The 57,671-nt window shown below is 53.8% G+C and carries 50 protein-coding genes, 1 tRNA gene and 1 pseudogene (1 of these 52 running past the window's edge); 39 read left to right on the top strand and 13 right to left on the bottom strand.

Annotated elements, in window-relative coordinates; translation table 11 throughout:
- Positions 1-181: the 5' portion of a formylglycine-generating enzyme family protein gene (locus CFLAV_RS24435; RefSeq protein WP_007417543.1), read on the bottom strand. The gene continues 1,097 nt to the left of window position 1, outside the view; 181 of the gene's 1,278 nt are visible here — the first part of the coding sequence; its start codon is at positions 179-181; its stop codon lies off the left edge, out of view.
- A gap of 65 nt (positions 182-246) precedes the next feature.
- Between CFLAV_RS24435 and CFLAV_RS24430 the strand changes: the two genes are divergently transcribed.
- Complete coding sequence (locus CFLAV_RS24430) at positions 247-684, top strand: response regulator (RefSeq protein WP_007417542.1); 438 nt, start codon at positions 247-249, stop codon at positions 682-684.
- A gap of 49 nt (positions 685-733) precedes the next feature.
- On the opposite strand, the gene CFLAV_RS24425 is transcribed toward CFLAV_RS24430, so the two are convergent.
- Positions 734-1,009 (bottom strand): hypothetical protein, encoded by a 276-nt coding sequence (locus CFLAV_RS24425; RefSeq protein WP_237712453.1) that lies wholly within the window; start codon positions 1,007-1,009, stop codon positions 734-736.
- Between the two features lie 100 nt (positions 1,010-1,109).
- Here CFLAV_RS24425 and CFLAV_RS35735 point away from each other — a divergent pair, with 100 nt between their 5' ends.
- Positions 1,110-1,271 carry a hypothetical protein gene (locus CFLAV_RS35735; RefSeq protein WP_007417540.1) on the top strand — a complete coding sequence of 54 codons (162 nt, stop codon included), beginning with the start codon at positions 1,110-1,112 and terminating at the stop codon, positions 1,269-1,271.
- A gap of 5 nt (positions 1,272-1,276) precedes the next feature.
- Here CFLAV_RS35735 and CFLAV_RS24420 read toward each other — a convergent pair whose 3' ends face one another.
- Positions 1,277-1,546, bottom strand: a complete 270-nt coding sequence (locus CFLAV_RS24420) for a hypothetical protein (protein ID WP_040550005.1) — start codon at positions 1,544-1,546, stop codon at positions 1,277-1,279.
- A gap of 104 nt (positions 1,547-1,650) precedes the next feature.
- Positions 1,651-2,127, bottom strand: coding sequence for a MarR family winged helix-turn-helix transcriptional regulator (locus CFLAV_RS24415; RefSeq protein ID WP_007417538.1), 477 nt, complete (start codon positions 2,125-2,127; stop codon positions 1,651-1,653).
- A 129-nt stretch (positions 2,128-2,256) separates the two neighbouring features.
- On the opposite strand from CFLAV_RS24415, the gene CFLAV_RS24410 reads away from it, so the two are divergent.
- Both CFLAV_RS24410 and CFLAV_RS24405 read left to right on the top strand, forming a co-directional pair.
- Entirely contained in the window at positions 2,257-2,967 is a 711-nt protein-coding gene (locus CFLAV_RS24410; protein ID WP_063816462.1) for a hypothetical protein, read from the top strand.
- Positions 2,964-3,197 (top strand): hypothetical protein, encoded by a 234-nt coding sequence (locus tag CFLAV_RS24405; RefSeq protein ID WP_007417536.1) that lies wholly within the window; start codon positions 2,964-2,966, stop codon positions 3,195-3,197. Before CFLAV_RS24410 ends, CFLAV_RS24405 begins: the two co-directional genes overlap by 4 nt.
- A 253-nt stretch (positions 3,198-3,450) precedes the next feature.
- On the opposite strand, the gene CFLAV_RS24400 is transcribed toward CFLAV_RS24405, so the two are convergent.
- Complete coding sequence (locus CFLAV_RS24400; protein WP_007417535.1) at positions 3,451-3,708, bottom strand: hypothetical protein; 258 nt, start codon at positions 3,706-3,708, stop codon at positions 3,451-3,453.
- A 403-nt stretch (positions 3,709-4,111) separates the two neighbouring features.
- Here CFLAV_RS24400 and CFLAV_RS24395 point away from each other — a divergent pair, with 403 nt between their 5' ends.
- The 3 genes from CFLAV_RS24395 (at position 4,112) to CFLAV_RS24385 (ending at position 10,067) form a co-directional block, all read left to right on the top strand.
- A complete protein-coding gene (locus CFLAV_RS24395; protein WP_007417534.1) occupies positions 4,112-5,761 on the top strand; it encodes a DUF8189 domain-containing protein in 1,650 nt (549 codons plus the stop codon).
- A 478-nt stretch (positions 5,762-6,239) separates the two neighbouring features.
- A complete protein-coding gene (locus tag CFLAV_RS24390; protein WP_007417533.1) occupies positions 6,240-6,788 on the top strand; it encodes a DUF1697 domain-containing protein in 549 nt (182 codons plus the stop codon).
- Positions 6,789-7,007: 219 nt separating this feature from the next.
- Positions 7,008-10,067, top strand: a complete 3,060-nt coding sequence (locus CFLAV_RS24385) for a PVC-type heme-binding CxxCH protein (RefSeq protein ID WP_160164652.1) — start codon at positions 7,008-7,010, stop codon at positions 10,065-10,067.
- A gap of 55 nt (positions 10,068-10,122) precedes the next feature.
- Here CFLAV_RS24385 and CFLAV_RS24380 read toward each other — a convergent pair whose 3' ends face one another.
- Together CFLAV_RS24380 and CFLAV_RS24375 are read right to left on the bottom strand one after the other, a co-directional pair.
- Positions 10,123-13,395 carry a DUF2339 domain-containing protein gene (locus CFLAV_RS24380; RefSeq protein ID WP_007417531.1) on the bottom strand — a complete coding sequence of 1,091 codons (3,273 nt, stop codon included), beginning with the start codon at positions 13,393-13,395 and terminating at the stop codon, positions 10,123-10,125.
- Positions 13,396-13,420: 25 nt separating this feature from the next.
- Positions 13,421-13,603: a hypothetical protein gene (locus CFLAV_RS24375; protein WP_007417530.1), complete on the bottom strand. Its 183-nt coding sequence runs from the start codon at positions 13,601-13,603 to the stop codon at positions 13,421-13,423.
- A 140-nt stretch (positions 13,604-13,743) separates the two neighbouring features.
- Between CFLAV_RS24375 and nusB the strand changes: the two genes are divergently transcribed.
- The 5 genes from nusB (at position 13,744) to CFLAV_RS24350 (ending at position 17,833) form a co-directional block, all read left to right on the top strand.
- Positions 13,744-14,244 (top strand): transcription antitermination factor NusB, encoded by a 501-nt coding sequence (gene nusB, locus CFLAV_RS24370; RefSeq protein ID WP_040550024.1) that lies wholly within the window; start codon positions 13,744-13,746, stop codon positions 14,242-14,244.
- Positions 14,245-14,262: 18 nt separating this feature from the next.
- Positions 14,263-15,111: a PHP domain-containing protein gene (locus CFLAV_RS24365; protein WP_007417528.1), complete on the top strand. Its 849-nt coding sequence runs from the start codon at positions 14,263-14,265 to the stop codon at positions 15,109-15,111.
- 170 nt (positions 15,112-15,281) lie between these two features.
- On the top strand, positions 15,282-16,043 hold the full coding sequence (gene ftsY, locus CFLAV_RS24360; protein ID WP_202796952.1) for a signal recognition particle-docking protein FtsY: 762 nt from the start codon (positions 15,282-15,284) through the stop codon (positions 16,041-16,043).
- A 46-nt stretch (positions 16,044-16,089) separates the two neighbouring features.
- Positions 16,090-17,187, top strand: a complete 1,098-nt coding sequence (gene ribD, locus CFLAV_RS24355; protein ID WP_007417526.1) for a bifunctional diaminohydroxyphosphoribosylaminopyrimidine deaminase/5-amino-6-(5-phosphoribosylamino)uracil reductase RibD — start codon at positions 16,090-16,092, stop codon at positions 17,185-17,187.
- A complete protein-coding gene (locus CFLAV_RS24350) occupies positions 17,177-17,833 on the top strand; it encodes a riboflavin synthase (RefSeq protein ID WP_007417525.1) in 657 nt (218 codons plus the stop codon). Before ribD ends, CFLAV_RS24350 begins: the two co-directional genes overlap by 11 nt.
- Here CFLAV_RS24350 and CFLAV_RS24345 read toward each other — a convergent pair.
- On the bottom strand, positions 17,817-18,074 hold the full coding sequence (locus CFLAV_RS24345; protein WP_007417524.1) for a YgdI/YgdR family lipoprotein: 258 nt from the start codon (positions 18,072-18,074) through the stop codon (positions 17,817-17,819). The genes CFLAV_RS24350 and CFLAV_RS24345 overlap by 17 nt on opposite strands.
- 323 nt (positions 18,075-18,397) lie before the next feature.
- Here CFLAV_RS24345 and CFLAV_RS24340 point away from each other — a divergent pair, with 323 nt between their 5' ends.
- The 3 genes from CFLAV_RS24340 (at position 18,398) to rsgA (ending at position 20,629) form a co-directional block, all read left to right on the top strand.
- Complete coding sequence (locus tag CFLAV_RS24340; RefSeq protein ID WP_007417523.1) at positions 18,398-18,628, top strand: hypothetical protein; 231 nt, start codon at positions 18,398-18,400, stop codon at positions 18,626-18,628.
- A 278-nt stretch (positions 18,629-18,906) separates the two neighbouring features.
- On the top strand, positions 18,907-19,497 hold the full coding sequence (gene yihA, locus CFLAV_RS24335) for a ribosome biogenesis GTP-binding protein YihA/YsxC (RefSeq protein WP_007417522.1): 591 nt from the start codon (positions 18,907-18,909) through the stop codon (positions 19,495-19,497).
- Positions 19,472-20,629, top strand: coding sequence for a ribosome small subunit-dependent GTPase A (gene rsgA, locus CFLAV_RS24330; protein ID WP_237712452.1), 1,158 nt, complete (start codon positions 19,472-19,474; stop codon positions 20,627-20,629). The genes yihA and rsgA overlap by 26 nt, the downstream gene beginning before the upstream one ends.
- 190 nt (positions 20,630-20,819) lie before the next feature.
- Here the strand turns inward: rsgA and CFLAV_RS33055 are convergent, their stop codons facing one another.
- The gene (locus tag CFLAV_RS33055; RefSeq protein ID WP_007417520.1) at positions 20,820-24,869 is read right to left on the bottom strand and encodes a protease pro-enzyme activation domain-containing protein; all 4,050 of its coding nucleotides are present in this window, start codon (positions 24,867-24,869) and stop codon (positions 20,820-20,822) included.
- Positions 24,870-25,809: 940 nt separating this feature from the next.
- Positions 25,810-26,532: a hypothetical protein gene (locus CFLAV_RS24315; RefSeq protein ID WP_150107572.1), complete on the bottom strand. Its 723-nt coding sequence runs from the start codon at positions 26,530-26,532 to the stop codon at positions 25,810-25,812.
- 345 nt (positions 26,533-26,877) lie between these two features.
- On the opposite strand from CFLAV_RS24315, the gene CFLAV_RS24310 reads away from it, so the two are divergent.
- From CFLAV_RS24310 to CFLAV_RS33045, 9 genes are all read left to right on the top strand, one after another.
- Positions 26,878-27,789, top strand: coding sequence for a hypothetical protein (locus tag CFLAV_RS24310; RefSeq protein ID WP_007417517.1), 912 nt, complete (start codon positions 26,878-26,880; stop codon positions 27,787-27,789).
- Between the two features lie 294 nt (positions 27,790-28,083).
- Positions 28,084-28,947 carry a PEP-CTERM sorting domain-containing protein gene (locus CFLAV_RS24305; RefSeq protein WP_007417516.1) on the top strand — a complete coding sequence of 288 codons (864 nt, stop codon included), beginning with the start codon at positions 28,084-28,086 and terminating at the stop codon, positions 28,945-28,947.
- Positions 28,948-28,973: 26 nt separating this feature from the next.
- Positions 28,974-30,044 carry a substrate-binding domain-containing protein gene (locus CFLAV_RS24300; RefSeq protein WP_007417515.1) on the top strand — a complete coding sequence of 357 codons (1,071 nt, stop codon included), beginning with the start codon at positions 28,974-28,976 and terminating at the stop codon, positions 30,042-30,044.
- Positions 30,045-30,178: 134 nt separating this feature from the next.
- Complete coding sequence (locus CFLAV_RS33050; protein WP_007417514.1) at positions 30,179-31,405, top strand: helix-turn-helix domain-containing protein; 1,227 nt, start codon at positions 30,179-30,181, stop codon at positions 31,403-31,405.
- Positions 31,406-31,412: 7 nt separating this feature from the next.
- Positions 31,413-32,897 (top strand): ShlB/FhaC/HecB family hemolysin secretion/activation protein, encoded by a 1,485-nt coding sequence (locus CFLAV_RS24290; protein ID WP_007417513.1) that lies wholly within the window; start codon positions 31,413-31,415, stop codon positions 32,895-32,897.
- 85 nt (positions 32,898-32,982) lie between these two features.
- On the top strand, positions 32,983-37,044 hold the full coding sequence (locus CFLAV_RS24285) for a two-partner secretion domain-containing protein (RefSeq protein ID WP_160164651.1): 4,062 nt from the start codon (positions 32,983-32,985) through the stop codon (positions 37,042-37,044).
- A 24-nt stretch (positions 37,045-37,068) separates the two neighbouring features.
- The gene (locus CFLAV_RS24280) at positions 37,069-37,845 is read left to right on the top strand and encodes a MotA/TolQ/ExbB proton channel family protein (RefSeq protein ID WP_007417511.1); all 777 of its coding nucleotides are present in this window, start codon (positions 37,069-37,071) and stop codon (positions 37,843-37,845) included.
- A complete protein-coding gene (locus CFLAV_RS24275) occupies positions 37,842-38,252 on the top strand; it encodes an ExbD/TolR family protein (RefSeq protein WP_007417510.1) in 411 nt (136 codons plus the stop codon). The genes CFLAV_RS24280 and CFLAV_RS24275 overlap by 4 nt, the downstream gene beginning before the upstream one ends.
- 4 nt (positions 38,253-38,256) lie before the next feature.
- On the top strand, positions 38,257-38,949 hold the full coding sequence (locus CFLAV_RS33045) for a TonB C-terminal domain-containing protein (RefSeq protein ID WP_007417509.1): 693 nt from the start codon (positions 38,257-38,259) through the stop codon (positions 38,947-38,949).
- 165 nt (positions 38,950-39,114) lie between these two features.
- Here CFLAV_RS33045 and CFLAV_RS24265 read toward each other — a convergent pair whose 3' ends face one another.
- A complete protein-coding gene (locus CFLAV_RS24265) occupies positions 39,115-39,567 on the bottom strand; it encodes a helix-turn-helix domain-containing protein (RefSeq protein WP_007417508.1) in 453 nt (150 codons plus the stop codon).
- A 739-nt stretch (positions 39,568-40,306) separates the two neighbouring features.
- Between CFLAV_RS24265 and CFLAV_RS24260 the strand changes: the two genes are divergently transcribed.
- The 14 genes and pseudogenes from CFLAV_RS24260 (at position 40,307) to CFLAV_RS24200 (ending at position 56,261) form a co-directional block, all read left to right on the top strand.
- Positions 40,307-41,131, top strand: coding sequence for an alpha/beta fold hydrolase (locus CFLAV_RS24260; RefSeq protein WP_007417507.1), 825 nt, complete (start codon positions 40,307-40,309; stop codon positions 41,129-41,131).
- Positions 41,132-41,270: 139 nt separating this feature from the next.
- The gene (locus CFLAV_RS24255) at positions 41,271-41,987 is read left to right on the top strand and encodes a hydrolase (RefSeq protein WP_007417506.1); all 717 of its coding nucleotides are present in this window, start codon (positions 41,271-41,273) and stop codon (positions 41,985-41,987) included.
- Positions 41,984-42,715: a M17 family peptidase N-terminal domain-containing protein gene (locus CFLAV_RS24250; protein ID WP_007417505.1), complete on the top strand. Its 732-nt coding sequence runs from the start codon at positions 41,984-41,986 to the stop codon at positions 42,713-42,715. The genes CFLAV_RS24255 and CFLAV_RS24250 overlap by 4 nt, the downstream gene beginning before the upstream one ends.
- A 1-nt stretch (position 42,716) precedes the next feature.
- On the top strand, positions 42,717-44,114 hold the full coding sequence (locus CFLAV_RS24245; RefSeq protein WP_007417504.1) for an alginate export family protein: 1,398 nt from the start codon (positions 42,717-42,719) through the stop codon (positions 44,112-44,114).
- Between the two features lie 8 nt (positions 44,115-44,122).
- Positions 44,123-44,665 (top strand): antibiotic biosynthesis monooxygenase, encoded by a 543-nt coding sequence (locus CFLAV_RS24240; protein WP_007417503.1) that lies wholly within the window; start codon positions 44,123-44,125, stop codon positions 44,663-44,665.
- A gap of 27 nt (positions 44,666-44,692) precedes the next feature.
- The gene (locus CFLAV_RS24235; RefSeq protein WP_040550000.1) at positions 44,693-46,570 is read left to right on the top strand and encodes an amidohydrolase; all 1,878 of its coding nucleotides are present in this window, start codon (positions 44,693-44,695) and stop codon (positions 46,568-46,570) included.
- Between the two features lie 7 nt (positions 46,571-46,577).
- Entirely contained in the window at positions 46,578-47,042 is a 465-nt protein-coding gene (locus CFLAV_RS24230; RefSeq protein ID WP_007417501.1) for a DoxX family protein, read from the top strand.
- Positions 47,043-47,214: 172 nt separating this feature from the next.
- A complete protein-coding gene (locus CFLAV_RS33040) occupies positions 47,215-49,230 on the top strand; it encodes an MlaA family lipoprotein (RefSeq protein ID WP_237712451.1) in 2,016 nt (671 codons plus the stop codon).
- Positions 49,220-49,870, top strand: a complete 651-nt coding sequence (locus tag CFLAV_RS24220) for a hypothetical protein (RefSeq protein WP_007417499.1) — start codon at positions 49,220-49,222, stop codon at positions 49,868-49,870. Before CFLAV_RS33040 ends, CFLAV_RS24220 begins: the two co-directional genes overlap by 11 nt.
- 30 nt (positions 49,871-49,900) lie before the next feature.
- Entirely contained in the window at positions 49,901-50,395 is a 495-nt protein-coding gene (gene dps, locus CFLAV_RS24215; protein WP_007417498.1) for a DNA starvation/stationary phase protection protein Dps, read from the top strand.
- 36 nt (positions 50,396-50,431) lie between these two features.
- A pseudogene (locus CFLAV_RS37705) lies at positions 50,432-50,620 on the top strand (fused response regulator/thioredoxin-disulfide reductase); the annotation flags it as partial.
- A gap of 2 nt (positions 50,621-50,622) precedes the next feature.
- Positions 50,623-50,949: a cyclic nucleotide-binding domain-containing protein gene (locus CFLAV_RS24210; RefSeq protein ID WP_237712450.1), complete on the top strand. Its 327-nt coding sequence runs from the start codon at positions 50,623-50,625 to the stop codon at positions 50,947-50,949.
- 492 nt (positions 50,950-51,441) lie between these two features.
- Positions 51,442-55,590, top strand: a complete 4,149-nt coding sequence (locus CFLAV_RS24205) for a two-component regulator propeller domain-containing protein (protein WP_007417496.1) — start codon at positions 51,442-51,444, stop codon at positions 55,588-55,590.
- An 8-nt stretch (positions 55,591-55,598) separates the two neighbouring features.
- The gene (locus tag CFLAV_RS24200; RefSeq protein ID WP_007417495.1) at positions 55,599-56,261 is read left to right on the top strand and encodes a response regulator; all 663 of its coding nucleotides are present in this window, start codon (positions 55,599-55,601) and stop codon (positions 56,259-56,261) included.
- Between the two features lie 212 nt (positions 56,262-56,473).
- Here the strand turns inward: CFLAV_RS24200 and CFLAV_RS35170 are convergent, their stop codons facing one another.
- Both CFLAV_RS35170 and CFLAV_RS24190 read right to left on the bottom strand, forming a co-directional pair.
- On the bottom strand, positions 56,474-56,755 hold the full coding sequence (locus CFLAV_RS35170; RefSeq protein WP_150107570.1) for a hypothetical protein: 282 nt from the start codon (positions 56,753-56,755) through the stop codon (positions 56,474-56,476).
- A 251-nt stretch (positions 56,756-57,006) separates the two neighbouring features.
- A tRNA-Leu gene (locus tag CFLAV_RS24190) sits at positions 57,007-57,091 on the bottom strand.
- A 164-nt stretch (positions 57,092-57,255) separates the two neighbouring features.
- Here CFLAV_RS24190 and CFLAV_RS24185 point away from each other — a divergent pair.
- Positions 57,256-57,671 (top strand): endonuclease/exonuclease/phosphatase family protein (locus CFLAV_RS24185; RefSeq protein ID WP_007417492.1); only part of this gene is annotated, 416 nt, incomplete at its 3' end.

Below are 57,671 nucleotides of genomic sequence, written 5' to 3'. Positions count from 1 at the left end.
AGGTTACAAGGACGAAGGAGAGATAATTCATAGCTTCATTGATAATGCAGGCGTCTCGCCTCCTTGAGAGCAGCGAGCCTTGATGTTCGTGATCCGTGAGTATAGTTGTGTCGCCGGACGGTTCAATCAGGTAATGACCCCAAAAAAATCCCTCCTGCCATTCTGAGATTTCTTTTAGCATGCAGAAAATTTGTAAGTCATAAATATGGCTGTGGCGCAAAAGGAACTGGTTGCGAAGGAGATTGAGTGTTGGTAATTTACGAGCGCGTGTTACCAGTAATACTTTTGGCTGAAGACAATGAAGACGATGTGTTTTTCTTCAATCGTTCACTCAATCGCATTGGCGTCACGAATCCAGTGCAGGTGGTTTATAACGGTGAGGATGCGCTGGCTTACCTGAAGGGGACTGGGATTTACGCGGATCGGACAAAATATCCGCTGCCATCCTTATGCGTGTTCGACATCAAGATGCCGCGATTGACCGGCCTGGAAGTATTGCAACGGCTCAGGGAGGACCCGGCTTTTAATGATTTGGCGGTAATCGTTTGGTCGACCTCAACGTATTCAAAGGAACAGGAACTGGCGAATCAATTGGGAGCGAAAGCTTATCTCGTAAAGCCGACTGTGCCGGGAGAGTTGGATGCGACATTCCAGAGCATCATCCAGCAGTGGCTGCCGGAGTAGGTTGAGCAATTGTTGCCAGATATGACCGACCTGGCGGCTGACTTTAAAATCAGTTTGCAGAAAGCTCAGGCTGCTGCATTTCCTGCTGCTTCATGGCGAACTGGTAAAATTCCAGCGCTTTCATATACCAGTGCATGGCATCGTCTGCTTTGTCTTCCCACTGGCCTTTGAAGGAAAAATCTATTTGAGGCACAGTTCCGCGAATAGTTATTTCCACTTTGAAGCGTGGTGTTCCAAGATGCGAAACAAAGATTTGCCTCCGTGGAGTTATTTCCAACTGCCAGCCAGCATTGATTTGAACCATACGTGGTCCTATTGATGGCATGATTTAAAAAGTAGTAAATGCATAATCGATGAAAGAGGCACGGGGTAATCACCCCATATGCAGTTGAGCCCGGTTCCGGGTTGCGAAACGGATATGCGAAATGCCAAAATTAATTTTCGTTGTCGAATTGGAAACTGTGGGAGTGATCAGTGGTGACAAGGAAAACTATCTCAAAGGCAAGGGGATTTCATGGAGTAAAAACCCGAATAAAAAAACCAGTCTCGTTGCAGAGACTGGTTTGGTTATTGTAATTGGCCAATGAGCCGCTCAGTTTGCAGGAAATAACCCATAGAACGTCACCCGATTTTTTCTTTCACGTTCGTCAGTGATGACACTTTCAATAATCATCCCGGCTTCTGCCCCCTCCTGCATGAAGTAAGCCTGCCGTCCATTGCCAAATTTTTCCTTCGAAAGGATCACAAACCTGGCAGCGTCAGGACCTTTGTGCGGGACGTCCACCACTTCAGAGCAGGTTGATTGGATGGTGGCGTCATTATAACGAATGGTTACCGCCTCGCCTTTAATTGGCTTTTTCATAACTTTCATTGTCTCAGGCCTGCTATGACAAAGCAAACTATTGATTGGGGAAGGGGAAGTGAATGTTGAGGACTGATTGGGATTATTTCAGATTCTTGAGACGATCACAATTTTCGGTAGCCGGGATGGACGCCGGGGGTGAGGTGGTGGTGGGCGGCGAGTTTTGATAGGAGGGCGGCGAGGGTTTCGCGTTCGGAGGCGTTTAGGGCGGCGCAGAAGGCGTCCTGGTGTTCGCGGGCGATGCGACCAATGTTTTGCAGGGTTTCTTTTCCGCGCGCCGTAAGGTGGAGCATGTGAGTTCGCCGATCTTCGGCGCTGGCTTTTCTTTCGATGAGGCCGGCTTTTTCCAGTTCATCCAGCACCAAGACAAGGCGGCTGGGGAACATTCCCATCAGTTTTGCAAGTTCCCGCTGGCTCAGTCCGTTTTCGGCATTGATGGCGCGCAGGATGCCAGCGTGAGCGGGATCAAGCTTCAGCGTTTCGAGGCGCTCGGCGAATTGAAATGCCGCATGCGCGCCGACCTGAGTGAGGAGGAAGGCAACACCACTTTTTTGATTTTCTGATGAACGAGCGCTTGACATGGTAACAATAATGAATGATTAATGTGATTAACTATTAATAGTATAAACGTATTTGATAAATCGTTCAACTCCGAAGGCAGCGTTGCCTCCGGAATGGATCAGTACACCATACAGCATTCACCTATTCTTATGAATAAATCCGCTGAGATTGTTTCACGTCAGGCCGGGCATCCCAGTCCGCCGCTGGGCATAGTGGCCATTGTCTTCGCCGTCCTGTTTAACGCCGGGCTTTATCAGGTCATTACTTTTAGTGGCAAGGCGCATTTTCCCGGGCCGTGGGAATCGGCTGATACCATCACAGGTTACTTTCAAGCGCATGCCTCGGAGGTCCTGGTCTGCGCCTTCCTGCAATTCGGAGCGGCGATAGCCCTTGGCATCTATACTGCAACGGTGGTGAGCCGATTACAATATCTGGGTGTGAGGGCAGCGGGCGCTTCCATCGCGCTCTTTGGGGGATTGATGACGGTCTTCAGCATGGCGACGGCATCGCTGGTTCTTTGGGTAATGGCGTATCCGGGCATTGCGCACGACGTGGCGGTGCTGCGGGCTTTGTACTATTTTTCATTTGCCCTGGGTGGGCCGGGTTTCTCGGTGCCATTGGGTCTGCTCATAGCGGGTGTGTGTGTTCCGGCAGCCTTTATGAGGTTGTTGCCAAAATGGCTGGTGATATTTGGTCTCGCGCTGGCGGTAATCGGCGAGTTGAGCTGGCTTGATCTGATCACACCGAAAGCGCTCCTGCTGATTCCCTTGACCCGGTTTCCGGGATTCATTTGGCTGATTGCAGCCGGATTCTTATTGCCGAAAGCCATCAAACACGCCACCACACCGGTCCGGTCATGAGTCCCACGCGCGAACGTAATGTGATTCGGATGCTGCACCTGGTATTGAGCATACCGATCGTTGGATTCATTTATGGACCCGCCGCGACTATTCCGCGTGCCGCGTGGTTTACCCGTTTTATTGCGGTGCCGGTGGTTGTAATCAGCGGTATTTGGTTATGGCAGAAGCCGAGGGTGAAGCGGTGGATTCGGGGGCTGCGGGCGGGCTCAGGTGCTGATAGGACCAATTGATTAAGAGTCAACTGCTTTGCCAATTGATAAATTAAGGAGCGCCTACATTTTTTGGTCCTTCGGTTCGAGTTGTTGAAGGAGGCAGGCGATTTGGGGCCGAAGGAGAAAATGATTTGGAGTTGTCCTGGGGTAGCACCTAAACTACAGGTGCTACCCCAGGCTGCTACGCTCGCACGCTTTCAGTGTGCCGGAAGTTGAGATTCGATGCGGGAATTTGAGTGCCAGGTGGGAATGGTGGTGTCAGCTGAGATTGTTATCTCTTGTGGCTTTGCGTGTGTAACAGGTCCTGGATGGCGGGCCAGCTGCCCAGTAATACCAGCGCCACGGCTGCCGCGATGAAGACCAGCATCCATGCGAGGATGGCGCGGTAATAGTTTTTGCGGGATTCGTTTTCGCCGGTGAAGGCCCAGACAAAAATCATGATCCAGCCGATCACCGGTATGGCGGTGATGAGCATCATGAACATCCAGGAGCCAACGGAGACGTAATTACTGTCGCTACCCTTTTTCATATTTTTGTGTAGTTGTAGCGACTGGGTGGGAATTATTCAATTGTGGGGAAGGAGATACTTGCGCTGCTTCATCTTTGCCGGTTTGCCAAAAAATCCATAGGGCGCATCTTGACACCGTTCTTAGAAAGAAAACCACTGTTCGGAAAGTGAGGCATTTTGATCAACTTTTCTAAGATTAAGAACAGTGATGAGATGCACCCAAATCTATACTTTTTGCCAGTTTGTCATTGTCTGCGAACGCCATTTTATGATTGGCTCACGCAACATCTACGCGAAGCCATGGTTTTACTTTTACTGGTGTTCCTGGTCAGTCAATGATTCAAGGACAAATGGAAAACCAAGATCGCATGGTGCCTCCCAAAACTACTAACAAAACCATAACAAAGAAGAAGAAAACAACCGCATGAAAAAAACCATCAGACCATCAACCCTGCAACGGACGGCGCTGGCCGCCGCCTCGTTGTTGCTGACCATGGGAGCCGGGAGCGCGTGGGCGCGGCCACTCGGCGTGGACGTTTCCAACAACAACGGTTCAATCAACTGGACGACCATCAAAAACGGCGGCATCTCGTTCGCCTGGGCCAAGGCCAATGAGGGGACAACCTTCACGGACGGATTTTACAGCAGCAACATCAGCAACGGCAAGGCCGCCGGGGTTGTCATGGGTGCTTATGATTTTGCCCGCCCCGCTGCGAACTCGCCCACGGCGGAGGCCAATTACTTCTGGAACATCGTGAAAAACACGGTTGCGGCCGATGGCAAGACCCTCATGCCGGCGCTCGATTTTGAGGATTTTTCCGGCCATGCCGGCGCCAGCAGCTTCTCCGACTGGGCCAACCAGTGGTGTAATTCCATCAAGAGCAAAGCTGCCGCAAATGGAGTTTCGATCACACCTGTAATCTATACGACCACCGGTGAAGCCTGTAGCTTTGACGGCAGCGTGGCGCAGTGGGGCGCCTGGATTGCCCAACCCGACAATGGGAATCCGCAGACCGGCAACGCCTGGGAGGATGGCGGCTGCCAACCTTGGGGATCGGGCGCCTGGGATGTGTGGCAATACCACTGGCCCAGCAGTGCGGGCAACACCCTTGCCTTCATGGATCGCGACGTCTTCAATGGCAGTTCGATCACGCCGCTGATCGCGACGTCCACCAGCGAGGGATTCGACGTTACGCTCAAACCGTCTTCGATCGTCTATCCCGGCGGACAGGAGGAGGTTTTTGCCGCCAACAGCACTGATGGCAACACGTGGCATGCCTGGAACTCCGGCCCGGGAACAGGTTGGACTGCGGGTTATTTTGATGCCTGGAGCATGGAAAGCGCTGTGGTGCCGGTTTTTCACAGTGGCTTCATGGAGATTTTTGCGGTTGGCTCGGGCGGGTATGTGAACCACAATTACAATAGCGGAGCGGGAACCTCGTGGAATGGCTGGAGCAGCATACTGGCGGGTTCGTTCACCGGCAATCCGGGAGCCGTCGCGCGGCCAAGTGGATACATGAAGGTTGAAGTCCATGGCAGTGATGGAACCATAACGGATATTTATCAAAACGGTGCCGGCCAGCCTTGGGGGTATCAAAGCCTGGGTGGCGGTATTGCCAGCGACCCTACGATAATAATCAATACCAACGGCTATGTGCAGGTATTTGCCACGGACACCAGCGGATATCTGGTGAACCGGTGGGATACCGGTCAAGGCACGTCATGGAACAGCGGTGGTTGGACCCGGATCGGCAGCGGAAGCTGCTCGGGGAGACCGTGCGCCGTTGTGAGGCCTGATGGTGGCGTGGAAGTGTTTGTGCGCAATACAAACAAATCCATAAACCACTATTACCACGGGAGTTTTGCGGCTAGTTGGGGTTCAGACAATCTGGGCACGGCAGGCTCCGGATTTGCCTCAAATGCCGCTGGGATGGCATCTGCGAACGGTGCCGTGGAAATCTTTGTGACCGACTCCAATAACAATCTGTATCACAAGTGGAACACCGGCACGGGAACGGCTTGGGGCAACTGGAATTTGTTGGTACAAGGTGCCACCAGCGATCTGCGTCACTGACACAGCGGCATCGGAACTCTTTATCGCGGGGCCCACAGTATGCAGATTTGGCACATGTCGCGTTCTGGTACCACTTGGGGCAGCGCTGTGTCATTGGGCGGCCCCCAATAAGCCCAACTTGAACTGCAACTGCGGCGGTTTTTGTTAAATACCCGCGCAAGCTTTCGGGAATCCCGGGGCTTGCGCGGCAGCTTTGGCGGAACCTTCAGGAGGATCAACACCGGCCAAAACACAATGCGACGCGCGCACGGAGTGACACGGCCTTGGCTGGTAGCTGGTGCGCGGTTCATTATCGCAGGTCGCGTGCGCGGATGGGCTCGATGGATATTGGCTAGGTCACCGACGAGGATTGAGTTCGGGGTCTTTCCAGACGGGCACCAGCCTCACTCCACCCGTTATTGGATTGCTGGCGCGTTGTTCATTATCGCAAGTCGCCTTTGACTTGTGAAATGAGCTGGGGGGATTAAAATTTCCGACGATGAAAAAGACGATGATTCGGTATGTGGCGTTGTTGCGGGGGATTAATGTGGGTGGTCACAAGCCGGTGAAGATGGAGGGGTTGAAGAAATCGTTTGAGGCGGTGGGGTTCGAGAAGGTGAAAACGGTGCTGGCGAGCGGGAATGTTTTGTTTGAATCGGTGGAGAGTGATGAGGGTGTGCTGGTCAGCAAGATTGGAGCGCATTTGAAAAAGGATTTGGGGCATGAGGTGGGCGTGTTGGTGCGGTCGATGGAGGAGATCCAAAGTTTGGTGGAACGGAATCCGTTTAAGAAAATCCAGGTGACACCAGAGACGCGGTTGTACGTGACGTTTTTGTCGCAGAAGGTAAAGAGCAAGCTGAAGATTCCGTATGAAACGCCGGAGAAGGATTTTCGGATTTTGAGTGCATCGGAGCGGGAGGTGTGCAGTGTGCTGGTGCTTTCGCCGGAACGGCAGACGACGGAATTGATGAATATCGTGGAGAAGGAGTTTGGGAAGCAGGTGACGACGCGGAATTGGAATACCGTGCTCCGGATTTCAAAAGGTTAGCGGAGCGGTGTAATTTTTCATCAGAGTTTTCAGTAAACCGGCCGGTCGTCAGTGGTCAGGGGTTCGTTGTTGAAGGTGTTTTTTTCAATTTTATGAGGATAAAGGCGGTTTGGTATGTGAAATAAAGCATGGGATTGAAGGGGCTTGGGGGATGGGGTGAGGAATGGAGAGTTTTTCCGGCTTTCCCAAGTGGCTATGTATGATGCATGTTACAGCAGGATGAAGCACCTTTTCTGTTTGGTGGTTTTTTTATTCGTGGGGAAGCTGTTGGCCGCGGAGTCGCCCAGCACCAATTCTCTTTCCAACACTAATATTCCCGTTGCCGCAACAAATGAGGTGAACAGCACCAATGCACCTCCCGGCACGAATCAGCCTATGGCGGTGACGAATGCAGTGAAAAGCACCAACCCTCCTGTGCGGGAGGCAAAGCCACAACCGGAGTTGGCAAAGCTATTCCGGGTAAAGCCAGGTTTCCGGGTGGAGATGGTGGCTGATGAGACGATGGTGGCATCTCCGATCGCGATGGCGTTAGATGAATCCGGGCGATTGTTTGTGGTGGAATCGAGCGAGGATCCGAGGTTGGGCGGCAACCAGAAGGGGTTGGTGCGGGTGCTGGAGGATTCGGATGGGGACGGAGTGTTCAAGACGAGCCGAGTTTTTGCGGATGACCTGGATCGCCCGGCATCGATTATTTGTTATTCCGGCGGAGTATTCGTCGGCACGGCGGGCCAGATTATTTTTTTGAAGGATACCAAGGGAGAAGGAGTGGCCGATGCGCGGCGGGTGGTTTACAAGGGGTTTAACGCCGGCACGAACCGCTTGAGCAATGCGGTGCTGTTCAATGGCTTTGGGTGGGGTTTGGACAATCGGATTCATTGCACCACTGAAGGACAGGGAGGCGACATCGTTTCCGGAACACCGCCAAACACGCAGTCGATTGTGTTGAAGGAGGGAAATTTTTCCTTTGACCCCAGAACGTCGCAATTATTCGTGGAGAATGGTTCATCCCAATTGGGCATTTGCTTTGACAACCGTGGGCGGCGGTTTGTTTCCTACGCCACGGCACCGATGTTGCTGCTGATGTATGAGGAGAAGTTTGCGTTAAGAAATCCCTACTACGAAATGCCGGGACCGATCCTGGATGTGGCTGGCGGTGGGACGGCGGATTGGCTCTATGCGATCCAAAGTGCAAGAGCAGCGAGTGTGCCGACCAGGCCGGGGTTCAGGCGCAGTTTGCCTGCGAGGACGTTGCGAGGTGGAACTGAGCGCGGGATCGCACACTTTACGAGTGCGGGAGGGACGACGATTTATCGAGGCAATCTTTATGGCGACCCATACGTGGGCGATGCATTTATGGCGGATGCAGCAGGGGCTGTCGTGCATCATGAAAAGTTGGTGGAGGAAGGAGTGGAGATGGTGGCCGGGCGGCTGGCGGATGAGGCAGGGACTGAATTTCTGTCAGGCAAGCCGGGTTTGTTCCGGCCAAGGCAAGTGATAGCTGGTCCTGATGGGGCCATTTACATTGCAGACATGGGAGCAGAATTTTCCGGTGCGTCGGACAAGGCTGGCGCGACGCCTGGCCTCGCGACCGTGAAAGGGCATGGGCATATCTACCGAATTGTGCCGGTGAGTTTCAAACAACCCAAATCAGCGGACCTCGCCAAGGCCGGTGGCACGAATCTGGTGGCAGCGTTGATGTCACCGAACGGGTGGTATCGTGACACCGCTGCGCGACTGCTTTATGAACGACAGGATAAGAAGGCGATTGCCCCACTGGCGCAGACAATATATTCCCCGGTGGTTCCGCCGCTGGGCAGGATGTCTGCGCTGCATGTGCTCGACGGCATGAATTTATTGGTGGAAATGCATGTGCTGAAGAGCCTGGAGGATGCGGATGACCGGGTGCGGGAACATGCCGTAATGCTGGCGTATAAATTTGTGCCGCCAGACGGCTCGGCTTCACCGGTCATGTGGACGCAGTTGACCAAGCTGGGGAATGATCCTTCGCCATTGGTGCGTTATCAGCTTGCCTTCGCCCTGGGTCCGATCCGGAATAATGGCCGGAATCAACTACTGGTGAATCTGCTCAAGGCGGATTTAGGCAGCAAATGGATGCAGGCAGCGGTGATGACTTCGCTGACGCAGGATGCGGTGGAGGTGTTTGGGCTGGTGATAAATGATCCGGCATTTCGGAATAACCCTGGCGGACGAGACTTTTTGCGACTGATGTTCAGGATGTTGGCGGCCAGGAACGAAGCGGCGGAAGTGAGGCAGGTCATCGAGTTGCTGCGCAATCTGCCTGAACCGGAAAACTTTGCCTTGCTGAGGGAGTTTGGCGATGAATTGCGGTGTTCCAGAAACTCGCTGTTGGCAGCAGATGCAAACGTGGGAGCATTACTTGCACGTGCCAGAGTGGTGGCTTTGGATGCTACCATGGCAGAAAATCGGCGAGTGCAAGCCATCTTGTTTTTGCAGGAGGGAACCGCGGCGCAGTCAGAAGCAGCGTTGATAGATCGATTGGACTTGCTGGAAGTGGCGCAGGTGCAATCGGCAGCCTTGATTACGCTGGCGCGTTTTTCGAGTTTGCGGATTGGGCAGACAATTGTGCAGCGGTGGCCGTTGTTCAGGCCTTACGCGCATAAGGATGCGATTGTGGCCTTATTGAGCCGGCCGGAGTGGACGCAGCTTTTGCTTTCGGCGATTGAAAATCGCAGCATTGCAGCCTCTGAACTCTCCTCAACGGAAGCGCTGTTTCTGCTCGGGCATCCTGACCAGAACATACGTGGCCGGGCAGAGAGATTATTCGTACTGCCAGATCGTGCTCAACGCCAGCAAGTGGCAGCTGAAATCCTGCCCGTGGCGCAGTTGGTTGGCAATGCCCTGCAAGGTCAGGTCATCTTTTTGGATCGCTGTGCCACGTGCCACAGGCTGGGCCGTGATGGAAACCAGGGAGGGATGGACCTGGCCGAAGCTGCAAGTTGGCCAAAGGAGAGGCTGGTGACAAAGATCGTGAATCCAAACCTGGATGTAAACAAGCAGGGAATGCTTCAATTCGTGCCTTTGTTGGATGGGGAAATGTTGACAGGTTTCACCATGCATCAAGATGCCCGGAGCATCACGCTTTGCCAGGAGAATGGAGTCAACCGGCTGCTGCCGAGGTTTAATATTCAGGCCATACAGGAGCTGGGAGTCTCGGCCATGCCTGATGGATTGGAAGGGGGTTTGAATCGTCAACAAATCGCGGACTTGATACAGTACTTGGTGGTGGCTCCGCGATGATATTGTATTGATTAGGCTGCGGAGTAAATTGGCATCAAGGCTGGAAGGATTGTTTTCAAAGCCATTCCTTGATTTTTTCCTGATACTTATTGTAAAGGAATCCGAGCACCAACAGAACAATGCCGAGAGCCAGGAAGCTTAGGATGCGGTAGATGGGTTCCAGTCTCCAAACATCGAAGAAGGAGACGCGTCCCAGCGCACAGGCGAGAACGCTCAGGCCAAGCCAACGATAAACTCGTTCGCGCACAGCCATCCCGGCGATGAACAGGACCAGGGCATAACCTGACCACGCGGCGGTGAGGTAGAAGCCATCCGCCGAAAGCAGAACCCAGCGTGAGAAGTAGAGCCAAAGACTCAGAGCGCCAAGGATCATGGCCCCGGCATGCAATTCAGAGGATACAGGATAGTTTTTCTCGAATGCCTTGGCGATGCGTTGTTGGATGGGGACGAGCAGCAGGGCGAGCAGAGTGGGAAGATAGATGGACGATCCCTCCAGCGGGATGAGGAATCGGATTATTCCGGTGAGAGTAAACACACTGCTGTAAATCAGCAGTTCGCGGTTGCGACGCCAGCCAGCCAACGAGAACAGCAGGAATCCGATGAGCATCAGGAACCAGCATTGTTCACGTGCGGGAATATACTTGTGCGTCCACCAAAGCGACATCAGCACCGCCAAGGCGCGATAGATCATTGAAAGCTGGAGCACCGGTGTGGAAATGATTGGGTTTACCCCGGGCTTCTGACTCAGCCATTGTAATGTGAAGAGAGCAAAAAAGCAGAGCGTCGCGATCGGGGCGAGCGCCAAATACCATGAGGGCTCGGAGTTGGCCAGTTGCCCGGCGAATTGCCAGACGCTGGCCACGAGAAAAATCTGGCCGGTGGCGACCAGCAACCAGGAGCGTGTAAACAGTCCATAAAATGAAACCACGATGGCGAGGAGGCTGGTCAACGCGAGCCAGTTATTACTGTTGAAATGAGGTTGCAACCAGAAGTAAAGAAGGCCCACCGCGGCCAACGCATAGATTCCTTGCAGGAAGAGCGTGAGTTCCTTTTTGAAGTTGAGTTGTTGCTGACGTTGCCACCAGTGACTGAGACCCAGAGTAATAACCACGATCAGGGCGGGGTTCCACCAAGGCGTAAAATGGGGCGTCGATAAGGACTCCAAGATCCAGCACACCTGACCAAAGACCAGAAAGACCTGTCCGAACAGTGTGAGTTCGGGCAGCCGAAGCACGTAATAAAGAATGGTGAAAAGCAATGCCTCAACTGCCAGGGACAAAGGAAAATATTCCTGAGTGGTGAATGCGGCAGTGGCAGCCAACCAGCCCAGGAGTCCTCCCGCCGTGAAGGCGGCCCGGAGAGGATTAAACAATTGCTTTGGCCCGGCAGGAGCAGCGAATCGTTGTTGGGCGAGGGCGTTTCCCAGCATCAACGCTCCCACGATGATTCCCTGCCAGAGACCCTGGCGCGATGCGAATTGGACGGTGATGAATTGCTCAATGAGCGTATGCAACTCCCAGACGATGCCCAGGCCGGCGAATACCGGAACGGCAAGGCTGAACACGCGGTTGCCGAGCGGACGGGCGGCGAGCAGCAGGACAGTGCTTTCCGCGGCGAGGAGAACCCCGCGCCATTCCGGCGTGGAATTTTGCCAGGATGTCACCAGCCAAATTGCAAGTGATAGGATCGTGAAGAAGGCCGTGGGCGTATGGGTGTGACTGGTTTCGAAAGTGGTTTGTTTTCTGAACCAGGTGGCATTGAAGAGCAGCAAGGCGCCAACGGCTGAACCGATGACCGCGCCGTGGTGGTCCATAGGATGCATGGTGGTAACTGCCCAACCGACGGAGAGGGCGGCGCAAATGTAAGAACCAATTTGCAATATCTGGTTGCGAAGTTGCTGGCCCAGCACCACCAGAGCGACGCTTTCAACTGCCAGTATGAGGCTGAGTTGCAGCCCGGTAAACTTGGTGATGAATCCGAGCGTTAACAGGAGCAAACCCTGAGTGAGATAGGTGTTGCGGAGAATCTTGTCGGAAGCGAACAGGCGCTGAGCGAGAATGGCCATGCAGGTCAGAACTGTTCCATACAAAAGTGAAAACTTCCAAAAACCACCTTGCCGGACCTGGAACATGGTTAGAATAAAGGCACAGAAAAAGGCTCCGTTATTTAAACTGACGAAGGAGGCACGCTTGGTGCCGGAGAATTGGGCGTGTCTGGAAAGGAAAACGGCCACGGTAAAGATTACCCAGTAGCAGATGAGAAAGTAGTTGCCGGTCCATAGTCCTTCCGCAGGCGAAGCCCATTGCCAATGACCGTCCTGGTAAAATCGCCAGAATCCATAGCTGACGTAGGAGGCGGCGAGGCTGGTGAAAGAGAGTGTGGCCCAGCGATTGCGGACGAAAAAGAAGACGGCAGCGGCAGCTAAAATCAGATTTGAATACAGCGTAAATAATCCAACATTGGTAATCACGGAGGTGTAATAGGCGAGCAAAACGGCGAACAAAGCCAGGACCTCGGATTTTTTGCGATCCGCGAGCCAGATGATGAATCCCGCCCACCCGAGGAGCAGGGTGCCGTCGAGCAGTGCGCTACCAATGACACGCAGGTTGGGAATGTGGTAAGCGGCGTAAGTGGTGAAATATACTGCAGCCAGGCCACCCGCCAGAAGCACCTGGGAATAATTTTTAAGTTTTTCCTGCTTGCGAGGAAGCCACGCGCCAGTACCCAGAAGCGCAGCGCTGGCCAGGTAGAGAAGGCCGACTTTGCCCGCAGGGCCAAGTCTCGGGATAAAGTTTTGGTAAGCGTAGGTGCCGAAAAAGGCGAGCGCGGTCAACACCATGACAATGCCGATGCGAACCAGCCAGAAAGTGCCCAGCTTCATCTCAAAAGAGGCTTTTTCTTTGCCTTTTGGTGCTGCCTGCGGTTGAACTGGTTTAGAAGGTGGTATATGGCCTGTTTCTGGACGGGGACGACTTTCGAGTAGAGTGGCGATGGGATTAGCGGTAACCGATGGTATGACCGGCTCGGGTGCGGGAGAAGTCGATGCCGTTTTGGAAGCCGTCTCAAATGATTTGATGACCGGAGGAGGAATTACTGGAATCTCCACTAGCCTGGCTACGGGTGCGGTTGGAACTGGAGGCGGCACAACTTCTGCACGTGGAATTACCGGTTGGACTGGTTCAACCGGTTTGGGTGGCGGAACAGGAGGGGAAGCGGCAAGTTGCCGCTCAAAGGAGTCTAAATCACGTCGAAGCCTCTCCACCTGAAGCTCCAAAGAGGCTTGCAAGTGCTTGAGTTGTTCCAGTTTTAAACGATCCGATTCGGTCATAGGGGGAGGCTGGAGAACAGTTAGCTTAATATTGCACCGGGATGGAAGAGAATTCCAGCGGTGATTGGAGGGATTGGACGGCGTGAACCGGGGCCCTGGTCACACTCCAGAGCAACCAACCCTCCGACCCAATCGTGAGCAGGAGTGCCAAAAAGGTGATTCGCGAGGCCACTTTGTAGCGTAAACGTGAATTCTGGTTTACTTTCATGCTGTTACTGTGGCTTTTTTGAGGGTGCAGCGTTAATCGAAAAAATATTCATGGAACATTGAATAAAGTGATGCCCGGCCCGAATGGCGGGTCTGAAGATTTTCATTTCTCAACAGGATTTTATTCGTCATCATAGAGTTATGGGTAAGCGACGTGAAGCGCGGGAACGCGCAGTGCAATTTTTATTTCAGCATGATTTGAATCCTCCGGAAAAACTGGAGGAGGCGCTGAACCATTTTTGGGATTCGCAACGACCGGCGGCCCTGGCGGAAGACAAAGGCGGGGCGACGTGGGGGCAGAAGGTTGAATTGCCGGCGCCAACTGCGGAGGAGGCGGCGGTGCGCATATTTGCCGATCCACTGATTCGTGGAGCACTGGAACATCGGGATGAGGCCGATGCCCAGATCAAAAAGTATGCCGAGAACTGGGACCTGCATCGTATTGCCGCGGTGGACCGGAATATTTTGCGCCTGGCCATCTTTGAAATGTTGCATCGGGAGGATATCCCGCCGGTGGTCAGCATCAACGAGGCGGTGGATATCGCCAAGAAATTTTCAACCTACGAGAGCGGCAAATTCGTGAATGGAATTTTGGACAAAATAAAAGGGGAACTGATGCGCCCGGCACGAATAGTAAAATAACCAGGATTTTAACCAAACATGTTCGCTGATCTCCATTTACATACCAATTTTTCCGACGGCACTTTTACGCCGGAAGAATTGGCGATGCATGGGAAGCGTCACGAACTGGCGGCGATGGCGCTGACCGACCATGACACGTTGGAAGGTTGTGAGCGCATGGGAGCAGCCTGCGAGACCAACGGGATTGAGTTCGTGACAGGCACCGAACTGACAGCCGAACTGAGGGGCGTTGAATTGCATCTGCTCGGTTATTTCCTGGACGTGAACAATCAGAAGCTGCTGACCGAAGTGGCGCGTTTTCAAGCGGTGCGCCAGAACCGGATTCGGGAAATGGTGGAGAAACTGAATCAACTCGGCGTGCCATTGCAGGCGGAAGCTGTGTTCAGGATTGCCAACTGTCGCTCACCGGGGCGTCCGCATGTGGCGCGGGCATTGGTGCAGGAAGGTTTATGTGGCAGCCTGGACGAAGCTTTCGACCGGTTTCTAAAGGCCAATCGCGCGGCCTGGGTGCCGAAATGTCAGATGTCGGCCTTGGATGCGATTGCTTTGATTCACCAGGCTGGCGGTGTGGCCGTGATGGCGCATCCCGGATTGAACAGGACCGACGATGTCATTCCGGAACTGGTTGAAGCCGGGTTGGATGGGATTGAATGTTTTCATTCAAAGCATTCAAACTCCACAAGCAGGCACTACCTGGCGATGGCCGAACGGTATCAGTTGCTTATTACCGGCGGATCGGATTGTCACGGCATGAACAAGGGAAAGCCTTTGGTCGGAAGCGTCAAGCTGCCGTATCAACACGTCATCAAACTCAAGGAGCGGGCAGAGGAGCAGAAAGCCAAACTTACCAAACCGGCAGCAGCGTAGAATTGGGGAACAGTTTTCATGGGATATCGATAATTCAAGTCGGGACTGCAGAAAACGCACTCCAAGGTCGTCCACGAAATCAAACGCATTGTAACCCGTTCGCCGAAATTGGAAGGCGGGACGCTGGAGGAACTCGAAGGAGCATTGATCGCGGCTGACTGGGGATGGACATGACGGAGCAGATCATCGAAGCGGTCAAGAAAGCATACGAGACACAGGGAAGGGAAGGCCTGGATGTTTTTAACATTGCCAGCGCTGAGGTCGAGAAGAGTCTGTCCACCATGGACTACGTCCTGAAGCGAGCAGATGGGGCGTTGACAGTGGTGTCGATCGTCGGGGTCAACGGCACGGGCAAGACCACCACGGCTGCCAAAATGGCCCACATGATCCAGCAGCAGGGAAAAATTTCAGTGTTGGCGGCGTGCGATACGTTTCGCGCGGCGGCCATTGAGCAATTGAAATTGTGGGGAGAGCGGTTGAAGGTGCCGGTGATCGCAGGCGCGGACAAGGCAGATCCGGCAGCGATTGCACACGATGCCATTACCGCATCGCTGGCGCGACGTGCCGATTACCTCATCGTCGACACTGCTGGAAGGTTGCACACCAAACATAATTTGATGCAGGAATTGCAGAAATTGCATCGGGTGATGGGCAAGCAACTCGCAGGCGCGCCCCATGAAGTTTTGCTGGTCCTGGATGCCACAACCGGCATGAATGCATTGAACCAGGCGCGGGAATTTCACAAGGCAGTGCCATTGACGGGATTGGTGGTAACAAAGCTCGATGGGACCAGCAAAGGCGGTATGGTGGTGGCGATTCAGAAGGAACTGGGACTGCCGATCAAGTTTGTAGGTCTCGGTGAGCAGCCGGATGATTTGCAGCCGTTCGATGCCAGGCAATATGCCCAGGCGCTGTTTTCAGAGAAGGAATGAAGCTTCTTTCTAATGGGAAGGGCATGACTTGACTGATACCAGTCACATGCAGAATGCATTGGCCTTGGCCCGGCGTGCGTATGGTAACACTTCTCCCAATCCCTTAGTAGGTGCCGTGCTGGTGAAGCATGGGAAGGTGATTGGCAGGGGGTGGCATCATCGCGCGGGGCAGCCGCATGCGGAGGTTGAAGCATTGAAGGATGCGGCGTCGAAGGGGAATGATCCAAAAGGAGCAACGCTCTACGTTACGCTGGAACCATGTTGTACGCATGGCCGAACGCCGCCCTGCACCGAGGCAATCAAGGCAGCGAAGATCAAGAAGGTGGTGGTGGCAGCGACTGATCCCAATCCGGCGCATGCGGGAAGGGCTTTTCCATTATTGGAACGCGCTGGGATCAAAGTTGTTTCTGGCATTTTGGCAGAAGAAGCAGGGGAGCTGAATGAGTCTTTTAACCATTGGATCGTGCACGGTACGCCGTTGGTAATCGTGAAGGCCGCCATGACGTTGGATGGGAAAATTGCAACGGCAGGCGGGGAATCGAAATGGATCACGGGTGAGAAAGCCCGCGCGTACGGGATGAAGTTGAGGCAGGGGGCGGATGCGATTTTGGTGGGGGTGAATACCGTGTTGGCGGATGATCCGAGCCTTACTGTGAGAGTGCAAAGTCGAAACAAATCCGAAGAGAAAAAGTTCAGAAGAATTATTTTGGATTCGCAAGCGAGGACACCTTTGAAGGCGAAAGTGGTCAGCGATGAATTTCGAGAGTTTACGACGATAGTGGTTTTGAAATCGGCACCGGAGCGCCGGGTGACAGCCTTGGCCCGGCAGGCCAATGTGTTGGTCGCGCCGGAGAAGCAAGGGAAGATTGATCTGCGCTGGCTGGTCAAGAAATTGGGTGGCGAGAACGTGATGAGCTTGCTTGTGGAAGGTGGTGGCGAAGTGAACGCTTCGTTTTTGCTGGGAAGATTGGCGCATCGGGTTGCGTTTTTTTATGCGCCAAAAATTCTTGGCGGGCGTGATGCGCGCAAGGGAGTGGCGGGTGATGGGAGCACGACCCTGGCAGATGCGATCAAACTAAAGGATGTGGAGTGGCGGCGATTGGGAGCAGATTTGCTGTTGACTGCGCGGGTCGATGGGGATTGAACGACGGGCGTTATCAGGTTATGTAGGTGGCAGTATGTTTACCGGCATTGTAGAAGAAACAGGAACCATTGAGCGAATCAAGCCCTCGGTCAAGTCAATCGAGTTGGTGGTGCGGGCAAAGATTTGCGCGCGCGGGTTGAAGCTGGGGGAAAGCGTGTCGGTGAATGGTTGCTGTCTGACAGTGGTGAAGGTTTCGGCAGTGAAAAAAGGGGGCGGCAAGCTGGTTCATTTCGACCTGCTGCAGGAGACTTGGAATCGGACAAATTTGCAAAGTGCGAAAGTGGGTTCGTTGGTGAATCTGGAACGTGCGCTGGCAGTTGGGGCGAGATTGGGCGGGCACTTCGTTACCGGACACATCGATGGAACGGGCAGGATCATTCGCTGGGAAAGGTCAGGGCAGGATCACGTGCTGGAAATCGCAGCACCGGCGGAGGTGATGCGTTATGTCATTTTCAAAGGGTCGATTGCGGTGGATGGCATCAGCCTTACGGTGGCGCAGGTCAGCAAAAAAAGTTTTCGAATTTGGATCATCCCACACACCTTTGAGGTCACGGCATTGCGTGAGAGAGCCGTGGGTGATGCGGTGAACCTGGAAGCGGATTTGCTCGGCAAGTACGTGCACCAGTTCGTCAGCGTGCGGGAGTAGAAGTGAACTTCGATGCTTCGCTCATCGAAGTTGGGGCGATTTCGCGGACGAGCACCGGCGCAACCTCGACCGGTTGACCAGAGGTATCCTTGAACACATAACGATTTTTCGCTTTATCCAATTTTGGTTTGGTGCTGGTAGTGTAGACGCGTCCGTTGGTTAGAATCACATTGTAATTGGACGCGCAACCGGCGAGCAGAGACAAAACAAGGAGCAGAACCAGAATGTTTATTGGTTTCATGGAAAGCGAAGAACTGGGACGCCGGGCAGAGCAGGCAAGTGAGGGGTTTTTAATACGGTTCACGATTACTTTTTTATGTGGTTACCTGCGAGGTTGATATAGCAAAACCCCTTTAAAATCAACGTCCATTATACATCCAGACAGTGCCTGAGTGGTGCGGGCCACTGCGAGAAAGCCTTTTCGGCAGGGTGGACTTTTAAGAAAAAGTGCCGAATTAATTCGCTTTTAATCGTAATGGTTCTATTATCCTCACCTGACATATAAACTGAATTTAAATTTCTTTCGGCATTCAGTCCAATGTTTCAGATTCGTTTTTAAATGACATGAACTCAAAGAAACCAACTGCTTTGCCGCTGCTCGAGAAAGGGCAGCTCTGGAAAACTGAAAAGGCTCATGTCGAGATCGTGGAAGTAGGAAAGACGTTGACCCATTACCGGTTGTTCGACACCCAAAAACGCGTTCCCACCAGCTACGGGCGCATTCAGATGGTTCAGGATTATCTGAATAACAACGGTGGTAAGTTGATCAAGGCTGGGCGTCCGGCAAAAGCCTAGAAACTGACCGGCTGACCATCCGGGTCTCAACGCAAAAGGAGTAGGATTTGCACACCCAGTGGAGTCTACCGCCCGAAATTTTGTACGCCGCTGATAATCCGTACGTCCATCCACTTCGCCTCCAGGCAGTTATGCAATGACGGAGGCTGTTGCCCAACAGGTGCTTGAGACGTTGAAATCATAATTGGAATTCGTTCAAAACGATTCGAAGACTCTGTCAAAGATTTAAATGTCGGTAATGAATGATTTGCGGCATAGTCAAGCTGGCCATTTAAATCATGAATATTAATTCTGCTGTTTTTGAAGTCAGCGCTCCCAATCTGGAGACGTGTCCGGAGGAGACTTTGCCGGAGTTCGCTTTTATCGGGCGGTCAAATGTTGGCAAGTCTTCGTTGGTCAACCTGCTGGCAGGCAGGAAGGATTTGGCCAGAGTTTCGAAAGTTCCCGGCTATACCAAGCTGATTAATTTTTTCACCATCAACAAGGCCTGGCGTTTGGTGGATCTGCCGGGTTACGGGTATGCCCATATAGCCAGGGAAAACAGCGCGAGGTTCAATGATGCGGTTTCAAATTACCTGGCAAAGAGATCAAATCTCTACTGCGTCTTTGTTTTGATCGATTCCCGGCATAAGCCGCAGAAGATCGATCTGGAGTTTGTTCAGTGGCTTGGAGAGCAATCTGCTCCGTGTGCTCTGATCTTCACCAAAACAGACAAAGTGAAGGCAGCTCAACTGCAGACAAACATGGACTTGTTCAAGGAAAGCATCTCCGGCTGGTTTGAGAATGTGCCGGAAATACTCAGCTGCTCTTCAGTAACGAAGAATGGAGTTCGTGAAATTCTCAATGTCATCGATGAGGCTTTGTCATGAGCGGGCGTTCGTGGCTTCAAACACAAGGGTGGCGGCGATGACGATGCAAGACATTGGATGGAACGACGCGTTTGAGAAGGAGTTCGCTCCGTATTACCTCAAGGGCTGGAAGCCGGCGCGTTTGATCAGGGACAACCGGATCACCTACGGCGCACTGCTCGAGGATGGGCAGGAATTGGAGGTGAGCATGAGTGGCAAGATTTACCACGACGCAGAAACGGATGCCGAGCTACCCGCGGTGGGAGACTGGGTGGCGCTGCAGGTAGGCGCTTGCGGTGAAGAGACGGTCATCCAGGCGCGGTTGACGCGGCAGAGCTGTTTTTCACGAAGAGCAGCGGGCCAGAGCGCCGAGGAACAGGTTATCGCCGCGAATGTTCATATCGTTGTGGTGGTGACCGATGCCGGGCAGGACTTCAATGCACGGCGAATGGAACGCTATTTCACCCTCATTGGACGCTGCGGTGCGAAGGCCGTGATATTGGTCAACAAATCAGATCTTTACCCGGATGCCCAGAATCAGAAAGCGGCCGGGGACATTCGTGCGCTGAATGCCGAGGCGGAGGTGTATGTGACCAGCGTGGAAAACAGGCAGGGGCTTGAAGGTCTCAGGAATGTTCTGAAACCCGGGGTCACAGTTGCCTTGGTGGGCTCCAGCGGCGTGGGAAAATCGGCATTGATCAACTTGTTGCTCGGCGATGAATGGCAATGGACCGACGAGGTGAATGGAATCACCGGCAAGGGACGGCACACGACCACCGCGCGTGAGCTGCTCATCCTGCCCAAAGGCGGCATCCTAATCGATAACCCCGGCATCAAGGAAGTGCAGATGTGGACGGACGAGGGGACGTTGCGCGAGGCGTTTTCCGACATTGAGGTACTGTCCAGAGATTGTAAGTTTCAGGATTGTAAACATGGCTCAGATGCCGGTTGTGCGCTCCGTCAGGCAGTAGAGCAGGGGGAGCTTAGTTCTGCGCGTCTGGAGGGATATCTCAAGCTGGATCAGGAAATTGAAAAATTGCGTGGTCGCCGAACCAAGCGCCAGTTGATCGTCGATCGGCATGCGAGAAGAAGCCAACAAAGCAAGGCCCGCAAACGTTCGGATCGCGAACTGGCCCGTGAACTCAGGCCGTAAGGCAAATCGGAGTATCACAGTGGAACGTCCTGGTGGAATTTAGGTTTCGACGAGGCTAAGAACGGAAGAGTTTTGACTTATCTTCCCCTTCATATCCGGCGGACTTTGTGCGGAATTCACCAAAGTTCCAAGCCCGGAAAAAGGCTGCCAAAGATTCGGAACTTAATCCAATTTCGCGGCGCTGCCCACATCACTGCCCGAGTTTGAGCCGATAGAATCGTCGTTGAAAATTGGTGGCTTGCGAGTCGTTGAACTGCCAGAGGCCATTGGTGCCCAGAGTATTTGTGGCAATCGGAGTCCAGGTAGCGGGTGAATTTAAGTTTGTTGCCGTCTCCACTACGTAGGCATAACCGGGTGCGCCTGCGAAGGTCAAACTGAAACTGCCGTCAGGATTGCCAAGCAGACTGGTGATGGTGGGGACCGAGTTGACGATTGGCTCGATGGTAATATTGACCGTTTGGAAATTCGTGTCGCCCCAGCTGTCACTGATGGTGCAGACAAATTGGTCAGCGACGTTGTTGGAATTAAAATAAATCAGTGTGCCAGCATTGTTGGTCAGCGTTATACCATTGGTGCTGACGCTCACGCCCGTTAGCGAAATTGTGTCTCCATCAGCGTCAGTCCAATTGGTCGCCAGGTCGGCGACGGCAATGTTCAATGCAGTGTCTGCCGCGCGGGTATAAAATGCGGTGGTGGCAACTGGCGGATGATTGGTAACAATTTGCGCGAGCGTCGCAGTTGCCGGCAAATAATTGGCGTCACCGGAATAAATGGCGGTGATGAGATTGGTGCCGCGTGGCAGCGAAGCAAGGTTGGTGCTGGTGCCCTGTCCGGCGGTGAGTGTCAGGCTGTCGAAAGCAGCACCGTTTGTCAGGAATTGCACGGTACCAGTGGCGGTTGCTGGTGTGACGTTGGCAGTAAAATCCAAGCTATCTTGGTAGCCAGACGGATTGGTGGGCGAATTCAACGCGAGGCTCGTGGGAATTAAATTCACTGTCAGGGTGGCGACGATGCTGGTGGAAGAACCGCCGGACGCATTAGCGACGACTGAATAATTACCGGTATTGGCAGGGTTGACGGAAGTGATCGTCAGGCTGCTGTTGGTCTGATCACTTAGAACAGCACTGTTAAAAAACCATTGATAAGCCAGCGGCGTGCAGGCTGTCGCGACCGTGCTGAAATTCGCGATCGAGCCAACGATATTCGTCCAGCTTTGTGGCTGGCTTAGTATCGCTGGAGGCGTTTGATCGCTCACGACCACAATGTTTGTCGAATAGATTGCGTTACTGGAAGCATCATTGAGAGTGATGACCACAAGATTGGTTCCCAGTTGCAAGGGCGCATTATTCGTCGGGCTTTGCGATATTGTCAAAAAACCGGACGCATCAGTGGCGAGAACAAAATTCGTTCCAGTCACGTCCGGCATAGGCGCGCTGCAATGGCTATCTGCGGCGAGCACCAGATTCGTGAAGCTCCACACGATTGTTGGTGGGGCGGTGTCGCGCACGATGACGGTGCGCGAGATGGAGGTGGTGTTGCCGTTGCCGTCATTGGCCGTGTAAACAACAGTGTTGGTTCCGATCGCGCTGGTGTTGACTGTGCCACTGCCAGCAGCCACGGTCACCGTGCCTGCGCAAATGTCGGTGGCGGTCGCCCCGGGATCGTTGAAGGCGCTGCCTAGTTCGATGGTCAACGGGTTGCCGCCATTCAAAGTTATGATCGGAGCAATGGTGTCGTGAACAGTCAGTAACGCGTTGCTGGTCACGCTGCCATACGGGTTGGTGACGACGAGGCTCACGGTGTGGTCTGGAAACTGCACATTGGTTAGCGAGAAGCTGGTTTTGGTTGCGCCGATAACAGGCACGCTGTCCAAGCTCCATTGATAGCCAACTGGCGGTGTGCCAGAAGCAGTGGCAGTGAAAGTAAGGTTATTACTACTGCATTCAACGGTCCGGTTCGTAAGCGAAGAACTCGTGATTGCCGGCGGAAGCACCACGGTGAGTGCAGCCACAGTGCTGGTGGTTGCGCCAAAATTATTTGTCACCGCCAAAGTATAATTGCCGTTGCGGTTGGTTGTGGCGGCGGTGAGGGTGAGGATGTTGCTCGTTGCGCCAGAGATGCCGGTGCCATTGATAAGGTTCGTTGCGTTTTGACGCCATTGATAAACCAGCGGAGTTGAACCACTGACCACGGCGCTGAAGACGGCGTTGCTGCCGGCCAAAATAGTCAGGCTGGCGGGTTGAGTGGAAAAGGCGGGCGGAAAACCGACGGTTAAAACCGCGACACTGCTGGTCACGGAGCCGTAGTTGTTAGTTGCGATGAGATTGTAATTGCCGGAGTTATTGGCGCCCGCCGATGTGATGGACAACACGTTGCTGGTAGTGCCGGAGATGTTGCCTCCGGCTGGCAGATTCGTGCCGTTAAAAATCCATTTGTAACCCAGTGGTGACTGGCCACCGACGGTGGTGTTGAAGGCGAGGCTGGCGCCGTTGGTAACGGTCTGGCTGGAGGGCTGAGAGATGAAGTATGGCGAAAGGGACGGAGCAAGGGCATTGATCAAGTTGGTTCCGTTCGGCGTGCCCAGGCCGGTGGCCAGATCGTAGCCTGGGACTGCGTTGAACAGTCCCGGTGTGTAGTTGCCGATGTTGTTGCCAGTGGTGATGTCGTGAAAACAAGCGGCGTAATTGGTGCTGGAGGCGATGGCGTAAAGGGCGGGGTTCAGGAAACCCACGGTTTTGGTGGCACCGCCGACAGCAACTGCCTGCTGATTGACCAGGGCGCAAAAACCCGCCCACAGCGGCGCCGCGCAACTGGTGCCGCCAAACGCATCGGAACTGCCATTGTTATAGAGCACATGAACTGCATCCGCTGTCAGGGCGACGTCCGGAACGTTGCGATTGACGGTTGAACCAGCGTTGTTCGCCATGCTCACATTCGTCTGCCATGAGGGAATTGCGTAATTAGGGCTGATGCCGCCGCCGGAGCCGGTGTTGTTGCCCCAGTTCCAGACGGTTTCGGAAGCCCAGGAAGCGCCAGTGCCATTCATCGTCAAGGTTGTTCCTCCAACGCTGGTGACATATATACTGTCCACAGGAATGGGGCCGCTGGAAGAACTCATTGCTTGAGCGCCGGTGTAAGCGTCGGAATCCCCGGATGCCTGGAAGAATGACTGGCCTTGAGCAGCCATCTGCTGCAACTGGGCATCCAGAGTTTTTGTTCCGGGATGTCCCCAATTATGAGTCGGACCAACTGACCAAGCCCAGGAACAACTCACCTGTTTGGCCGAATTGTCGGTGACAATTTTATTAAAAACATCGTAAGGAGAATTGCCTTCGTAAACGATGAGTTTGGACAATCCGGGAGCCATGGCAATGATCAGTTCTATGTCGAGGGAGACTTCGGCCACTGCGTTGGCCTGGCCGCTATAGCCCGGACTGCCGGAAACCCCGTCCACTATGACGTTCTGCAAGGGCACATTGGGGTAACCGCATTGGGTCTCGTAGTTGGTGATGTCGCTGGTGTAATAGCCGTCAAATTCAACCACCGCCGCAGTCTGTCCGGCTCCGGTCAGGTTGGATTGAGGGACGTACGCATTGCGGAAATCGCTGCCCCGGTAAGCTCCTCCCGGCCCTGAACCGTCCAGCGGCGTGACTTTCAACGGATCGAGCTTGTGTGACAACGGTCTGGGAAGGGCGTAATCGCTCAAGCCCCACATGTCTGCGAGGGACAAATTTGTTGGCACAGAAGGCTCTGTATCAGGCGCGAAAAAATCGCGTGCTTCCTTCGGATGCCGGTACACACGCAACGTGACGTTAAACGCCTGTTCGATCTCCAACACACTGCCTTTGACATCCAATACCACACGGTTCGGATGCGTACCAACAACCGTCAGGCCGTTCGCTTTCGCAAATTTTATGACCGCCTGATAATCCTGCTCGGTTGGCCCAAAACGTTCCGTGAACTCCTGTGGCGAGAGAAATTGATGAAAATTGGTGCTTTGTGGATCGTAAATCTGCTGGAGCAAATCGTCCAACGCGGCCTGATTTCGCAAAGGCAAGCCAATCGCGAGGGAAAGCCTATTGGTTGTCGGCAGGAGTCCCTTTGGAGTGAGCCCTGCCACTACCGACGGCACGTGGCCGGGCAGCATCACCCGGTCCGGTCCGGCGTTGGCGCTGGGGGTAGATACGAGCGCAAACGACAAAGCCAGAAACAGGGCGCTTGCACTTTTTTTGATGGTCATACGGTTCAAAATTGCACTTTGCCTCACTGGGCCACAGCAAAGCTGAGCTTGAGTGGTAAACGCCTTTTTGAGCGAGCAGTGATTGTGCCAAGTCTATGTGCGTCTCAAAATTCAGTGAACAACTCAATGACTTGCCAACATTACCTGTTTGTTCTGAGGGAAAGAAACCAGAAAGCAATCCCGACTTCCAAATTTAACCGGATCGCCTTTGCAGGTGTGACGAAGCCGCTGAGCTGGATGTCGGGACTTTAAGCATATTTGGAGGAGTATTGAGCCTTAATCCGAAAATGTTGGGTGGGTCATGCGAAGCCTTCCCTTGCTTACTTCGAAACTGAAGGGATTTGTGTGGGACTTAGCAAAGCTCGCAGTTTCGCAGGGAAAAGTGGTGCGCTTAGCAGGACTTGAACCTGCAATCAGGGGGTTTTCATCATTGCTCATAATTGCCATTCTGTGCGCTGACCTGCTAATCCTGATACGACAAGAAGCCAATAAAAGCAATGGTTATGTGGTATCTAACGGCAACGATGAGCAGATAATGTTGTGCGGGATTGTGCGGGAAGAACGCTTGTGCGGTGGCCATAATCTGTGCGGATAGTGTGCGGTGGGAATTGATGCCTTAAGATAAGACTACAGGGATGTTTGTCCGGTCCCGAACCTAGCTACTCCATTTCTTGATAAGCGGCACGTAGAGCCTCCTAATCGTCATTGAGCTTATTTACGGTTTTGCCCCTGGCTTTTACGTTTCAAGGGGCTCTAGTCGAAAAAGCGAAAGCGGGGGAGGGGGGTGGGTGTTTCGTAAAAACGGTATAGGCGCTTGCTGGACTCAGAGCATTTTAAAGAGGGTCTTTTTCGGATCTTAGAGGCGGGGCTCCTCAAGCCGTCTATCTTATCAGAGAGGGCTTAGGCAGACAACGACCGGTTTACCTTGGAAGATGGCACCTCATTTGAGTGACTCGCTTTGAGCGTAGTTCCATTGCCCGGAAGCATCGCGATTGTAATTGGCAATAGGTGGGGCGGCATAACCGTCAAGTTCCTGCCGAAGCCGCAGTGCGATTTGAGGATCGCTTTGGTTTCGCACCAGTTGGCGTAGCTCGGGCACTTGACTATCCGTTCCTGTGCCAATGAGAGAGCCAACTTCCGGTGGTGGGTGGTTCAGAACGCGTTGTAACAGCGAGGAGGTTTCTCCAGTACTCGACAGCAGGGGCGTGGGATATGAGGTGTCGAAAGTCTCAACCGGCTTGAGTGTTGATTCCTGAATCTCAGGTCCGCCAACCAAGGAGCCTGCTGAGTAGCGTTCTAATTCGCGTTGAATAGGAGCTGCTTCAGCATCGGGCAGGGTCTTTGCATATCCCCTTAGAGCTCCGATGTATTGCCCGGAGACTTTCAGGCCTTTTTCGATCGGTGCTGAATTTGTTTCAGAGCTGAGCAGGCCAGCTCGATGCAGACGAATGATCTCTGGTTCGTAACCTTGAGGCCAGGGGCCGATATAATCCGGAGGCAGAACGCCGGTGCTAACGAAGGTTGCGAGTTGGTCTTTGTTTGTCACGGAGGAGGGCATGCTTGCCATGAGAACGTTGGTTCCGTGCATTATGAGGGCGCGTTTATGCGGAGCATCCAACTGCAATAATCTCCAACCTGCAACCGCATCTTCAGAGTACAACATCCACTCCCGATTTTCCGGTAGGACTCGGATAATTACCCGACTTGTGCCATCAAACAGTCCCATCCATCCGACCAAATAAATTTTTTCCTCCGCCCGCACAGAAGTTGCGAGCAGTGCTGCAAGGCATAACCAAGGAAGGTGTTTAAACACGCATGGGGAATAGCTCTGAACCTGGGAAGAGACAAGTTACAAGTTGGTAACGAGGGGCAGATTTCAAATGTAGTGCGGCGTGGTTTGCGGGAATTTGACCTCATTCAACAGTGATTTTATCAAATGGCCGAAAGGTGATGGTTCGTGGCCAGAGAGTGCAAGTTAATTGCTGCCCACATCTCTACCCTCAGCAGAATGAAAAAACTCTTAACCACCTTACTTTTAGTTTCAGCGGCCGTCTGGACACAAGTTGCGGGAGCGTTCACCTATTCTGATGGTGATCTACTGCTGGTTTTTCGCCAGGACGGTTTTAACGATGTGGAGTTTAACCTTGGTTCGGTGACGAATTACCTTGGCAAGCCCAGCGGCACGGTGCTCACGGTGACAAATTGGGATTTGGCTGCGACGCGTGCGAACTTCATCAACAACTTATCGGGTGTGAAGTTCATTCTGATGTCGGCCACGAACAGCGGCGCGGTGGTAAAGAAGGTGTATTTGACTGATCAGGAGGCTTCAAGCTCGCCTACAGATATCTCGGTGAGTACATGGCAATTACTGCGAGAGAAAATCGCCCAAGTTGGCCAACAAGCTGCGGTAGGCACGGCGACGAATTCAACCCAGAAATATATAATCAGTCCGTCTGATACCACGGCCTACACTTACATAGCCAGTGAAGGCGGAGGGGGGGATGTACCAACAATTACGGGCCTAGCTCCATTCACCGTGGAAAATCCGATTCCTGGAACCTCCCGGTTTTTCGAAGTGAAAGGGATCAATCCGGCGGTCAATGCATCGGTTCAAGTGGGTTCTTTTACCATGGGAACCAATGGAGTACTGACCTTTACTGCGGGAGTTACACAGCAACAGCCGCCGCTGGTCATTCCAGCAATTCTTGGGGCGAGCCGTATCGGCAACATCACCAGCATTTCCTTTGCCTCCACAAACGGCGTAAATTATCGCCTCCGTTATACTGATTCGGCTGGCTTGAGCCTTGGAGCCTCCAACTGGACAACGCTTCCCTCCGTGTTGGGTGCCGGGCCAACCACCACCTTACAAGATACTGCGGCAGTTCCCGATCGGTTCTATAAGATCGAAGCGTACTACTGATCGACATAGACATCGAAATTTTCTCCAGTGTTTATGATGTTTCCTTCCACCAAACGAAAACAAGATGGCAGAGCGAGCAGGCCAACTATTTTTGTTAGTTACCTTCGTGCAACAGCCGTCCGACTTTTCAGCCATGAGGGAAGCGCTTCAATGCAACTTGTTTATCAAACACGGTTTACGGCCATGAAACAATTGTCTGCTTTTTGCCTGAGCGTGTCCGAAAGGTGCAAGCGAATCGCTGCTGCTCTCCTCTACTCTCATGCCGAAGAATAAAATGTTAATTCAACCTACCTCATGAATATAAATCCAACCCTTAAGCAAGTTCTTCCCGCCGCTGTGGGAGCCTTCATGCTGGCTGTGGCGAACTCCGCTCAGGCCCAGTTTACTTATGCGAATCGTGATATGATCGCCGTCTTCCGACAAACCGGAAGTCCCGACATGGTGGTAAACCTCGGACAAGCGAGCATTTATTACGACCTCGGAACGACAGCGCCGGGAAGCACTATTACCATTAACAACTACAGCCCAGCTCAATTCAGTGCGGCCTTCAGCAGCGGTGCCGTGGGTGTCAACTGGGCGGTGATGAGTGGTGTTCCCGTTGGAAACGGCGATGCTACCCGTCCTGCCAGAACAGTTTGGATCACGGCTCCCCGGCTCGATCTGAACACGCAGACCAGCCCCTATCAACGCGATACGGGATCAACACAGGTTTCATGGCTTTCGACCATTCGTGGTGTGGCAGGCGCGGGCAGCACTGCTGGTGCGGCAGCCTGGGGGGCAGGCACTCCTGCCGACCCGATCAGCAACAGCCCGACAGTGGCGATTATTCCTTCGAGCGATCCGAGTTCCTACACACAAATTGCCGGAACGGCGGGGAACCTCAATGGCACTTTTGGCCAGGGCTCCATTGAGAATGGCTCGGTCACTTCCTTCACCGACGAAAGGTCTGATCTGTATGAGGTTCGTCCAGGCACTGGTGATGCCATTTACCTTGGTTTCTTTGATTTGAATGGCCAGGGAGCGCTTACGTTCACGGCGGTGCCAGAGCCATCGGTTTACGCTTTGATCGGCGTGGGTTTCCTTTCGCTTTTCTTTTTCCGCCAGCGCCGATCGATCTCCAGGACCAACGCGAAGCAACCTGAATTAATCAACCAATAATCAACGCCAACCTAAAACATAAGAACATGAACATGAAAAAAATCATCCTCGCACTCTCAGCAGCCACAGTGTTCGCCACTGTCGCCGACGCCCAGGTGCAATTAACCATTACCGGCTCCACTGCTTTTCGCAGTATCGTATTGGACCGCATTCCCACGCTGTTCGATACCAACTCGATGAGCGCAAATATCTCAGATCCGAATAAGAACCAATATTATTTCAGCGGGACCATTTCCAATCTGATTCCAACGTTGGGTAATCAACCGATTACCATTCGCACCAGCTTCTCCGGTTCCGGGAGTGGCATGACTGCGGTGAAAAACGGAACACTGCAACCTTGCATCAACCTCGACGGTTCGATCACCAACCTGGCGGCGGACCTCGCATTTTCTGACGTGTACCCTGCTTCGGCTTCACCTTCCATTGCTGCCTCGGCCTTCGCTCAACGGGTTGAGGTTGGGGTTGTGGGTTTCGTCTTTGCCAAAAACAATGCGCTGATCGGTATTACAAATATTACCCGCGAACAGGCGGTGTTGTTGATGGCAGCGAGTGGAGATGGTGGCATGCCTGCCAGTTATCTCGGTGGCATTGGTCTCGGTGCAGCTAATCCAGTCTACCTGATTGGCCGTGACTCCGGTTCCGGCACCCGCATCAGCGTGGAGAAGGATATCAACTTCATCGGCAGTCCCAACCTTTGGGCCACCAACGGCGATGGTACCTACTCTTTGATTGCAGGCCTCACTTCCGGCGGGACGGTGGCGAAAAACATCGCCGGCGGGACTCAAGCGATTGGTTATGTCGGACTCGCTGACTTTGCCACCATCACCAGCGTGGCAACTGCGTTGAGCTACAATGGCATTCCTTACAGTCATTCGGCTGTTGCCAGCGGAATGTATCCGATTTGGGGATATGAACACCTGGTGAGCAAGATCGGTATGAGCGCCAATCAGCAAACCTTGCGCGACAAGCTGGTTGGTTCGATCACGAACGCCGCTTATCAATCCAGCGCGATTTATTCCAACAGCTTCGTGCGCCTGTCTGACATGCAGGTCAGACGCGGCGCCGATGGTGGCACGATTAGCTCCCTGGTCTTCTAAAATAACACAGACGCACGACAATCCAGTGCCGGAACTTTCACCGGCACTGGTTTTATTTTCGAAATGAGTGAAGTCGCAAGATCGTTTCCACACTGACAATTGTTCGTAACAGTTGTCCTTTTAACTAAACGCCGATGCAATCAGAAAGCCACCTGACCCTTGAAATATTTAATCTACCCGCTTCCGAGGAATGGAAAATTATCTCACATGGCTGGTGTCTGGCGAGGTTAAGCCAGGGAGTCGCATACTATTTTGGATCAGCGCAAACTGCAGAACTTGAGGTAGGTCAGATCATCATTGTGCCGCCGAAGGGAGCGGCTCTTTTGCGGGCCAGTCAGTTGGGGTCGGTGCAGATGCATTACTTTAATTTCAGGCCGGAACTTCTGACGTGTGTATTAACGTTGTCTGAGCGCCATTCCCTGGTGGCATTGGCGGAAACCTCGGGGTGTAAGAGTTGGTACCTGCCAGCCGCTCATCCGGCGTCGACCCAATACGGCACGCTTTGTGAACTGTCCGCGCGAGAAAACCGGTTGTTGGATCGCTGTGGGATGCTGGCCTTGATAGCGACATTATTTACCCCAAGCAGCAAGCCCGGTCACCAGCAGAAAACAACCAGTTTATCCACATCCAATCGATTTCTCGAGCTGGTTCAAAAAATGTCGGAGACGGAACTTTTAAGTCTTGCCCATACCGAGCTTGCCCGCCGCTGTGGTTGCAGCCTGCGACACTTCAGCCGTCTGTTCCACGCGCATTTCGGGGTTTCGATTCGCACCAAGCAAACATTGCTGCGTCTTCAGAAAGCCCGGCAGCTCCTTTGCGAAACGGATGCCAAGGTCATCAATGTCGCGCTGGACAGCGGATATCGGCATCTCGGTCTTTTCAATGCCATGTTCAAAAGGCACTTTGGAGTTACCCCGACGGAATTGCGTCGCGCGAAGAGTAAAAAGGCTCGTTCCCGAGCCCGGCTTTCAGTGTTGATCATGCTGACCTGTTTTCTTCCAATGACTTTTCGGGCTGTCGCTGGCGGAGTGGCGGCGGAACCTAAGTTGGAAAGTCAGCAGGTGGTTTCCACCAACGTTCCTGCCTTCAAGGTGAGGGGGTATGTGGTGCAGGGCAACACTCTGCTGACACACGACCAGTTATTGGAGATATTTTCCGATTATGTGGGGCCGGCCGTGACTTTTGAAACCATACGCAAGGCGCTCGCAGAACTGCAGCTCGCATATCGTGGTCGTGGTTATATCACCGTGGGAGTTTCATTGCCCCAGCAGCAACTCACCAATGGCCTGGTAAAGGTCCGGGTCACTGAAAGGGCGTCTTGCCGACATTCAGATCACAGGCAACCGGTATTACAGCAGTAATAATATCATGTCCGCGCTGCCGAGTTTGCAGACGAACATTTTGCTCAACAGCCTCGTGCTGCAGCAGGAATTGGACAAGGCGAACAACAGTCGGGACAGACAGATTTACCCTGAGATTGCTCCCGGTCCGGAACCGGGGACCACAGCTCTTCGATTGAAAGTGAAAGATCGCCTGCCGCTGCACGCGCGGGTCGAGTTTAACAATTACTCAACACCGGGCACACCCGAGTTGCGATTTAACACCGCCCTCCAATACAATAATTTGTGGCAATTGGATCATCAGTTGGGAGTTCAGTATTCGTTCAGTCCCGAAGAATATAAAGATCAGAGCGCCTGGCCCGATTTCGTGGACCATCCGCAGGTTGCCAACTATAGCGTCTTTTATCGGCTTCCCTTAAATAGTTTTCAGGGAATCACGGAACGACGCGACGTCAGCGTTGGTGACTTTGGTTACGATGAGGTCACCAAGCGATTTCGGGCTCCGCCAATGAGCGGGACGCCCGAGTTGGTTTTGTACGCCTCTCGTTCGGATACGGATACCGGAAGCGTTCTCCAATCGGATACGTTGACCCCGGAAGTCGTCGATCCCAACGCGGGCGGGCCGCAATTGAGCAGCAAAGTATTCAGCGACACGCATACCGTGAATGGCGACGCCGGATTCAGACTTGCCGATCCTCTGCCTTCTTTCTGGGCCATCGGCTCGAGCTTGTCGCTCGGGCTGGATTATAAAACCTTCAAATCCCGATTGACCCAGACGAAAAACAACGATTTCACCTTCTATACCTCCGATGGCATGGGGAATCTGACTCCTCATCCTTTCGACCCACAACCTCCAGCCATTCAAGTCGTGCCCAGCTCGGTCAACTATTTGCCATTCGCGGCCGGACTGGATGCGACACGTCCGGATGGGTGGGGGATTACCAGCTTCAACTTCAACAACACTTTTAACTTCTCGAGCTTGTTTGGGAACAAAAAGGACTTTCAGAAGATCGCAGGCAGTACGAAAGCAACCGGGAACTATTATGTTGCCAACCTGGGGATGAACCGGGAGCAGAGGATCCACGGAGATTGGGGATTACGCCTAAGCGCAGATGGACAGTGGGCGAATCAACCACTTATCAGCAATGAGCAGTATGGCCTCGGAGGCGCGGCGGGAGTTCGCGGCTACCGTGACGGGCAACAATATGGGGACACTGGTTGGCGTGTAATCGTTGAGCCGCACACAGAATTGTTTGACCTTGGCATGGTGGATGGCAACAAGCCGATGCTGGTTCGTTTTTCGATATTCACGGATTATGGGCGGCGATATCTTTTGGCCCCTCCCACTGGCACAGACCAATCCCTTTCCTTGTGGGGAACAGGATTCGCCTTCACAGGAACGATAGGGGAACGGATGGACTTCCGATTCACATTCGGCGTGCCATTGCTGGATGTTCCAGGAGTCACGGCGGGAACGCCGAGAATCACTTTTTTGGTGGGCATGCAATTTTAATCATCCTTATGCAATCCACAAGCCCGCAACCAATGTCAGCGAAAAGAACCTGATTGATCTCAACCGTGCAATCTCAACCCAAATTATGAAAAAGCTTACCCGATACTTCTCAAGCAAGATGGGCCGGAGATGTCGTGCCTCGCGCTTTGTGCTGGGCGCTTCGTTGCTGCTGGCGCATTCCGTTCAACGTGCCGCCGCGAATCCTGATGGGCTCACAGTCCGGGGTGGAAACGCCAGCGTTTCGCAGAATGGTTCCCAACTGAACATCACAGCATCCTCGGGTGCAGTCCTGGATTGGCAACATTTCAATATTAATTCAGGCGAGACCACCCGCTTCCAACAACCTTCCTCCACATCGGTGGTGTGGAATAGAATCCTGGACCAAAATCCCTCTCAAATCCTGGGTAATCTGCAGGCCAACGGCCTGGTGGTGCTGATGAATCAAAGCGGCTTTTACTTCGGCAAATACTCCGTGGTCAATGTGGGTGGATTGATTGTAACCACTTCTCCAGTTGCTCCCACACCTTCAGGGATGGGAGGCATGTGGCAATATAATGGCACTCCTCCGGTTGCCAGCATCATTAACTACGGTCAAATCCAGACTGCTTCGGGCGGTTCGCTGTTCATGGTGGCGGAAAAGATTGAGAATCACGGTATTCTTTCCGCGCCCGACGGCACGTTGGGACTTTATGCCGGCAAAAACGTGTTGATTTCCGAACGTCCGGACGGCCGCGGGCTGAGTGTGCATGTTGAATTGCCTGAAGGCTCGGTGGACAACACCGGAAAGCTCGTCGCGGATGCGGGTACGATTGCACTGAGTGCAAAGGTGGTGAATCAGAATGGGCTCATTCAGGCGAATTCAGTTCGCGAACGCAACGGAGTGGTCGAACTGGTGGCCAGTGAAGCCGTCAATCTGGGGGAGCAATCTGTTGTGAGCGCTGCTGGTGACGCCACTGGGAGCAGCGCTGGCGGTCAAATTACCATCAAGGCAGGACAAAGCTTTACCGATAAGAGTGGATCGCAAATCAATGTCTCTGGTGGTGCGGAAGGCGGAGCAGGTGGAACTGTGGAAGTATCTGCCGCGAAAATGTCTGCGATCAAATCCCAAATCATCGGTCAGGCCAAAACTGGTGAATCGGGAGGCAAGCTCCTGATTGATCCGGATTATATCACTTTGTCGAACGATGGCGGTGATAGCGCCGGAACCGGAACCGTCAATGCAGGGAACCCGCCCGGTACATTGAATCTAAACGTCAACAACGCGTTCATCGGCTTTTCTCAAATCACGTTGCAGGCAAACCGCGATATCAACCTGGCTACAGGCACGGTCTGGGACCTGAATGCGAGCACGGGAGTCAGCTCCGCGGGCAGTATTCTAAGTCTGCAAGCGGGTGGAGATATTATTTTTGGGCAATCTTCCAGCATCAAGGGTGGCACCGGTTGGTCGGTACAGATGGTTGCAGGCCGTGACTTCAGCCATGGGCTGGCGTTTGATGCGAAGGGCAATGTGACCAGCGGCGTCATAAGCGGCGTTGGCGGAATTTATTTCAGCGGGCCTACTGATGGAACCCGTCCCAACGGCAGCGGTTCGCTGCAAACATCCACCGGCTCAATACAGTTATTTGCGGGGAAGGAGATTTTGATCGGCAGCGGCTTCGTTCGCTCCATTGGCGGAGGCAGTGTTTTGTTGGATGCCTTGTCTGGCAATGTGGATGCAGGAACCGCGGGTGATCCGAATGGAATCAGTGCCTTCGACTGGCTGCGTAACGGGAATTATAAGAACCTTGATCTCAGCAAGGTTGGAGGCATTGCCACCACTGCCGGGGGAGATGTGAATATCACTGCTGGCGGGGATATAGTCAGCTTGCTTCCCTATACCGGGACTTACAGCACTAAAAAAGTATCCAACGTCAACCTGACTGCCGGTGGGAAGATTCTCGGCCGGTTTCAGGTGATGAATGGAACGGGCACCATTAATGCGGGGACCGATTTTGGTTCGGGAAGTTTGCCAGCGACGTTGAGCCTGGCGAAGGGGAGTTGGAATGTGACAGCCGGCCATGACGTTATATTGAATGAGGTGTTAAATCCCAAAGGAGTATTCAGCAAGGATTGCCTCAATCCCTTCCAGTTCGATTATGCGCTCGATTCGAAGGTCACTTTGAATGGCCGCAATTCGGTGCAGTTGATGGGAAACAAGCCGGCGGTTACTTCCGACAATTCTGATCGACTGCCGATCTATGCTCCCAGTTTGGAAATTACTGCCGGGGCCGGTGGTGTTCATTTGGGCAATGATGTCATCTTGTTCCCATCACCGAAGGGCAGTTTGAAAATCACCACCACAGATGGCGGATCATTACATGGCGGAGGAGTGCTCTCGTTGTCTGACGTTGCCCAATTGCAAGCCAATGCGCTGAATTACGCACGGCTCATAATGTCAGACAGCGGGAGCTCCGATTATAATACCTTCGCTTCAGGGCATGCCGCCATTCCGCTTCACAAGGCAGGCGGCGACGTGCCGGTTCAACTGTACATCAGCGGGGGCATAAAAAATCTTTATCTGCAATCGCCTGGACAGGCGATCATGAACGTGGGAGGCAATGCACAGAGTTTTTCATTTTCCGGACAGAATCTGAGTGCTAACGATCTCACCAGACTGAGCATCACGGGAGATTTCCTTACCCGAGGACGAACCACCACCGTTTCCCTCGGTGACGTGCCCAATGCGTTGGTTTTTGATCCCACCCAAACCATGATGGATGTGTTGGGAGCGGGGCTGAGTTACAATCCTTTCACCCATCAACTGACTTTCAACGGGGTCATGACGGAAGACCAGAGAAACTTTCTGCTTCATCCTTACGTGCAGGCACTTGATTACCTGGGAAATCGTGATTTTGATAACCAGGGGAATCCGATATTGGTCCCCGTGGTTTATACACGCGATACTGCTGCCATTAACCGGCTCTATCAACTCACCCAGGATGTTCCTCCATTGCAGGCTTACACTGGTTTGCAGGTAGGAGGCCCGGGCAGGTTTATTATCTCGGCCAGAAACATGGATCTGGGAACCACGCAAGGGATTCGCTCAGTCGGTCCTCAGAATAACCCCAACCTGGCTCGTATTTCATTGCGAGGAGCGGACATCGGCATTCAATTGGTGGGCGATCTGAATATGACCTCCTCCCAGATCGCTTCGTATAACGGAGGCAATATTAATGTGACTGCCGGAGGAAAACTTAACGTCGGGTCGCAGCAGGCGTTCGGCAGTGATGAGACACCCGAAGGGATTTACACGGGGCACGGAGGCAATGTAACGATCAACGCAATCGGAGACATCGAAGTAAATGGCTCCCGTATTGCGACGTATGACGGTGGGAACGTGAGGGTGACTTCCCAGACCGGCAGCGTGGATGCGGGCAACGGTGCCGCGGGGGTGTTTTACGTGGTCACCTCGGAAATCAATCCTTTGACAGGCCAGTTTGAAAACCACAGTGAAGAGTTTTTCGCAAGCGGGATTGTAACGCTGACAGGAGAGAGTTCCCACTCGATCGTCGGGAACATTTATGTTTCTGCGGCCAAGGACATTTTGGCCAACTCGGGCGGCATCCTGCAGATTCCCTTCCACGCTTCCAGTGCGGGAAACGCAATAGTGGAGTGTGTCGCCGGCCGCGATATCAGAGCCAACCTTTCGGGCATTATTGGAAATAATGTCAAACTGACAGCCGGCGGTGACATCCTAGGGTTGATCGTAGCCAGTCAGAATATTTCGATCGATGCAAAGCAGAGTGTGGACGTGACCGCGGTAGGCGCAGGTAACATCAAGGTCAGCGGAGGTGACAGTGTGACGGGCACGATTGTAGGCGGAGGCGATGTCAGCGTGTCCGGAGCGTTGATTAGTGCGGCGGTTTCTTCAGTTAACGGCAGCACTTCCACCACTGGCGATGCTAGCCAGGCAAAAATCGGTTCCTTCAATGGCGTTGCAGCGCCGGTAGCTCAAAAAATGACGGATGACGCTGAAAAGATGGTTGCTGATAAAAAAGACAGCCTTGTCCTGAACGATGAAGAAACCAAAAAGCGCACCGGCAATCGCGGGCCATTGCTGGCCAAGGCGACGGGACGCGTGACAGTGATTTTACCCAATGGTCAATAACCCCAACCTCTAAATACCGAATCTATGATGCATTTAACCCCCATGCTCGCCAGTGGCGCGCTGCAGTTTGCCTTCAGCAAGGCTACCCTCGAAGGCAAGATCACCATCTGCTGCTTGATTGTAGTTTCACTCTTCAGTTGGACGGTGATCATCACCAAAATCCGCCAACTCTATCGGGCTCGGAGGATGGCCAAAAAGTTTTATGAAAGCTATCGTTCCACCCGCGATCCCCTGGAGATATTTCGGAAGCAGGAGGAGTTTGATGGCGCACCTGCCAATGAAGTCTATTACACCGGGGCCGAGGAGCTGGACTATCACTTGAAGAACAATCCAGTGATGGTGAAAGGCCAGACGCGCATCAGTTCCGCCGGTTTCGATTCCGTGAAGGTGTCACTCGAACGTTCGGTGGGGACGGAATCGTTGAATCTGGAAAAGGGGATGATCGTGCTTTCGACGGCGGTTGCCGGTGGGCCCTTCATCGGGCTGTTGGGCACCGTATGGGGGGTTATGGAAACTTTTTCAGGTGTGGCCCGGGCCAACTCCGCGAGTTTGACCGCGATGGCGCCAGGTGTGGCGGGAGCCTTGATTGCCACCGTCGTCGGATTGCTCGTGGCGATTCCCGCCATGTTCGCCTATAACTTTATGGTCACCAGCATCCGGGCCATCACTCAGGAGTTGGATAACTTTGCCACGGAATACGTCACGCAGATTGAACACAAGTACGTGGACAACCGTTCGCTGGCTGATGAGATCACGCAGGCGCTCAAGCAGGAGAAGCAGTTTGAAGGCGCGCTGTCATGAAAAAGTATTCCAAGAGTGCGCATCATTCGCTCGGTGAACTCAACATCACCCCCTTACTTGACCTGGCGTTTGTGTTGCTCGTCATCTTTATCATCACCACGACTCCGGTCGTTAATGATTTGGAACTGAATCTGCCCAGCGCCAGTTCGCGGCCCAAGGATGCGCCCAAAAAGCCCAACTACGTGACGGTGGATGGGAGCGGGAAGATTTACCTCAACATGAAGGAAGTGGACTTGATCGCCCTGCAGCAACTATTGGTGCAGTTGCGCACGGAAGACCCGGATTTGAGTGTGGTGGTGCGGGGGGACAGCAAGATCCAGTATCAGAATATTGTCAACGTGCTGGATATTCTCCAGCAGGCGAACGTGAGCAAGGTCGGATTGGCGACGGAACCGGCGAAGAAGTAAGCGTATGGCGCGCAAAAAGAAAAACTCCTCCCGGGTCAACCTGGTCATCTCCGTGGTGGTGCACGGGGTGGTGGTGCTTTTGCTCGGTTTTTGGGCGGCGCATGAGGGGGTGTTGGGGACGAAGTTGAAGGAAATCACAGTGGCCATTGTACCGAAGGAAAAGCCGCCGGAACCGGAGAAGCCGCCACCGCCCAAGGTTGAGCCACCGAAGGAAGAACCCAAAGTGGTCGAACCGCCAAAGATAGTTGAGAACACGCCGCCACCGCCTCAGCAGCCGCCACCTCAATCTGCGCCACCCGCAAATACGGGGACAGCGCCTGTGAGTGCCGCGCCGGCACCGGCGGAACTGCCAGACTTTAACTTTAGTGATGGTGCCAAGATCGTGGAAACGAGCACCAATGCGCCGGTGATTTATTACAAGAGCCTGGTGGAATATGCACTGCGCTCCAACTGGGAGCGGCCGACAGATTTGCCAGATACTGGTTATGTGGCCGAGGTGGAAGTATCGGTCGATGCAGCGGGCCGGATCACCGGGAGCAATTGGAAAAAGGGATCCGGCGATAAGAAATGGGACGATTCCGTTAAAAGAGCGCTGGCGGCAACCAAGTCGCTCAATCGTCCCCCGCCGAAGGACTTTCCTGGTAAAGTGCTGGTGCGTTTTGATGTGCTCCCGGCGACGGAACTGATAGTGCAGTAGAGAGAGGCTCTGTTGAACGTTCCCAGTTTGCCGGGGGAAAGTGGTGCGTTTAAGCAGGGCGCTGTAGAGATAGCCCATTCATATTTGGTCTGATAGCTGACCGTGGGGCGCACTCCGCGCAGCGTCCAGCACCGCCGCACCACCGGGATCAGACCGTAGCGGTGTTCATCGGCCACCCACACGCGCACCGGTTTTCCACCAGCCACGTTCAAGCTCCTGAGCCGTTCGCAGAGCTACTGCTGAAACCGAGAGTTGGCGTCCGCGTCTTTTTGCGCGTGAGTCTTGCGCGGCACCTTTCAAGACTGCGCCCAATTTTCCCAGCCAGTAATATACCCCTTTGACTGAGAGTTGGGTCGCATGCTGCTGCTCCAGCCAGGCCTGAACTTCCCGGGCTCGCTTCCAGCGTCCGGCCTGAAGTCCAGCCACCAACTCCTTGAGAACCACTCCCTGAATCTGCGTGGGTTGACCACCGCCATGTCCGCGCTTGAGCAACTCCTCCACACCACCAGCCTTCAAGGCATCAACCCAATTAAAGAACTGTCGCCGGCTCACTCCCAACTGCCCGGCAATCTGCGCCGCAGTGAGCTCGCCACTGGCAGTGGAGACTGAAAAAACCATGACATTTGTGAGGAGGAAATTCGTTGGTTATTGAGTACAGGGTACTTTTGATTTGAGTCGGCGTTGTCGGCCAGGGCTGGCAGGATTCCATTGGATCGGGCGCGCTGGCTTGAGCTTTTTGTCCTTCCGGACGGGGTCTTTCCAGACGGGCTTCCCGCCGGCGTCCTTCGCCACTCACAGATCCACTCTGGGATATGCTCGTGTCTCACTCCTTGTCGGGGACAAAAATCTGCTGCGCCATCGCACACCTCCCAATGGAACGCTGCCAGCCTGCCGCTATCTTCCAGACAGAGCCTGCGGCCTCCGCCTTGCCTCAATCAAAAATCTCTCCTGCCAATCGGAAATTTCGTTCGGCATTCGGTATAGAACTCAGGACTGCGATATGTGCCGGTCATCTGATAGACATTCGTTGTTCACCTTGTCTCCTCCGAAAGTAGTAGAAGCAAATCATCCCTTCGCAGCGCGGAAAATTCGCCCACCTGGTCAATAGCGCCGGACAAGACGAGACGCCATGCTCTTGCGCATAAATCCCGATTACGGGAACGAATGATTATGAGCGTAAATGCGACAGACGAAGGCCTGTTAACACATCAAACAGCTGTGCGGTCATTTTCAATGATCACCGGCCGCAGATGTCTTCAGGTGTTGCAAGCATTCATCGGCACGACCTGCTCAACAACCCGGAAGCGCAGTTGAATCTCTTGAAAGCACAAGAATAACGCACAAAGGAAGATCTCCAATGAACACGATCACTACCAAGGACGGCACACAAATATATTTCAAAGACTGGGGCGCTGGTAAGCCAGTCGTTTTCAGTCATGGCTGGCCGCTGAGTTCGGACAGTTGGGAGTCGCAGATGTTTTTCCTCGCTTCCAGGGGCTATCGCTGCGTCGCGCATGATCGCCGGGGTCATGGCCGATCCAGCCAGCCTTCGGGGGGCAATGACATGAACACCTACGCCGACGACCTTGCTGCGCTCATGGAAAAGCTCGACTTGAAAGAAGCAGTGTTGGTGGGTTTTTCGACCGGCGGGGGTGAGGTGGCACGCTATATCGGACGGCATGGCACAAAACGGGTTGCCAAGGCTGTGCTCATTTCTTCAGTTCCGCCATTGATGCTGAAGACGCCAGCCAATTCCGTCGGACTGCCAATCGAGGTTTTCGATGGATTCCGCGCCGCATTTCTTGCAGATCGTTCACAGTTCTTCAGGGAAGTGGCCAGCGGTCCGTTCTTCGGCTTCAACCGGCCTGGGGCAAAGGTTTCTCAAGGCATGATCGACTCATGGTGGTTGCAGGGCATGATGGGTGGCCACAAAAATACTTACGAATGCATCAAGGCTTTTTCGGAAACCGACTTCACCGAGGATCTGAAAAAGTTCGACGTCCCGACGCTTGTCATTCATGGCGACGATGACCAGGTCGTCCCCATTGATGTAGCTGGCCGCGCTTCTGCAAGGCTTGTAAAAGGCGCGAAGCTGATTGTTTACCCGGGCGCGCCGCACGGCATCACCGATACGCACAAAGACAAACTCAACGCGGACCTTCTCGCTTTCATCCAGTCGTGAGCGGGAAGTCGCAACCAATTCCATGGCGCACAATCCGTTGAAAGTTCGCCGAATGCGCGCCGCCGGCTCAAACAATCCAGGATAACAATCATTTCCTCACACAACCAAACATCAACAAAAACATAGAAAGAATCAGACCATGCCTAATTATCATAAACTGTTCACGCCGCAGGATAGCGCCATCGTGTTCATTGACCATCAGCCGCAGATGACCTTCGGCGTGTCGAGCATTGAACGGGCTTCATTGATCAACAACGTCACACTGCTTGCGAAGGTTGCAAAGGAATTCGACGTGCCGGCTGTATTGACCGCTGTCGAGACTGAGTCGTTCAGTGGTTACATATGGCCACAACTGCTGGATGTGTTTCCCGGCCAGCAGGTCGTGGAGCGCACCTCCATGAACTCCTGGGACGACGCCGGTTTCCGCAAGGCCATTGAAGCCACTGGGCGCAAAAACATCATCATGACCGGCTTGTGGACCGAAGTCTGCGTGACCTGGCCGACCATCGAAATGCTGGCCGCAGGTTATAACATCTATGTTGTCGAAGATTGCTGCGGTGCTACTTCACCAGCGGCGCAGGAGGCAGCGTTGTCTCGCATGGTTCAAGCCGGCGCGGTGCGCCTCACAACGATTCCGGCTTTGCTCGAATGGCAGCGGGATTGGGCAAAACATGAGCATTATGACAACCTGATGGCATTGCTCAAACAGCAGGGAGGCGCTTATGGCGTGGGAGTGGAATATGCCTACACGATGGTCCACCATGCGCCCCAATCGGCGAAGAAACCACAGATCGTGCCCAAGAAGGTGCAGCCAGCAACACCTCAACTCATAACCGTTCGAGATGGAGCGCGATGAAAAGCAAATTAACTCTGGCCAGTCTTACATATGCCCTGCTGCTCACGGTCGCGTGTGCTGCCGACACGGGCGTGATGCCAAAGGAAAATGTATTTTCCACCAGGCCGCTTGGCATCAAAGTATCCATCAAGATGGTAGGCCCTTATATGGAGCCTGCTGACTTGCAAATGATCTGCCTCTTCAAGCATAAGGCTTCTGGAGACACTTACCAAGGCGCGGCCAAGGAGACTGATGGGAAGCTAAGCGGAATTCTCTCCTCTCTGCGGAACCGAGGCGAATTTGTCGGGGAACTCGGCGAGACGGTTCTCTTCACACCGTCCAAAGGCTCGATTCCGGCAATGCGTTTCATGGTGATTGGATTGGGGGAGGAGAAGGACTTGTCATTGGATGCCTTAAAGGTGGTCGGCCGCATTGCCGCACGCGAAGCAGTTCGACTCAAGGCCAAACATGTTGCGTGGGCGCCCGTGATTCGCGACGAAGGCAACTCGGCGATTGCAGTTGGCGAAGGCGACCGCGTCTTCGTCGAACAACTGCTGGCTGCGTACGACACAGAGAAGCGTTTGCAGGCGCAAGGGCTTGCTCCGCAGTTCAGTGTCGAGGACCTCGTAGTGGAAGCCGGACCGGCCTTCTTCGACGATGCGGTAAAGCAGGTTGGTGCGGGTATTGAATCAACCACGGCCGAACTCGCCAAGCGAAGCTCTGCGCCCTACACATCGACTAATAAATGACATGAGGCGGTTGATTTGGCTCACCTCGTTACTGCTGGCTTTGCCATCAGTCGCACCAGCAGATGACATGGTAAAAGAAACTTCAATTCCACCGCCTGCCTTTAAGGTATTGCGATTCGACGAGAATTATTCCTGCCTGACCAATGAGGCCAATCGTGGTGATATTTTTGATCCAATCAAATATATTCCACTCCGCCGGGATGATTCGAGTTGGTATCTGAGCTTTGGGGGAGAGCTGCGTGAGCGCTTTGAGAGCACGCACGATGTTAACTTCGGCATTGATTCAGGGCCGGATTCCTACTGGCTCCAGCGGATTACGCTACAAAGCGACCTTCATCTTGGAGATCACTTTCGCATCTTTGCGGAAGGGATCTCCGGGGTGATTGCAGGTGAGAGCGAACCTGCACCTCCAGTGCAGGATAATCCAATTGACCTCCAGTTCGCCTTCGCTGATGTGACGCCTTTGCTGACCTATGACCAGCACCTCACTCTGCGTGCGGGTCGCTTCGGCATGAGTTTCGGATCGGGGCGGCTCGTTGCAACACGGGCAGCCCCAAACATTCCATTCAGATTTGATGGATTCGAGATGCTTTATTCACGGCCACTATGGGAAGCCACTGCATTTCTTACGCAGCCCGTCAGGGATTCGGGCCATTTTGACGGTGAGAATCACTCGACCACCTTTTGGGGATTGTATGTCACGCACTGGTTCGATACGCCGCACAAACTCGGCCTCGATTTTTACTATCTCGGCATCAAGAACGACCATGCAAGGTATGCTTCCGGAAGTGGCGAAGAGAAAAGACATTCGTTTGGCGCGAGGGAATTTGGGTATTGGAATCACTGGGATTGGAATGCTGAAGAAGTCCTGCAGGTAGGAAGCTTCGGACATGATTCAATCCTGGCCTGGACGGCGAGCCTGGATGGAGGTTACACCTGGGATGTGACCTTTGCGCCAAGGCTCGGCTTGAAGGCAGACGTCACGAGTGGGGATGGAAACAAGAACGATGGGCGGCAGGAAACCTTCAACGCGCTCTTCTTCAAATCCGGCTATTTTAATGATGCAAGTCTTCTGCGCCCTCAAAATATCATCGATGTTCATCCGAATGTTGCGCTCAATCTGACCCGGAGCGTGTCTCTCAATGGAGGGGTGGATGTATTCTGGCGTTATTCACGAAACGATGCCGTTTATGCGGTTCCTGGTTTCATTGCCATTCCGGCCCTGCACACAGACTCCCTCTACGTCGGAACAGCACTCGACGCAAATCTGGAGTGGCGAATCCAAAGGCATGTGAGTTTCGCCGCGTCCTACGTCCACTTCTTCACGGGAAACTACGTGCATGCGGCCGGGGGGCACGATGTGAATTACGTCTCAACGACTCTCAGTTTTCTCTTTTAAAGAACCGCATGAATGCACCAAACAAAACCTGCCCCATTCACGTTGCAATCACGCGACGGGTGAAACCCGGTTGCGAAACAGAATTCGAGGCAGCGCTTCGGCAGTTCTTAAAGAGTTCATTTGCACACCGCGGAGTGCAGGGGGCAAACATGATCGTGCCATCCCCCGGTTCTGAGTCTCGTGAGTATGGAATTCTCCGGACTTTTACCAATGAACACGAGCGCGACGCATTCTATGAGTCTTCAATATTCAAGGAGTGGAACGAACGCATCCAACCATTGACCGAAGGAGAGCCTGAACATCGAGAGATCACGGGACTGGAAGCCTGGTTTCGCTCTCCACAGAAGCCGCCGCCGCGATGGAAGATGGCATTCCTCACCTGGGTTGCCGTATGGCCGGTGAGCATGGCTGTGCCTGCCGTGCTGAGTCCGTTGCTGGCACAGGGTGTTCCGCCTTTAATTTTCGCCGGAGTAGTTGCCCTTGGCATCGTAATTATCCTCACCTGGGGAGCGATGCCTTTGCTGGTCCGAGTTGCCCGGGGCTGGCTGTAACCAAAATAAATGAACCAATGGAAAAACATGAGCACAACAACCAACGCCGACTTGTTCTTATTTAATGGCCGTATCACAACCCTCGATTCGAAGCATCCTAACGCCAGTAGTGTCCTGGTTAAAGACGGTCGCATTGTGGCAGTAGATGCTGCTGCCGACTCTCAACGCCAACCTGGAACGAAAGCCATCGACCTGAAAGGAAGGAGAGTCGTTCCGGGACTAAACGATTCGCACCTGCATGTTATTCGCGGCGGCTTGAATTATAATATGGAGCTGCGCTGGGACGGAGTGCCTTCCCTGGCTGACGGTTTGCGGATGTTGCGGGAACAGGCGCAACGCACACCACCTGGGCAGTGGGTTCGTATTGTTGGTGGATGGAGCGAGTTTCAATTTGCCGAACGCCGAATGCCCACACTGCAGGAGATCAATGATGCCGCCCCGAACACGCCGGTCTTCATTCTGCACCTGTATTGCAGAGCCCTGCTGAATCAGGCCGCGCTGCGTGCCTGCGGTTATACCAAGGATACTCCCAATCCGCCGGGCGGTGAAATCCAGCGTGACCACCAAGGCAATCCAACCGGCCTGCTCATCGCGCGGCCGAATGCCACAATTCTTTATGCGACGCTTGCCAAAGGACCGAAGCTTCCGCCGGAACATCAAATGAATTCCACGCGTCACTTCATGCGCGAACTAAACCGGCTCGGTCTCACCAGCATCATTGACGCGGGCGGCGGATTTCAAAATTACCCGGAAGACTACGCGATCATCGAAGAACTGCACAAGCGGGGCGAGATGACGCTTCGTATCGCCTACAATCTCTTCACGCAAAAACCGAAGCAGGAAATGGAGGATTTCTCGCGCTGGATCAGGATGACGGGGCCGGGCAGGGGCGACGACTTCTTCCGGTGCAATGGCGCAGGGGAAATGCTTGTGTTTTCAGCAGCGGATTTTGAAGACTTTCTCGAACCTCGCCCCAATCTTCCCGAAACGCTGGAAAGCGAATTGAAGGGAGTTGTATCGCTGCTGGCCACCAACAAATGGCCGTTCCGCCTGCACGCGACCTATGACGAGAGCATCACGCGTTTCCTGAACGTCTTCGAGGAAGTCAATCGCGAAGTGCCGTTCAAAGGTTTGAACTGGTTCTTCGACCATTGCGAAACCATTTCCGACCGCAACCTGGAACGCGTCAGGGCTTTGGGTGGCGGTATTGCCATTCAACATCGCATGGCGTTTCAAGGTGAATACTTCATCAATCGTTACGGGAAGGAAGCCGCCGAGCACACGCCACCCGTGCGGAAGATGTTGAAGCTCGGCATTCCGGTCGGCGCGGGCACCGATGCCACGCGTGTCGCCAGTTACAATCCATGGGTCTCGCTCTATTGGATGGTGACCGGCAAAACCGTAGGCGGAGTTTCCATGTATCCCGATGCGAACCGGCTCTCGCGCGAAGAAGCGCTTCGGCTCTATACTCAGGGCAGCAGTTGGTTTTCAAGCGAGAGCGGCAGAAAAGGAGCAATTGCGCCTGGCCAATTGGCTGATTTCGCCGTGCTCACTGAAGATTATTTCTCTGTGCCGGAGGATCAGATCAAAGGTATCGAATCCGTTCTTACGGTTGTTGGTGGTAGGATTGTTCACGCCACGGACGAGTTTGTTTCTCACGCGCCACCGTCGATTCCGGTGTTGCCGGAATGGTCGCCGATTAAGATCTTCGGTGGTTACGGCGCGCCGCTGGACATCCGCAAGGCCGCGCGGGCCGGAGTCCCGGTTGAGCAGCACCGCCACAGCGCCGATTGCCATCAACACGGTTGCGGTCATGCGCTTAAACAACTCTTTACCGCCGCCGAGATGGCCCGCAACCAATACGCCGACTTCTTCGGGTTGGGTTGCGACTGTTTCGCCTTTTAAGGTATTTATGGATCTGGTTAAAAAGTCCATGACGGTGGAACCAAGCGGCACAGCTGCAAGCCTCGGACATCTTTTCTTCCGAGTTTCGGCGGGGCTGATGATATTTTACATCCATGGTTTCCATAAAATGGAAGGCTGGATTGCCTATCTCCAGCACGGCACGCCCTGGAAATTGGCCGAGGAAGTAGCAGGAATGCGCTTCCCAGCGCCACTCGGGTCGGCGGTTGCGGCAACACTCGTGCAGTTAATCTGCTCATTGTTTATCGTCGTTGGACTGTTCACACGAATAAATGCCGCATTGCTAGTCTGTGCCCTCAGTGGTGCCATTCTTCAGAACCTGCTGGCCAGTCGCGATCCACAACTGGCAATTCTTTACACGCTTGCCGTAATGACGCTCGTGTTCATGGGCGGCGGACGATTCTCGCTGGATGCGCTGGTGCCATCACCAAAAGAAAAGCAATTACGAACCTGATTCTGGATCAAACCCCTTCAGACCTTCTCCACCGCGCCGGGCGGCAGGTGGAATGACAAATCACCCACAACCTGACCAAAGCCATCGCACCGAACCTATGGAACCAGCACATTACAAATCGCACAGGAGACCCCGAACCAGACTGCCGTTGATTGCCGCTGTGGGCTGCCTGATGATTGAAATCGCACTGGGGCAGCCGATCACGCCGGCGGCAACCAACGGGGCGCCACAAACAGTTCCACCCAGCCTTGCCGGAGATTCCATCGTCCTTCCGTCCGGGTTCAACGATCCCATTGAGCCTTTTAATCGCGCCATTTGGGGGTTCAACACGGGTTTTATGACGTCGTTGGTGAGGCCGACCTCCAAGGTGTATCGGCGCGTGGTGGCCAAGCCCGTGCGCACGGGGATTGGGAATATGGGCAAAAACCTGACCTATCCGGGACGACTCGCCAATAACATGTTGCAAGGAAACTGGGTGGGGATGAGTCAGGAAACGGAACGTTGTTTGTGTAACACCGTGTTGGGCGTGGGCGGGTTCTTCGATGTGGCGACGCACTGGGGCGTGCCCAAAAACGACGCGGATTTTGGCCAGACCTTCAGGAAATGGGGCTGGCAGCCGGGGTGTTATCTGATGCTGCCGGTTTTCGGACCGAGCGACGGGCGGGACGCCACCGGCCTGGTCGGGGACATGGCCGCCAACCCGCTGACCTACTTTGCCCCCTATAGCTACATCGGTTCCGGGGTCGCGGCCAATAACTTCGGTGACACCGTGGAGGGGGCCGTGCGCTTCAGCCAGGCCGAGGCGGATTCATATTCGATCCTGCAATACGCCTGGAGCTTTGGGCACGAAAACCGGCGGGTTGACTGGCGTGTGGATGGAAGCAAAGACGAAGCGGCGCTGGAAACGCTGCAATCCATCTTCTTCACTTATACAAACGCCGAATTTCCAGCCCTGGGCAAAACACGATCGGTATTAATCCCCGCCACCGGGAAGAAATTGGACTTCACCTTCTGGCTGCAACCGGGCCCTGCGCCGGTCGTGTATCTGGTGCCTGGTTTTGGCGCCCATCGCCTGGCCGGGAATGAGCTGGCGCTGGCCGAACTTCTCTACCAGAACGGTTTCTCCCCCGTCTGCATCAGCAGCACGTTCCATCCCGAATTCATGGAGCACGCCTCGACCACCGACCTTCCATCCTATCCACCCGTCGGCGTGCGCGACGTGCACGTCGCACTGACTCAGATCGACCGCCGTTTGGAGGAATTGTATCCGCATCGCCTGGGCGCAAGGGCTCTGATGGGTTACTCCATGGGAGCATTCCAGACGTTGTTCCTGGCAGCGACAGCAGCCACCAATGACACTCCATTGCTCAAATTTGACCGTTACGTCGCCATCGATGCCCCGGTTCGTTTGCGGTACTGTGTCACCAATGTGGACCAATTTTACCAGGCGCCATTGGCCTGGCCCGCCGGAGAGCGAACCGCCAACATTGAAAACACGCTGCTCAAGGTTGCGGCCTTGGGCGCGCACCCCCCGGCACCAGGGTCCGTCCTGCCATTCAACGAAATTGAAAGCAGGTTCCTGATCGGCCTGGGCTTCCGTTTGACGCTGCGGGACATGATTTTCAGCAGCCAATTGCGCCACAATCAAGGCGTGTTGAAACATCCGCTCAAAAAATCAAGACGACACGCCGCGTACGAGGAAATCATGCATTACTCCTTTTGGGATTATATCGATAAGTTTGTGAGTCCTTATAACCAGGCCAGAGGCATCGAGATTGCGAATCCGGAGACGGTGAGGCGGGGCACGGATCTGCGCACCTATTCGGCCGAACTACAGGACAACCATAATATCCGGGTCATCGCGAACCGGAACGATTTTCTCCTGGCGACTGAGGATCTTGATTGGATCGAGGCCACATTCGGACCAGCACGCGCGACACTCTTTGAGCGGGGCGGCCATATGGGCAACCTTTCGCAGCCAGTCGTACAGCGGGCCATTCTGGAGGCGCTTGATGGCCTGGCAGAAATCCAAAAGGCGTCAAAAACGCAGGGAACGATAAATGGCATTGTTGGGAGGAATCGATGCCTGGCGAGAGCGCAATTACCCGACAGAATTGCGCGCGGTTGCACTGACTTAAGTCCGCGTCCGGAAAGCGGTTCAAAGAAAGAAAATTCCTATGAAAACTAATGACCGTACCGAACTGCCAAAGCAAGACTTCATCATTCGTGTTCACTTGACGGACGGCTCGGTTGAGTCCTTCACCGCGGACAAAGCTCAGGGCCACAAAATATGGGAAAGCACGGAACCGGCGCGGTTATTTGCCTCACCAAGGCTTGTTCTGGCAGGTGAGAATTCCAAGTCCGTGTTTGTCTCCGCCCAGGTTCTGCGGGTGGATTTCCTGCAGAAAACCCATGATTGCTGGCAATTCCCTGGCGGCTACGCCGACATCGTCGAATTGTCGGAGGCGGAATTCAAAAAGCATGTGCACCTCGACCAGCCAGAGCTGATGGCAAAGCGTGAACAGCCGACGCCGGTAGGCGATCTCCTGGTGTCATTTCTCAAGTTGCGCATGGTGGGAGGCAAGGCGCTTTTTCTCATGGTCGAATTTCCGGTCAAGCTGTCGGCCGAGAGCCAGTCCTTCATGCAGTTCATGTTATCCAAAACTACAGTCCATATGCGGCTGCGCGGTGGAGGAGTAGGGGTTGTGAACCTGGCAAACCTGGCCGCTTACACAGTCTATCCGGGCGTGGCACAAATTCCCGCCGATGCATGGCTTGTCGAACCCGTTTTGAGTTCATCTGACCGAAACCCTGGGACTCCATTGTGAAGGACAATCATCAAACTCCATGACTTATTTATGAACACCCGACTTAACAAAACCCGGAACGACATCCGCGAGCCGAGCCGCCGCCCGATGGTCGATTTATTGAACCAACAACTGGCCGATGCGCTCGATCTTGGTCTACAGGCCAAACAAGCGCATTGGAATGTCAAAGGTCCGCACTTTATCGGCCTGCATGAACTGTTCGACAAAATCGCCGGGGAGTTTGATGAGTTCACCGACGACATTGCCGAACGCCTGGTTGCACTCGGCGGTGTCGCGCAAGGCACGATTCAAACCGTCTCGAAGCATTCCCGGCTCGCAGCTTATCCCTTGGACCTGGCATCCGGGCAAGGACATGTCTCGGCACTATCAAGCGCGCTGGCGCAGTTCGGCACCTCCACCCGCTCAGCAATTGACACAGCAGGCAAAGCCGGTGAGGCGGACACTGCGGATTTGTTCACAGAAGTCTCGCGTGGCGTGGACAAACTGCTATGGCTGGTGGAGGCGCACATACAGTCGAAAGACTAGGCTCGCGCTCCAGCGTTACCAAGCCGGATCACCGCACTTTCTCCGGGCGCCCGGCGCCCACCGGGCTGGACTGCGGATCGCGATCCGTTTTATCTCGAAACCAGCGTTCCGGGGATCTTCGTTGCCGGTGATGTCCGTCATCGCTCCGCCAAAGGCGTCACCTCGGGAGTGGGGGAAGGTGCCATGGCGGTGAAGCTCGTTCACCAATACCTCGGCCTGCTATGACCATGAGCCCGATTGAACTCCAACAGGTCCGTTCCACGCCTCTGTTTGCCGGATTGACCGATGCGCAACTGGGTTGCTTGGAACCGGGTGAAGTGATTGAAGTGCCGGCTGGCGCGGTCCTGGGTGCCGAAGGGGAACGAACCGGGTTCTTTCATGTCCTGCTCGAAGGGGAAGTTCGTATCACGCGCACCTACGATCGCCAGTCAATCCTCATGGCGGTCACCAAGCCGGGAAACTACCTGGGGGAAACCATGCTCCTGCTGGACAATCGAATTCGAATCCCGCCCCGGCGAAACCCGTTTCAAAGTCCGACTTCCCATCCACCATGAACAAGCCTCCACTCCTCCCCCTTAAGCCAATGAGGTTTCAGCGGGCATTTGCTTTGATCACTGGTGGTTCAGCGCATTGTCCGGAGAATGCGTGGTTCACGAAATAGGCTCGGAATGCCAGTGATCAATTCAAAACCCGCTTTATACACAATGAGTTCCGCGGGTAAACCTTGACTTCGTCGGTACGCTTTAGCTCACACGAAGTTTTAAAACCGGCTTCTGCCAATTGAGGCATGACATTTAATCCTGCGATCTGGTAAGATCAGATAAAGATGTACCATGAGTTACGTTTCGTGCATGATCCAGACACAGCGGCAGACAAGTTATGTTATTAAAGACTGAACTTGAACTCGGGCGTCAAGAACCGGAACGTCGGCGAATTCGCCAGTGCGGCAATGGATTCGGCTTGACGCACAAAAAGTATTCCACCCAGAATGTGTTTGTTTGGCATCAGCGGCAGCGCGAGATTTCTTCTGGATTGTTTTGAGCAACATGTGCCGCGTACGCAGTTACACTTCGTTTTCCCTGGCAATGGTCTGGACGGCTGTTGCGTATTTGCTTTTTGTCTGTCAGGCGCTGGCTTTGGATTCTCACAAGTCCATAATACAGTTTTCACATCGGGCCTGGGGAGGCGCGGATGGCGTTGATCAGGTCAATTCGATTTGTCAGACGAGTGAAGGATATCTCTGGGTTGCGGCGCTTAACGGATTATTCCGATTTGACGGCGCTGCGTTCACCGCGTGGGAGCCCAAGGCGGGCGAACCCGCTTTACCGGGTGTGCCTGATGAACTGTTGGGTACCAGGGACGGCTCCCTCTGGATTGGGAGTGTCGGAAACGTCACTTTGTTGCGCGATGGGCATTCCAAGGTATTTGTTCTGCGGAATCCTTCGGAGCGGGCGCGAGTGTTTGCGCTTTGTGAACGCAAGGATGGCGGCGTTTGGGCGGGTACTTCCTTGGGCTTGTATAAGTTCACTGGAGAAGACTGGCGGAAAGTCGGCCCCGAAAGCGGCCTTCCTGACGTAGCGGTTTGGGCTGCGATGGTGGATGGTGAGAACACGCTATGGGTCGCATTGAGCGATCGAACACAGACCCCGCCAGGTGCAATCGCGTTTCTTCGCCAAGGTGAGACACGCTTTCAAGTGGGTAACGAACGCTTTGCGGAGGCGGCGAAACTGGCGCGGGCGCCGGATAGGAAAGTCTGGACGGCCCAGACGATGCGATCGGTGAGGGCATTCACACACGATCAGCAGGAAATTCACTTTGTCGCTCCGGAGATTCGCGTGGGAGCCTCATCGGTTCTGGTCGATCGCAATGGAACCCTGTGGATCGCCACGGTTGGCGATGGCCTGCGCCGGGTTAGAAATACGGCATCCCTGGGAAGCGAGGACATTGGCCAGTTCAGCGACGCGGTCGAAAAATTTACTCAAAAAGACGGCCTCTCGAGCGATCTCGTGAACTGTATTTTCGAAGATCGGGAGGGAGTTGTCTGGTTTGGGACTTCAGCGGGTCTGGACTGCTTTCGTGAAAATAAAATTACGCCTTTATCCGTTCGGGAGGGACTGCCCTTTGACCAGAATTTATCGGTCCAGGCGACACTGGATGGAAGTGTTTGGGTCGGTGCGAGGCCAGGCGGCTTTATTCAAATCAATGCCAGGGAAAATCAATTCCTCGAGCGTGGCTGGCTCGACCTCTTGGGCAAAGCTGCTGGCTCTCGAAGTGTTCAGTGCTCGTATGCCGATCCTGGCGGCGATTTGATTCTTGGAACTGGACTCGGTGTCGCGGTCCTCAAACCCAAGGGCGATGTTGCCACACTCTTGCCTGAAGTGCCTCATATGAAGAACGTCCTGGCGATCACTAGCGATCTAGAAGGAGGTCTCTGGTTGTGTGATCGATTCATGGGTGTGTATCGCCTGCTTAACCATGAGGTGAAGAATTTTCCGGAACTCCACCGCGAGGCGGATGGCTGGGCATCTGTGGCACATACTGATAGCAAAGGCCGAGTGTGGATTGGGCTTACAACCGGGGAGGTCGCACTCTGGGAGGGAGAACGGTTTCGTCTTTTTTCGGGAAAGGACGGCCTCTTTACCGGGCAGATTACAGCCATCATGAGTGATTCCAAAGGAGATGTTTGGTTTGCGGGGAAGGGCGGAATCAGCCGTTTTCGGAACGGTCGTTTTCAAACACTGGATCACCGGAACGGCCTGGCATTTGATGATTTTTTTACCGGTTTGGTGGATGATGACGGAAATTTTTGGATGGCGGGCGCGGGTGGTATCCTCCGGTTCACCGCAAGCGAACTTGAGACCGCAATGTCGGATTCAGGCCGGGTTACCGGTGAACTGTATGATTTGAACGACGGGCTTCGGGGCGTTGTTCGGCATTTTCCCTATGGCTACCGAGGCGCTGGCTACCCGGTTGCCACCAAGAGTGCAGATGGCAAACTTTGGTTTGCAACCACAGCCGGTCTGGCCGTGATCGACACTCATAATATTCCCAAGAATCCATTGCCTCCTCCTGTTCGGATTCAGCAAGTGATCGCTGGCGGGAGAACTTACATACCTTCAGCCAATCTGAAATTTCCGCATGGGATCCGGGATATAGAGATTGATTACGCTGGCCTTAGTTTCAGCAACCCCGCGCGGGTGCGCTATAAGTATAAACTGGAGGGCTACGATGAAGATTGGAAGGACGCGGGAACTCGACGCCAGGCCTTCTACTCGAACTTGCAACCCAAGACATATCGATTTCGCGTCACTGCCTGCAATGCTGATGGAATATGGAATGAAACAGGCGACATGATTGAGTTCGCCGTCCCGCCGGCATTTTACGAAACCGCATGGTTCCATTTGGTTTGCGGCGTACTGGTGATGACTGCTCTTGTCAGCCTTTACATTTGGCGTGTCCGTCGCCTAAAGGCCAGGCAGGAAAGATTGCAGAAGGCTCGTGACCAACTGGCAGCCACCAACAACTCCCTCCAGAGCGAGATCGAAGAGCGCAAACGGGCAGAGTCTCAGTTGCGTCATAGCGAAACCTCGTTGGCTGAGGCGCAACGGCTCAGTCACCTCGGCAGTTTTAGCTGGAAAGTGGCGACGGGAGAGCATTTTTGGTCCCATGAGACATTTTCTATTTTTGGATATGACGCGAAAATCCGGCCCAGCCTGGAGCTTATGCTCAAACGACTTCACCCGGAAGATATTGCCTCGGTTCAACAGGCACTGGATCGCGCGACACGAGATGGCACAAACCTGAATTTTGAACATCGCCTTCTGATGCAGGGCGGTGAGATCAAGCACGTCCAGGTTTTGGCTCAACCCACAAGAACCGGGACGGGAGAGTTGGAGTTTACTGGCGCAGTCATGGATATCACGGAACGCAAGCAGGCAGCTGAAGCATTGCGTGCTTCGGAACACCTCGCCCGCGGGCAGCTCGATGCGCTGTCGCATGCTCTGGACTCAATGGCTCAGGAGTCAAACCCTGATAAACTGCTGGAACATGCGCTGCGTGCAATAGTTGAGCTATCCGATGCGCATAGTATTAGCGTATGGATAAGAACCAGCGACAGCCGGCGGTTGGATCGTGTTGCCTTACTTGAGGGCGGGCATTTCGTAAGTATTGGAAACGTATCTCATTCCTCCGTGGCGATTTCAAAAATTGCTCTGAATCATCCGGTCTGGGAAGAAATCTTTCGCACACACCAGCATGCCGTTCTGGAAGATATGGAAGGCGAAACCGCCCGAATTTGGGTTGGATCGGATCCCGCAATAGGGCATCAAATGCTGGAAGACTCGGATCGTGATCCAGTGATGGTCACCCTCAAGAAATACCTGCATGAACTCGGAGTTCGCACGGTTTTGTTTGTTCCGATGTTGATCGCAGGGCACGTGGAGGGAATCGTCAGCATCCGGTTTACACGAAAGCGTTCTTTTCGCCGTGAGGAAATCGAACTGCCTCAGGCGCTCGCCCATCAGGCCATGCTCGCAATTCAGTTGATGCGACTTTCCCAGCAAAGCCGCGAAGCTGCGGTAATGGCGGAGCGAAACCGGATGGCGCGCGACATTCATGATACACTGGCCCAGGGATTTACTGGTGTGATCGTTCAGTTGGAGGCGGCCGCAGATGCCGGGTCCCAAGGATTGGTCGTTGAGGTGGCGGAGCATCTCAATCGTGCTGGTGATCTTGCGCGCGAGAGCCTGCGCGAGGCGCGACGTTCGGTTCGAGCACTTCGGCCATTGGCCTTGGAGGGAAAGAACCTCTTTAAAGCGCTGGAAGGTCTGATCCAGAAGATGACCGCAGGCACAACAATGCGGGCAAAATTTGATTTGCAGGGTGAACCTTGTGTAATCCCCTCTGAATGGGAGGATAACCTTCTGCGTATTGGGCAGGAAGTTTTTACCAATGCACTCCGGCACGCACGTGCCAGTGAATTCAAAGCACGGCTCGTGTTTAGTGCCCAGGCGCTTCAATTGGAACTACAGGACAACGGGCAAGGCTTCGATCCAGCCCGTCAACATGATGGATTCGGTCTTTTAGGAATCAGGGAACGTGTTGAAAGCATGCGAGGACAATTAAGCATTCAAAGCACGAATGGTGAAGGTACGGCGGTTTTGATTATTTTGCCACTTACAGAAAACGTACAGTAATCAGATTTATGAGCACAGTTTCGAAAAAGCAAGCGGCAAACGAACAGTCGCAAAAGATACGCATCCTTGTTGCGGACGACCACGTCACTGTTCTCGAAGGACTGGTCGCGATCATCGGTCGACAACCAGATATGAGTGTGGTGGCGCAAGCTTCAAACGGACGCGATGCAGTAGCCCGGTGGCAGGAACACCGTCCCGACGTAGTCCTGATGGACCTGCGAATGCCTATCCTGGATGGTGTGGGTGTAATTGATGAGCTCCGACGGATGACTGACTCCGCCCGGGTGATAATACTGACAACGTTTGATAGTGATGCCGACATTTCCCGGGCGATTAAGGCCGGTGCGAAGGGTTATCTGTTGAAAGATGCGGCGCGCGAGGAATTACTTGAGTGCATTCGCAAAGTGTATTCCGGTGAAACCTCCATTCCCCCTTCGCTGGTGACCAAACTGGCAGCTGGCATCAGCAGCGAATCTCTGACAAGTCGTGAGTTGGCCGTGCTTTCATTGCTGGCGCTCGGCAAAAGCAACAAGGAAATCGGTGTAAAGCTCTACATCAGCGAAACCACTGTGAAATCCCATCTGCGTAGCATTTTTGCCAAGCTGAATGTAATCAGTCGCACCGAGGCCATTGCGACCGCAAGCCGGCGCGGGTTGGTTCAGCTAAAGTGAATCGACCGAACAATGCTATTCTCGAGTCGGCAGCACGCATCGTGTTGCAAATGTTGCCGGAGGCGGCGCAGGTCAGATCTGAAACTGTTCATTTCGCTAAGTAAGTTAACAAAAGTTTTTGCAAGCATGTGTTTTGCCGCCAAGTTGGCTTCATTAGGAAGCCACTGTGTGCCCGGGAACTTGGATTTGTTGCTCAAGATCGCCGGCGATTGTCAAAGGCCATGGCTGAGGATTTGGAAGCGCGCCTCTTTCGCCGGACGCTGGCCGTCCTGCTCGTGGCCCGGGGGTGCAGCTTCGTCGAGGCGGCCGAAATCGCTGGGTTGTCCGTTAAGTTTGCTGGCGGCTTCAACGTATTCGGATACGGCACCCAAAAGAGAAATTCTCCGTCCTGTGGATTGGTAATAGGTCTGAAGCCGTTCAAGCGCGGCCAGGGCATCTCGAGATTGAGGGGCAGTGAGTGAGGCGGCTTGCGATCCCTCATGGATCTCCTTCACCTTACTATCGGCTGCGGCTTTCGCCGCGGAATAGGTGCGAAAGCTAATGAGGTGTCGTTTTCCAGCACTGTTGTAGGAAACGCGATAGAAGGGGTAGTTCTTGGTCTTTCCGTAGATCTTAGCCAGAACGCGCCCTCGATACTTAATCTTCTTTGGGAATTTTACGTTTTGACTCTCAACTCCAGATTCGGCGGGATTTTGTGCGGAATCTGTGCGGGATTCACCAGAGTTCTCAGTTTCCTGAGGAAAAGTGGTGCGCTTAGCAGGACTTGAACCTGCACGGGTTACCCCACTACCACCTCAAAGTAGCGTGTCTGCCAATTCCACCATAAGCGCGTGGCACGCCACTAATGAAGCAGCCTTGCCGGAAAATCGCAAGGGCATTTTCATGGCTGCTGAGATATTAATTATTCTGACCTTTGTCGCTGGAAATGGTTGCTAAGGCTTGACATGGTAATGTTTTGCATTGACGGGAGTTGGTTTTTCGTAACTCTTTTTGGATGATGAACATTCAGTTTTGGGCAAAGGAAGCTGCGGGCCGTGTGGTGGTAGTTGGGTTGGGAATGGCTTTGTTGGCGGGTTGCAGCAGTGCATCGAAGACGGTGGCAAGGCACGATACGAAGCCAGTTACGTTCCGGGTGATGACCTACAATATCCAGCATGGGGCGGGGATGGATCATAAGGTGGATTTGTTGAGGACAGCGGAAGCGATCAAGCATGAGCAGCCGGACATTGTGGCTTTGGAGGAAGTGGACAAGGGAGTGGAGCGGACGGAGCGACGGGATTTGACGACGGAGTTGGCAGCGATGACGGGGATGAGGGGTTATTTCAATAATAACTTTTTTTTCCAGGGCGGTGAGTATGGGAATGCGGCGTTGACGAAATTCCCGATTTTGACGTCAACGAATTCGCATTA

Source organism: Pedosphaera parvula Ellin514 (genome assembly GCF_000172555.1).
GTDB lineage: Bacteria > Verrucomicrobiota > Verrucomicrobiia > Limisphaerales > Pedosphaeraceae > Pedosphaera.
Note: the sequence above shows the minus strand (reverse complement) of the source record. Positions and strands in the feature narration are given on the sequence as shown.

Excerpts from the sequence above, each read along its gene's own strand:
- CFLAV_RS24345 (WP_007417524.1), bottom strand. The coding sequence starts at position 18,074 with ATGAAACCAATAAACATTCTGGTTCTGCTCCTTGTTTTGTCTCTGCTC.
- CFLAV_RS24290 (WP_007417513.1), top strand. The coding sequence starts at position 31,413 with ATGTCCGCGCTGCCGAGTTTGCAGACGAACATTTTGCTCAACAGCCTC.
- CFLAV_RS24375 (WP_007417530.1), bottom strand. The coding sequence starts at position 13,603 with ATGAAAGTAAACCAGAATTCACGTTTACGCTACAAAGTGGCCTCGCGA.
- CFLAV_RS24275 (WP_007417510.1), top strand. The coding sequence starts at position 37,842 with ATGAAAAAGTATTCCAAGAGTGCGCATCATTCGCTCGGTGAACTCAAC.
- CFLAV_RS24385 (WP_160164652.1), top strand. The coding sequence starts at position 7,008 with ATGAAGCACCTTTTCTGTTTGGTGGTTTTTTTATTCGTGGGGAAGCTG.
- nusB (WP_040550024.1), top strand. The coding sequence starts at position 13,744 with ATGGGTAAGCGACGTGAAGCGCGGGAACGCGCAGTGCAATTTTTATTT.
- rsgA (WP_237712452.1), top strand. The coding sequence starts at position 19,472 with ATGTCATCGATGAGGCTTTGTCATGAGCGGGCGTTCGTGGCTTCAAAC.
- CFLAV_RS24230 (WP_007417501.1), top strand. The coding sequence starts at position 46,578 with ATGGATCTGGTTAAAAAGTCCATGACGGTGGAACCAAGCGGCACAGCT.
- CFLAV_RS24420 (WP_040550005.1), bottom strand. The coding sequence starts at position 1,546 with ATGAAAAAGCCAATTAAAGGCGAGGCGGTAACCATTCGTTATAATGAC.
- CFLAV_RS24400 (WP_007417535.1), bottom strand. The coding sequence starts at position 3,708 with ATGAAAAAGGGTAGCGACAGTAATTACGTCTCCGTTGGCTCCTGGATG.
- CFLAV_RS24220 (WP_007417499.1), top strand. The coding sequence starts at position 49,220 with ATGAAAACTAATGACCGTACCGAACTGCCAAAGCAAGACTTCATCATT.
- CFLAV_RS24340 (WP_007417523.1), top strand. The coding sequence starts at position 18,398 with ATGAACTCAAAGAAACCAACTGCTTTGCCGCTGCTCGAGAAAGGGCAG.
- CFLAV_RS24310 (WP_007417517.1), top strand. The coding sequence starts at position 26,878 with ATGAAAAAACTCTTAACCACCTTACTTTTAGTTTCAGCGGCCGTCTGG.
- CFLAV_RS24245 (WP_007417504.1), top strand. The coding sequence starts at position 42,717 with ATGAGGCGGTTGATTTGGCTCACCTCGTTACTGCTGGCTTTGCCATCA.
- CFLAV_RS24425 (WP_237712453.1), bottom strand. The coding sequence starts at position 1,009 with ATGCCATCAATAGGACCACGTATGGTTCAAATCAATGCTGGCTGGCAG.
- CFLAV_RS33040 (WP_237712451.1), top strand. The coding sequence starts at position 47,215 with ATGATTGAAATCGCACTGGGGCAGCCGATCACGCCGGCGGCAACCAAC.
- CFLAV_RS24240 (WP_007417503.1), top strand. The coding sequence starts at position 44,123 with ATGAATGCACCAAACAAAACCTGCCCCATTCACGTTGCAATCACGCGA.
- CFLAV_RS24390 (WP_007417533.1), top strand. The coding sequence starts at position 6,240 with ATGAAAAAGACGATGATTCGGTATGTGGCGTTGTTGCGGGGGATTAAT.
- CFLAV_RS24410 (WP_063816462.1), top strand. The coding sequence starts at position 2,257 with ATGAATAAATCCGCTGAGATTGTTTCACGTCAGGCCGGGCATCCCAGT.
- CFLAV_RS24265 (WP_007417508.1), bottom strand. The coding sequence starts at position 39,567 with ATGGTTTTTTCAGTCTCCACTGCCAGTGGCGAGCTCACTGCGGCGCAG.
- CFLAV_RS24205 (WP_007417496.1), top strand. The coding sequence starts at position 51,442 with ATGTGCCGCGTACGCAGTTACACTTCGTTTTCCCTGGCAATGGTCTGG.
- CFLAV_RS24300 (WP_007417515.1), top strand. The coding sequence starts at position 28,974 with ATGAACATGAAAAAAATCATCCTCGCACTCTCAGCAGCCACAGTGTTC.
- CFLAV_RS24395 (WP_007417534.1), top strand. The coding sequence starts at position 4,112 with ATGAAAAAAACCATCAGACCATCAACCCTGCAACGGACGGCGCTGGCC.
- CFLAV_RS24365 (WP_007417528.1), top strand. The coding sequence starts at position 14,263 with ATGTTCGCTGATCTCCATTTACATACCAATTTTTCCGACGGCACTTTT.
- CFLAV_RS33050 (WP_007417514.1), top strand. The coding sequence starts at position 30,179 with ATGCAATCAGAAAGCCACCTGACCCTTGAAATATTTAATCTACCCGCT.
- dps (WP_007417498.1), top strand. The coding sequence starts at position 49,901 with ATGAACACCCGACTTAACAAAACCCGGAACGACATCCGCGAGCCGAGC.
- CFLAV_RS24405 (WP_007417536.1), top strand. The coding sequence starts at position 2,964 with ATGAGTCCCACGCGCGAACGTAATGTGATTCGGATGCTGCACCTGGTA.
- CFLAV_RS24235 (WP_040550000.1), top strand. The coding sequence starts at position 44,693 with ATGAGCACAACAACCAACGCCGACTTGTTCTTATTTAATGGCCGTATC.
- CFLAV_RS24380 (WP_007417531.1), bottom strand. The coding sequence starts at position 13,395 with ATGACCGAATCGGATCGTTTAAAACTGGAACAACTCAAGCACTTGCAA.
- CFLAV_RS24315 (WP_150107572.1), bottom strand. The coding sequence starts at position 26,532 with ATGTTGTACTCTGAAGATGCGGTTGCAGGTTGGAGATTATTGCAGTTG.
- CFLAV_RS33045 (WP_007417509.1), top strand. The coding sequence starts at position 38,257 with ATGGCGCGCAAAAAGAAAAACTCCTCCCGGGTCAACCTGGTCATCTCC.
- CFLAV_RS35735 (WP_007417540.1), top strand. The coding sequence starts at position 1,110 with ATGCCAAAATTAATTTTCGTTGTCGAATTGGAAACTGTGGGAGTGATC.
- ftsY (WP_202796952.1), top strand. The coding sequence starts at position 15,282 with ATGACGGAGCAGATCATCGAAGCGGTCAAGAAAGCATACGAGACACAG.
- CFLAV_RS24255 (WP_007417506.1), top strand. The coding sequence starts at position 41,271 with ATGCCTAATTATCATAAACTGTTCACGCCGCAGGATAGCGCCATCGTG.
- CFLAV_RS24415 (WP_007417538.1), bottom strand. The coding sequence starts at position 2,127 with ATGTCAAGCGCTCGTTCATCAGAAAATCAAAAAAGTGGTGTTGCCTTC.
- ribD (WP_007417526.1), top strand. The coding sequence starts at position 16,090 with ATGCAGAATGCATTGGCCTTGGCCCGGCGTGCGTATGGTAACACTTCT.
- CFLAV_RS24210 (WP_237712450.1), top strand. The coding sequence starts at position 50,623 with ATGAGCCCGATTGAACTCCAACAGGTCCGTTCCACGCCTCTGTTTGCC.
- yihA (WP_007417522.1), top strand. The coding sequence starts at position 18,907 with ATGAATATTAATTCTGCTGTTTTTGAAGTCAGCGCTCCCAATCTGGAG.
- CFLAV_RS24350 (WP_007417525.1), top strand. The coding sequence starts at position 17,177 with ATGGGGATTGAACGACGGGCGTTATCAGGTTATGTAGGTGGCAGTATG.
- CFLAV_RS24280 (WP_007417511.1), top strand. The coding sequence starts at position 37,069 with ATGATGCATTTAACCCCCATGCTCGCCAGTGGCGCGCTGCAGTTTGCC.
- CFLAV_RS33055 (WP_007417520.1), bottom strand. The coding sequence starts at position 24,869 with ATGACCATCAAAAAAAGTGCAAGCGCCCTGTTTCTGGCTTTGTCGTTT.
- CFLAV_RS24200 (WP_007417495.1), top strand. The coding sequence starts at position 55,599 with ATGAGCACAGTTTCGAAAAAGCAAGCGGCAAACGAACAGTCGCAAAAG.
- CFLAV_RS24260 (WP_007417507.1), top strand. The coding sequence starts at position 40,307 with ATGAACACGATCACTACCAAGGACGGCACACAAATATATTTCAAAGAC.
- CFLAV_RS24305 (WP_007417516.1), top strand. The coding sequence starts at position 28,084 with ATGAATATAAATCCAACCCTTAAGCAAGTTCTTCCCGCCGCTGTGGGA.
- CFLAV_RS24285 (WP_160164651.1), top strand. The coding sequence starts at position 32,983 with ATGAAAAAGCTTACCCGATACTTCTCAAGCAAGATGGGCCGGAGATGT.
- CFLAV_RS24250 (WP_007417505.1), top strand. The coding sequence starts at position 41,984 with ATGAAAAGCAAATTAACTCTGGCCAGTCTTACATATGCCCTGCTGCTC.